Here is a 56,928-nt window from a genome sequence, read left to right as displayed (position 1 = left end):
GGCTCAACTGCTTGAAGGGCAGGGCGAGGAAAGCTCTGACCCGTGTACGAATAATCGCCACGGTCTGATCGAAGGCGGCATCGAGCTGTTCGCTGCTGCCATCCAGTTCAGACGGGTCGGCCAGCCCCCAGTGGGCCTTGGTTGCCGGGCCGAAGAACACCGGGCAGGCTTCACCGGCGGCTTTGTCGCAGACGGTAATGACAACATCGGGAGCCAGAGTTTGGTGGGCGTCATTGGACTTGCTGTACAGACCATCGGTGGTAATACCGGCCCGCTCCAGCGTCTTCAGACTCAGTGGATGAACCTGGCCACTGGGAAAACTGCCCGCGCTAAAGGCCTTGAAGCCGGCAGGCGCCATGGCATTGAACACGGCTTCCGAGAGAATGCTGCGGCAGCTATTGGCGGTGCAGAGAAAAAGCACTTTCATAGAGTGATCCTTCATATTCAACAGCAGAGAGTTGCGCGTTCGGGGCGGTCGCCCATTTGTTCCAGGCGCTTATGGTCGGCTTCCAACCAGTGGCGATTGGCATCCAGGGTGACCTGAATGACCCCAACTACCCAGCCCGGCAGACCTGGCTGCAGGCGGTAATAGACCCACTGCCCCTGGCGCCGGTCTTCCAGCAGGCCGCAGTTACGCAGTTGCGATAGGTGGCGGGAAATCTTCGGCTGGCTTTCGTCAAGGGCACAGGTCAGCTCGCATACGCAGAGTTCGCCTTCCTCGGCGATCAGCAGCATGGTGCGTAGGCGGGTGTCGTCAGCCAGGCATTTGAAAACAGTGGTGGGGGACAGCATGGGAACTGCTCACTTGGATATATGGAAAACCGAATATATGGATATTCATATGTATTGTAAACAACAAGGTGATTTCATGCCTGAGGGTAGAATGAAATTGCATAAAATAATTTTTGCGCATAAAATTTCATTCATTGCAATTAAATTAGGCATACCTGAATGTCAAACGTAGCTAGCCGCTCATTGATCGAAGTCGCCCTGCAGCAAATGAAGCAGGCGATCATCTGTTGCGAGTTGCCTCCCGGTGAAAAATTGAAGGTTGCGGAGTTGTCGCAACGCTATGGTCTGAGCAGTTCGCCTATTCGTGAAGCGCTGAACAGATTGACGCAGGAAGGCATAGTTGAATCAAGCGAGAACAAGGGCTTTCGAGTTGCCGGGCTTTCGCTGGAGAACTTTCAGGAGATTACCCGCTTGCGCCAGTTGCTGGAGGGCGAAGCGCTGGCCGACGCTATTCGCTATGGTGACGATGCCTGGGAGGCTGAGGTTCTTGGCGCGTACCATCGTCTGGGGCTGGTTGAAAAGAAGCTTGAAGGTGCCTTTGTAGCGCTGGATGATGAATGGTCGGCTAGACACAAGGCGTTCCACTTCGCCTTGTTTTCTGCGTGTCCCTCTCCTCAACTGCTGCGCATGGTTGATTCACTGTTCAATCAGGCAGAACGCTATCGCCGCTTTTCTGCGCTGCATCGCACTGTTGCACGTCACAAGGGTGACGAGCACAAGCAGTTGATGGATATCGCTTTCTCACGTGACATTGACAAAGCTGTCGGGTTATTGAGGATGCATATCGGTAAAACACTGACCAATGTGGCCGCGGTACTTCGTCAGCACAATACCACTCTGCAATGACTGAGCCGACGATGCCCGCAAGAGCATCGTCGGACTCTGTTCTCACGTCAGTTGTGCAGATCTCCGAGAAGGCGCTCAAGCAGCAAAATGGCATCTTGCAGCGATTCGGCGCCGCCGTACAGGTAGTGATCCGGCCGCACCAGTAATACCTGACAGCCCCTTTCCGTCATCCATTGCTTCAGCAGTCCATGATGTTCCCGAAACTGCTCCGGTGCCAGGGGTGTGGAATCTGTCAGTTGCACAACGGTGATCGGCAGGTCATGGCCATTCAGATTGTGCTGAAGGTTGTGCAACAGCTCTCGACTATCGGGGAAGGCACTGGCAATCACCAGACGGAAGGTTTGGCCAGTGAAACGGTCAAGCAGATCCACCTTCCCATCGCTGTTGGTTACCTGCGGCTGGGGGAACAATTCTCCGGCTGGTCCGCTGTCTGCAATAAGGCCATCCTGCAGTCCCGGAATAAGGGCTTGGCGTACGGTATAGCTCCGCGCTGTATTCATCCCCTGCAGCAATCGGTGATCACGTTCTGCGGCGCTTGTCGGGTCTCTTTCGCAAATGATCTGTCCCAGCTCCTTAGCGACCTCAGTAGTACGCCGCACATGGGGTGCTCGCTCCTTCTGGTAGCTATCGAGAAGGGTGGATGCCGCATTACCGCGATGAACCATGGCGATTTTCCAGAGCAGATTGACCGCGTCACGGATGCCCTGACACATGCCCTGGGCGAGAAAGGGCGGAGTCATATGCGCTGCGTCGCCCAGGAAGAACACCCGACCCCGTTGCCATTGCTGCAGTACCAGGGCGTGGAAACGGTAAGTTGAGGCGCGCCAGATGTCATAGTCCGCCGCTGGCAGCCAACGGGAGATCAAGTGTTGAATAGCCTCTGGGCGGGAGATGTCTGTTGGGGTCTCACCGGGGTTTATCATGAACTCCCAGCGTCGATGACGGCCGGGCCCGATGACAAAAGTGGAAGGTCGTGCGGTTTCGCAGTACTGCACGTTGGTGGTCGGAAGTGATTCACCGGCACCCTCCTTGAGCAGGACATCGACTACCAGCCAGGGCTCGTCAAACGCGAGGTCCTCCATCTGCAGTCCCAGTTGGGTCCGAATCGGGCTGGTTCCGCCATCACAGGCCAGAACATAGGCACAGCTCAGGTCGCGGGTTTCACCGTCCTTGCTGCGTATCTGCACTGATACTGCAGCCCCCTGTTGCTGTACATCAATCACCTCGGTGCCGAGCAGAACATCTACGTGGGGGAACTGGCCGAGATTGGCGCGAATGGCCTTTTCCACTGGCGGTTGAGTGAATACATAATTGGGCGCCCAGCCCAGCAGGTGGGGCGGCTTGGCTGCATCGATATGACGGATCAGCCGAGCCTGTGCGTTCAGATAATGGGACGCGCGGTAAGGCATGACATGGGAAGCGATAGTATCTGCGATGCCGATATTATCGAACGTGCGCATGACTTCCTGATCGAACCCCATTGCTCTGGGGTTTTCAAAGACCACATCGCTCTTATCGAGCGCCAACGTTTTCAGGCCCCATTGACCGGCGAGGTTGGCGGCTGTGGCACCTACGGGGCCCATGCCGACAATGATCAGGTCGTAATCCATATTTGTCTCCAGTCTTCTTGTTCTTGGTTGCGTCAATACTTACGCTTGTGTGTAGGCGGTTTTCGTTGTGGTGAAAAACTCGATGGCGTGATGGCCCTGTTCCCTCGGTCCAAAGCTTGATGCTTTGGTACCGCCGAATGGCACGTGATAATCCACGCCGGCGGTGGGGGTGTTCACCATGACCATGCCGCTTTGCACGTGCCGCTTATAATGAGTGGCATGTTTCAGAGATGTGGTGCAGATGCCTGCAGACAGACCGAAGGGCGTGGCATTGGCGAACTCCAGGGCTTGCTCATAATTGTCGGCCGGGATGACGCAGGCTACGGGACCGAAAATTTCTTCCTGGGCGATCCGCATGTGCGGGTCGCAGTCAGTAAAGAGCGCCGGGCTCATATAAAAGCCCTCTGTCTCCCGTTTCAATGGGACGCCACCCGAGGCAAGAAATGCGCCTTCGGCCTTGCCTATGTCTACATAGTTGAGATCCTGCTCATACTGCGATGCGTCGGCAACTGGCCCGATATCAATACCGGCCTCCAGCGCATGGCCTACCCGCAGCTGTTCGAGGCGCGTGACTACGGCTTGCACAAAGTGAGGATAAATGCCTTTTTCCACTATGAAGCGTGATGATGCGGTACAACGCTGGCCAGTGGAGAAAAAAGCACCGTGTACGGCACACTCCACGGCTCGATCCAGCTCGGCATCATTCAGCACTACCAGCGGATTCTTGCCACCCATTTCCATCTGCAACTTAGCCATCCGCGTACCGGCAGACTGCATGATGCGCTGGCCGGTATCCGCTGAGCCTGTGAAGCTGATTGCCCGAACCTTGGGCGATTCCAGCATTGTCTGGCCAACTACGCTTCCTCTACCCATCAACAGGTTAAAGGTGCCGTCGGGCAAGCTGCTGCGATGAATGATATCAGCCAGCGCCCAGGCTGAGCCGGGTACCAGATCTGCTGGCTTGAACACCACACTATTGCCATAGGCCAGGGCTGGAGCAATTTTCCAGGCGGGTATGGCAATCGGGAAATTCCACGGCGTAATGATGCCGACGACGCCAACGGGTTGGCGCAGAATGTCAACTTCGATCCCGGAGCGAACAGAATCCAAGTGCTCTCCGGTAACCCTCATGGCCTCGCCAGCGAAGAATTTGAAAATATGCCCGGCGCGGCTTACCTCTGCTATCGCTTCGGGCAGGACCTTGCCTTCTTCACGTGCCAGCAACTCGCCGAGTTCCGTCTGGCGCTGGAGTATTTCCGTACCGATCCGGTCGAGTGCGTCAGCGCGTTGTTGGCTGCTGTACGCGGCCCATATCGGCTGGGCCCGGGTGGCTGCCTCAATGGCGCGCTGTGTATCCTCAGCATCGGCCTGGGCATAGATTCCGACGATATCGGACAGGTCGGAGGGGTTGATATTCTCCCGAACGCTACGCCCCTCGCACCAGTTTCCTGCAATGAGATTCTTGTTCATGGCTCATTTCCGAGCTGGAGTGCGGCCCTTGCGAGCCGCACGGATGGAGATTACCAGGAGACGCGTTGCTCGGCGATGCGCTCACGGGTTGCCTGTATCCACTCATCGCGAGTCTGAAACCCGGGTCGGCGCCGGCATATAGCCTCGGTACGGCTCAGTATCTCTTCGGCGCTCTGATTCAGATCCAACGGCTCACGACAGGGCTGGTTGGTATAAAACGGGGCGTCTACGTACATCTCGATAGGGTTGCCTTCCGGGTCCTTGAAATACATGGACCAAGCATTACCGTGATCAACCTGATCGATACCTTCAATGCCGTTGGCTTTGGCAAAGGCGTAATAGCTTTTCAGGTCTTCCAGCGAGTCAAGCAGGAAGGAAAGCTGGTTGATCGGGTTGAATGCCAGATCGTCTGGTTTGCCATCGAACAGCACCAGCTGGTGATGAACTTCCGGATTCTGGGTCAGGAAAAACAGGCGGTGGCCGGTTGATGCGACCCCTTTGTCGCTGACCACGAAGCCGAGCTTCTGGCAATAGAACTCGACCATATTGTCCAGGTCGGAGCAGAAGGTGCCTGTGTGGGTAAAGTTGATTCTGGGCAATGTAGCCATGTCTATGTATCTCTTGTTTGAAGGTCGATTATCGGTTCAGGCTTCGTCAACCACAGGGTTGGCCAGGGTGCCAATCTGCGAGATGACTACTTCGAAAACGTCACCTGGTTTGAGAAAGATCGGTGGGTTGCGCTTGAAGCCAATGCCGCTGGGTGTTCCTGTGGCGAGAATGTCACCTGGGTTCCAGTCGAGCGCCTGGGAAACGTAGGAGATGAGGTGGGGAATATCGAAGGCCAGCTCGGAAAGGCGGCCATGCTGCATTTGCTCACCATTGAGCAAGCCCCGAATTTCCAGCTCTCTATAGTCGGCAATCTCATCGGCAGTGACCAGCCAAGGGCCGAGCGAACCTGTGCCACGGAAAGTCTTGCCCATGCCGTACTGGTGGGTGTGGAACTGCCAGTCCCGTACGCTGGCATCATTGAAGCAGGTGTAGCCAGCCACATGGGACATGGCATCTTCTGGGGCAATATGTGAACCGCCTTTGCCGATCACTACGGCGAGCTCGGCCTCGAAGTCGAATTCGGAAGACACTTTGGGACGTGCAAGGGGCGCGCCTGCTGCCAACAGTGTTTCAGCGAAACGCTGGAATATGACCGGATATTTTCCCACCTTGCGCCCGGCTTCCTCGGCGTGAGCGACATAGTTGATTCCGACGCAGATGATTTTGCCTGGTGCCGGGATGACCGGTTCAAGCTGCACCTCAGACAAAGCAATATCGCCGCTGGCATCCAGAACGCAGTCGTGGGCTTGAGCCAAGAGGCTGTCGTCAGCCAGCAGCGTTTTCAGATCGGGAGCAGTAGGGAATCGTTGAGCCAGATCGATAATCCGATCACCTGCAACGGCCCCGTAACTGGCTTGACCACGATATTGATAAGATACGAGCTTCATTCTTGTTCTCCATTTTGTGCACAAAAATAATGTTCTTGCACCATAACTCATAAAATGCATACTAGGGAAGCCCTATGAACTAATATCTCGCGAAGAAGCCTGGAGAAGCATAAACATGTCACTGGTTAAGGTTCGTAAATTTAAGCTGGATGTTGAAGATATCCTCCATGAGCGTGGCCCGGTGGCTGCCGAGCCGTTGAGGGTTGCGGTTGCGATGGCCATTGTGGAAAACCCTTATGCGGGGCGCTACGTAGAAGATCTGAATGCCTTCATGCAGGAACTACGTGGGCTGGGCGCTGATCTTGCTGGCAGGTTGATCAAGGCGTTGGGTGGTCTGGACAAGATTGAGGCCTATGGCAAGGCCGCCATCGTGGGTGAGGATGGCGAGCTTGAGCATGGCGCCGTTTGGCATGAGGCCGGGGGCTGGGCCATGCGCGAAGCGCTCGGCGAGCCAAAGGCTATTGTTCCTTCCGCTAAGGGCATAGGTGGTCCTGGTACACGGATAATGGTTCCGCTGGGGCATATTCATGCGGCTTACGTTCGCAGCCATTTCGGCGTGGCGGAAATGACGCTATGGGATGGTCCGCGCCGTGATGAGATCGCCTTCGGTCTGGCTATGGCTACGGGTGGTCGCATTCACGCTCGCCTTGGTGGTCTGGCTGCTGCCGACGTTAAGGGTGACGACGGGTTGCGGTAACGAAGCGAACAGTTGCAGAGACGGTGGGCCGGCTGGCCCGCTAGATGAAAAATCTGACAATAAGAAAGGAAAGAAACCCATGACAAAAAAAATGATGCGCGCCGCCAGAATGCATGAGTGCGGACAACCGATGGAGCTTGAACAGATACCCGTACCAGCCATTCGGCCTACCGAGGTTCTGGTCAAGGTTGAGGCCTGTGGTATCGTCCCGAACCTGCACAATATTCTGACTAATTGGACAACCTGGTTTCCCCATCTGCCATTGCCAAAGCTGCCAGCGATATTTGGTCTGGATCCTGCCGGTGTTGTCGAGCAGGTTGGTGACCAGGTCTATGACTTCAAGCCCGGTGATCGGGTATATGTCAATCCGGCGCGTTACTGCGGTTCCTGCCGTTCCTGCCGGTCAGGCAACACCACGGGCTGTTCGGCCTATACCTTCAATGGCTATTTCGGTTTTACGCCTCGCAGCCCGCGTATGTTCGAAGATTACCCGTACGGCGGCCTGTGTGAATACATGCCAGCGCCGCAATACAGCCTGGTGAAGATTCCGGACAGCATGAGTTTCGAAACCGCTGCACGCCTGGGTTACCTGGGGACCGCTTATCGAGCGCTGCTCAAAGCCAATGTTGGTCCGACCAGCACCGTGCTGATCAACGGTATCAGTGGCACCCTGGGTCTGGGCGCGGTGGCGCTGGCCTTGGCCATGGGCGCGCGTAAGATACTGGGGACTGCGCGCAACCAAACGCTCTTCCAGCGAGTGAAGGATCTGGCGGCGCCAGGCCGCATTGAAATCCACTCCCTCGATGACGGCTTGACCTCGGAGTGGGTTGAGCAAATCACCGCAGGTGAGGGCGTGGATGCGGTAATTGACTGCATGGGGCCTGGTGCACCAGCGGATAACCTTGTCGACTCCGTGCGTGCGCTGCATCGGAGCGGGCATTTGGTGAACATTGGTGCCATTGCTGGTGATGTGCCGTTGGATCTGCACTGGATCATGGATAATGATCTGCATATCAGCGGCTCGGCCTGGTTCACCAGTGGCCAGGGTCAGGCGATGGCAGATATGGTCGAATCCGGTGTGCTGGATATTTCGTTCTTTGAGCACCAGGTTTTCCCACTCGATCAGATAAACGAAGCAATCAGCGGGATCGAGAACCGCAGTGGTGGGTTCAGCAACTACGTCATACGTCCTTGAACTGAACTGAACTGAGCGAGGCACCTGCCTTGCTCAGTATTGTGATGTTTTTCTGCATGAGGAGAGGGGAATGCAAACCGTCCACTTGCTGGGTTTGTGTGGCAGCCTGCGTAAAGCATCGAGCAACGATGTCGTTCTGCGCACTGTGGCTGAAGAGCTGTTGCCCGCCCACGCAGTGATGGAAATTCCATCGCTGCATGATATCCCGCTATATAACGAAGACCTTGATCTGACGGAAAGTTCCACTCCGGTTTCCGTTTCTCTGTTGAGGCAAATGGTGGCAAACGCCGATGGCGTGTTGATTGCGTCGCCTGAGTACAATCACGGTATGTCAGGGGTGATCAAGAATACCCTGGACTGGCTGTCACGCCCCCATGGAAACTCTGTTCTCAAGAATAAGCCTGTGCTGGTCATGACTGCGTCGCCTGCCTTTACCGGTGGTGTCCGAGCGCAGCAGCAACTGAATGAAACGCTCTGGGCCGTTCAGGCGAAGCTGGTCAGATACCCGCAGATTGTCGTTGGTGCCGTGGCCGGAAAGATAAAGGATGGCCGACTGATTGATGAGCCTGCTCGCCAGTTTCTGGCCGCAGGCATTGTCAGTCTCTGCGATACGGTGCGGGGTTGATTTCGAGACTCGCCAGCCATCGATTAACCAGTTGTGCCCGTTCATGCGGGGGCAGTGATGCGATGCCATCTGTCACCAGTGGAGCTGTATTGCCAGTGTACGGGTTCACAACCTTGCTACCAATACTTTTCAAGGTATTCGGGTTGGCACTCCAGCGCAGATTGAATGCGGCGAGTTGGGGAAACCAGAACTGGCTTGTGTAAGGTAGGTGATCGTGAATCCACCATGCCAACGGAGTCCAATCTCCATGTTGGCTGTACCAGGGGAGTAATGCAGGTACAACGATACAGGCTGTTGCTCCGGCGTACCCTTGTGAGTCAGGATAATCCCAGATATGAGAGGCATGGTTCTGTTCATTATCGGCACAACTGTACTGACGGTTATTGTCAGCGCCCTTGGCGTTGACGGCAGGTGAGCGGTAGGCCGAGCGAATACAGATGCGTCCGAATCGTTCCTGCAGCGGTTCCAGCAACTGTTCACATAGCTCGTGGCCTGCCGCAACTGCCTTATCGGGAAATTCCGGAATATTGGCAATGCTTTCTATCTGACTGATTTCAGAAAAAAGGAAGTCCCGCATGAAGAAGTGCTTCGACAGCCGTACCCGCCCCAACTCTTCCAGCTCTCTGACGGTGACGGGTTTGTCCATACTTTCATAGCCTTTACACATGCTCTATTGCTCTACACCAACCATGAAAAATACAGCTTTGGCTACCCTGTCTGACTTGTTACGCCAGGCATGCCGGGTTCCGTTCTGAATCACTACATCTCCCGGGGCCAGGCGCTTCTCCTGACCATTATCAAGCTCCAGCCAGAGCTCACCTTCAAGCAGCACTGCGTAGTCGAGAGTAGGGGTCTTGTGCATGCCCGGATTGTCAGCTTCAAAACACTCGAACAGGCCGGGTAGCTTTTCCGCCAACTCGGAGTAGGCGCGTATCGGGTTCAGAGGTGCGGTCATGACATCATCTGGAGGCAGGCTGACCACCAGTAAAGATGTCTGACCCGGCCCGGGAAGGATGGAAGCATGGCGCAGCGTAGGATCTGCTGTGGTTGTTGGGCTGCCTGATGAAGTATCTGTTATCCACACTTGCGCGATGCCATGACCTGGAATATCACCAAAGTCATGTTCTCGGGGTGCTGTTTCATCGGAAAGAAAAATGGCATGTCCGGATGCGTCATGCCCGGTTACCAGTCGTCTGATCTTCATGGTATGTCACTCCTGTTATTATTTTCTTGATCATCTGCAGTTGGTATGGAGGCTACCTCGGGTGCTGTATGGGCAGCCCGCGATTTTGCCAAGGCAAGTGAGGCTTTTTAGATGACATGTTGCCGACGCAGCCGGTCAATCATCTCGGCAGTGAGGCCAAGCACATCGCCCAACACTTCTTCCGTGTGCTCCCCAAGCAACGGTGGAGCATTTCGATACTGAACGGGCGTAGCGGACAGGCGGATTGGGTTGGCTACTTGAGGTGCGCTCCCGGCCAAGGGGTGCGGCAGATCAATCCGCAGACCACGAGCCTGAACCTGCGGATCGGCAAAAACCTGCGCCAGATCATTTATCGGCCCACAGGGTACGCCGACCTGCTCCAATGTACTGATCCATTGTGCAGTCGTCTTGAAAACCGTAGCCTGACGGATCAGTGGGATCAGCTCGGCACGATTGGCCACACGCCCCTGGTTGGTGGAAAAGCGCGGATCATCCGCCCATTCGGGGCATCCGGCAGCCTCGCTGAACCGGCGAAACTGACCATCATTACCCACCGTCAGAATGAAGTTGCCATCGGCAGTCGGAAAGTCCTGATACGGGACGATATTAGGATGGGCATTGCCGAGACGTTGCGGCGGAGTTCCGGTAGTCAGATAGTTCTGCGCCTGGTTGGCCAGACAGGCAACCTGAACATCGAGCAAGGCCAGATCAATATACTGACCCTCGCCAGTCTGGTCGCGGTATGCCAATGCCGCAAGAACAGCGTTGCCAGCATAGAGGCCGGTCAATATGTCGGTCAGAGCAACGCCAGCCTTGATCGGACCCGCACCTGCCTCATTGGCGCTGCGCCCGGTGAGGCTCATCAATCCCCCCAGACCCTGGATCATGAAGTCATAACCGGCACGCTGAGCGTAGGGGCCTTCCTGGCCAAAGCCAGTAATGGAACAGTAGATCAGTTGCGGATTGACTTCGCGCAGGCTGGCGTAGTCCAGGCCGTAAGCGGCCAAGCCACCCACCTTGAAATTTTCCAGCACTACATCTGATTGTGCTGCCAGCTCCCGAACAAGGCGTTGCCCTTCGGGCTGGGTGAAGTCGATGGTTAATGACCGCTTATTTCGGTTTGCGCACATGAAATAGGCAGATTCCGAGGTATCCATGCCGGATTCATCGCGTAGGTAGGGTGGCCCCCAGTGTCGGGTGTCATCCCCTACGCCACGGCGTTCGACCTTGATCACGTCAGCCCCCAGATCAGCCAGAATCTGTCCTGCCCAAGGGCCAGCCAGAATGCGCGAAAGATCAAGTACCCGGATATGTGCCAAGGCACCGGACATAGCAGACTCTCCTTTTTTAACCACATCGCAATGCAATAGCTGGAACGCCAGCTTGCACAGATTCACCCAAGCGATGGTGATGCTGGAGGTCAGCCTATGCCAATCTGGATAACTCGACAAGATCAAATTGTGCATGTTCTTGTGCAATATGCGTACTCCGAAAGTGATACAGAGCGCTAGCCCTCGCCAAGTTATCAGTAGTCCAGAATGAATGACGATTACGAAGAATTTTGGTGCTTGACTTGGCTTCAAAGGCTGAGTACCGTTTGTGCACAAATTTGATAAATATGCAATAAATTGAATTGATGCGTAGCGGGTGTGCATCCCGCAGTGAGGAGATCGATCATGCGTATGAAGCCCGAACTCGACTTGAGTGATGCAGAGGAAATGCTTGATAGAGCTGCGCTGGAGGCGAGGAGTAATGGCTGGTCCGTTTCCATTGCTGTTGTCGACCAGGGCGGCTTCCTGATTGCCTTTCGTCGTCTGCCCGATGCTTCCCGATCTTCGGTTCAGATTGCCATCGACAAGGCGCGTTGTTCCGCGTTGTTTCGTCGGCCTACCAGTTTTTTTGAAGACATGTTGTCGAGTGGAATCGCTGGCACCAGTTCTCTTGCGAACGTCGTTCCCATGACCGGCGGTCTGCCGATCATCTACCAGGGTGATGTCGTTGGGGGGATTGCGGTGAGCGGGGTCAAGTCAGCCTTCGATGCCCAGATCGCTCAAGCCGGCCTGGATGCGTTAACAGAGGCCAGTGGATGACGCTGATGCCCAGAAGCAGGATGGCACATCAGCGCCGCTGATGTGCCGGGTTCGATGAGAACCACTTTGAATAAATATAAAAACAGAGAGACCACTACCATGCAGCAAAATCACAGGCGAAATCTGCCGCCCTTTACGCTCAGTGCCATCGGCGCCGCACTTGCTCTATCCGCGTCGCTCAATGCCCAGGCATTTCAGTTTGATACGGGAGTCGAAGGCCTGACGACCAGGCTGGACACCACCGTGAAGTACAGTAATGCGTTCCGGGTAAAGGGGTACGACGACAATATCGTCGTCGGGCCGGGTACCTCGAACCCGAACTTCAACCTTGACGATGGTGACCGTAACTTCAGCTCAGGCCTGATCTCCAATCGACTGGACTTGATGACTGAGCTGGATATCCGATATGGGGACGTCGGCGCGCGTGTCAGCGGTGCTGCCTGGTATGACACCGTCTACAACGAGTCAACAGACCATGATTCGCCGATCACTGCCAACCAGGTCAGTGTGCGTCATAACAGGTTCACCAAGGACACCGAGAAACTGCATGGGCGTAAGGGGGAGCTTCTGGACTTCTTCGTTTACGGAGGTGTTGATATCGGCTCAAGTCGACTGTTTGGCCGCCTGGGCCAGTTCACCGAAATATATGGTGAAAGCCTGTTCTTCGGAGCCAACGGGATTGCCGGCGCTCAATCGACTGTCGACCTGATCAAGCTTCAATCTGTGCCCGGCTCGCAGTTCAAGGAGATCCTCATGCCGACCGAGCAGGTCTCGTTCAACTGGCAGCTCGGCAATAATGTGATGGTAGGAGCCTACTATCAATTTGAATGGAATGAGAACCGGCTTCCCGGTTCGGGCAGCTACTTCAACGTAGGTGACTTTGTCGGTGAGGGCGCCGAGAGCGTTTATTTTCCTACCGGTCGTCTGATGCGCGGCAAGGATATCGATGCACGTGACTCAGGCCAGTTTGGTGCGCAGATCAAGTTCAACCTGCAGGATTGGGAGCTCGGGCTGTATGCCGCCAGATTTCATGATAAATCCCCCATTTTCTATTTCCGCCCTGCCGCGTTGATTCCGGGGAACGATGACAGTTATGTAAACGTTTACGCTGAGGAGGTGAAGGTCTACGGAGCCAGTTTCAGTACGCTGATCGGGGAGGCCAACGTTGCTGGTGAATTGTCCATGCGGGTGGATACTCCGCTGACGGCGACGGGAGGCGTGGTTATCGCCGGTATGGGGGCTGACAACAACTCCAACCCAGCCTACCCGATTGGTGATTCGCTGCATGCCCAGGTATCGATGATCAATCTGTTCAGTGGCAATAACTACTGGGATGCGGCGTCATTTGTCGGCGAACTGGCTTTCAACCGCCGGCTGCGGGTGAAGGAAAACAAGGAACAGATCGACCCCAACGCCACCCGTGATGCATACAGCATGCGTTTTACCTTCGAGCCTCAGTACTTCCAGGTCTTCCCCCAGGTAGACGTGCAGGTTCCGATTACTGTCGGCTATACACCCTACGGTCGTTCTTCGGTGACACCGCTTGCCTTCAGTCCGGAGCGTGGTGGTGACGTCACTATCGGACTCAAGGCTGATTACCAGAAGCTCTGGTATGCCTCACTCAGTTATACCAACTTCTTCGGTGCTGGTGCGCCAATCATTGATGAGACAAATGAATATACCTACAAGCAGACGTTGAAGGATCGGGATTTCATCGCTTTCTCGATTCAGCGCACCTTCTGACCCAAACTCTCTGGAGAACAAGATGAAAAAACCTGAGTTTGTACTTCATGCTTTTCTGGCACTCAGCTTGGCTATCAATTATGCCCATGCCAGTGTTTCTGATGAACAAGCCAATGCGCTCAAATCCACTCTCACTCCGCTGGGTGCGGAGCGAGCAGGTAACAGTGATGGCAGTATCCCCGAGTGGACTGGCGGTTTGACCGCCGATGTTCCGGGCGACAAGTTCGGTGATGTACCAGCGAATCTGTTCCCCGGTGAGGAACCACTTTTCACCATTACGGCGGAGAATGCAGATCAGCATGCCGATAAGTTGAATGAGGGGACCAGGGCGCTGCTTCAGCAATTTCCGGATAGTTTTTATCTGAAGGTGTACCCCAGCCATCGAACGGCTGCGGCGCCGCAATGGGTCTATGACAATACCTTCACCAACGCTACGCAATGCAAGCTGACCCATGAGGGGTTGTCAGTAGAAGGTTGTTACGGTGGTATCCCTTTCCCGATACCGCAGAACGGCAGCGAGGTACTGTGGAACTTCCTGCTGAGAGTGGAGGCTGAATCAATCGAGCATGGCTATCTGAATATCATTGGCAACTCGGATGGATCTCGCACTCTGGCCAGTCGTGGGGTAGAAAACTGGCAGTACCCCTACTATTACCAGGACGGTAACGCTGCAGACTGGCACGGCAAATATGTTCTGCTGCGCTTCCTGACCAATGAGCCTCCATTCAAGGCCGGCGAAGCGCTGGTAACGCATGACAGTATCAATGCCGCATCGCCGCGAGACGCCTGGCAGTATCTGGTGGGTCAACGCCGTGTGCGCAGAGCTCCAACGGTGGGCTATGACACACCTGACTTTGTTGCATCAGGCGCCAACTACTTTGATGAAGTGCATGGCTTTATTGGTCATCCAGATCGCTATGACTGGAAGCTTGTCGGAAAAAAGGAAATGTACATTCCCTATAACCTCAACAGCTTCCATGCACAGCCACGGGAAGCGGTTTATACCGAGGGAGTGCTGAACTCTGAGGCAATGCGCTGGGAGCTGCACCGGGTCTGGGAAGTGGAAGCGACATTGGCATCGGGCAAACGGCATGCGGTGCCCAAACGTCGCTTTTTCATAGACGAGGATAGCTGGACTATTGCGCTCACTGATGGCTATGACGCTGAAGACAAGTTATGGCGTGTGAGCCAGGCTCTACCGTTCGCAGTGCCGGCAATTCCTGCCGTCGTTGTCAAGCCGGTGGTCATTTATAACCTGCAGGCCAATACCTACAGCATGGTGCAGGGGCTCAATGGTGAAAACTACAGGGTTGTCTCTCGCAAATCGGAAAACTTCTTTACCGGCAACGCTGTAGCCGCTGGCTCTGCTCGCTGACGGTAGGCGTGGAAGGTGCGCTCGACGCGCCTTCCACACTTTCCAGAAGGTCAAATAATGAAAAAAAGCATATATCTTCAACGGTATCGCATCAGGTTGGCTGCACTGCTTGCATTCAGTCTCACTGCCTGCAGCATGGCGGCGCATGCAGATAAGGGTACGGATGAGGGCAGGCTCTTCGAGCGAACTTCCATGATCAGCCCCCTCGCTCAACATTCGCTGATGCTGGATATCACCCGTGCTGGCTCACGCTTGGTGGCAGTTGGAGAGCGGGGGTTCGTCCTTGTCTCCGATGATGAAAGCCAGACGTGGAGGCAGATCCTTACGCCGGTCAGTGTGACATTGACACGAGTGGTATTCGCCAATGAGCACAAAGGCTGGGCAGTAGGTCACGCGGGAGTGATTCTGCATACAGAAGATGGTGGCCTGACCTGGCAAAAACAATTGGATGGGGAGCAGGCGGCAAAAATCGAGTTTGAGGCGGCGCAGCAGGCTCATCAAGCCAACCCTGACGAAGATACTGAGCAGCGTGTGATAGATGCTGAGTACCTGGTTGCCGACGGTCCCGACAAACCATTTCTCGCCTTGCACTTCTTTGATGAGCACGAAGGTCTGGCAGTCGGTGCCTACGGCCTGGCTTTTGCCACCAGTGACGGCGGCGCAAGTTGGCGGCCAATCCGGCATCGGATCGACAATCCGATGGGACTTCATTTGTATGACATTGAGGAACTGAATGGAGCGGTGTTTATTGCCGGCGAGCAAGGCATTCTGCTGCGCTCTGATCGGGGTGGTCATTTTACCGCTCTCGAATCGCCCGCCAGCGGCAGTCTTTTCGGGGTGTTGGCAGGATCCGGCAATCTCGTGGCCTACGGCCTGAGAGGAAAGGCCTATCTCTCCGAAGACAAGGGGCAGCATTGGCGCCCGGTGACTAACAATCGTTCCGCCAACCTCACATCGGGAATCAGGCTGAATGATGGGACGCTCCTGCTGGTAGATGAATCCGGCGGCATTCTCTCCAGTCAGGATGGCGGGCAAACATTCAAGGTCACTACGCTTGAGCAGCCGATCTATCTCAGTGGGATATCTACCCTCGCCAATGACCAGATAGTCTTATCCAGTACTCGTGGTCTGGTTCGTCCCTCAAGCGCCAACAATACAATGGAGCCGAATCATGAACGGTGATTCAGTCAAGCAAGCCAGCGATAACCCAGTGTTCGATGAGCGCACCGGCGGTGTTGTTGAGCGTCTTCTATTCAATCATCGTGCGATTGTGGTGCTCGCCTGCCTGCTCATCAGTATTTTTCTCGGATATCAGGCAGGTGATCTACGGCTGAATGCTGCATTCGAAAAGATGATTCCGGTTAGTCACCCTTATATCCAGAATTATTTCAAATACCGTAATCAGCTCGGCGAGGGAGGCAACACATTACGTGTTGCCGTCCATACTACTGAAGGCACTATCTACAACCCCGAATATCTGGAGACGGTAAAAAATATCAGCGATGAGCTGTTTCTGGTACCCGGAATTGATCGCCCTTATATGAAATCCCTGTGGACTCCAGCAACACGCTGGATAGGGGTCACGGAGGAGGGTTTTGATGGTGGCCCGGTTATCCCTGATGATTATGATGGCTCTTCAGAAAGTATCGATCAGGTGCGCCAGAATGTGGCTAGGTCGGGAGAAGTTGGGCATCTGGTAGCATCCAACATGCGTTCCAGCGTGATCCTGCTGCCTCTGCAGGACGCGAGCAATAAGGGTGCCGCGCCGATCGATTACCACGCACTATCTTCCCAGTTGGAAGACCTGCGTCAACGATATGAGACCGACACCATCAAGATCCATATAACCGGCTTTGCCAAGGTAGTGGGTGATCTGATTGATGGTCTCAAGCTGATGCAGGTCTTCTTTGCATTCACTTTCGTTATCTGTGCATTGGTTATCTTCTGGTACACGCGCTGTTTGCGCAGCACCGCGCTGGTACTGCTATGTTCGAGCATTGCCGTCGCCTGGCTGCTGGGACTATTGCCACTGCTCGGCTTGGAACTGGACCCCTACTCGATCCTGGTACCCTTTCTTATTTTCGCCATCGGTCTGAGCCATGGTGCTCAGAAAATGAATGGCATCATGCAGGATATAGGGCGTGGCGCCGACAAGGTTATCGCTGCACGACTGACGTTCCGTCGCTTGTTTCTCACTGGTCTCATGGCGCTGTTGGCCGATGCGGTCGGTTTTGGCGTACTGATGATTATCGATATCCCGGTGATCCAGGAGCTGGCGATCGCCGCCACCATTGGGGTCATGGTGTTGATCTTCACCAACCTGATTTTGCTGCCGATACTGCTGTCCTATACCGGCGTAAGTGCAACTGCATCACGACGTGAGGCCGAGCGTGAAACCAGGGCTCTGGAGAATATCGAGCACAACCGCCAACCGCTGTGGTCATTCCTGGATCACTTCACGCAGCGTAAATGGGCACGTATAGCTGTGATGGTTGGCTTGGCGCTGGGGGTATTCGGTTTCGTTACCAGCTTTCAACTGCAGATCGGTGACCTGGATCCCGGTGCGCCTGAGTTACGTCCTGATTCCCGTTACAACCAGGACAATGCTTTCATGGTAAGCAACTATGCGGCCAGCAGCGACAAATATGTCGTCATGGTCAAGGCTCCGCAATACTACTGCGCCAACTATGAAACGCTGGTCAAGGTTGACGCCCTGGAGTCTCAGTTGCAGATGTTGCCTGGCGTGGTATCAAGCAGTTCACTCGCGGCGCTCAGCAAGACTGCTGCTGCAGGCATGAACGAAGGCAATCTTGCCTGGTACGGGATTCCCAGCAATCAGGGGCTGCTGAACGCGATCATTACTCGGGCACCACGTGAGCTTTTCAACCAGAACTGCGATCTGATGACCATCAACGTTTTTCTGTCTGATCACAAGGCAGAAACCCTTAGCCGGGTGGTTGCTGCTGTCGAGGCGTTTGCTGCCGAGCACAACACCGATACGCTGCAGTTCATGTCCGGCGCGGGTAACGCTGGTATCGAGGCGGCTACGAATATCGTGGTCAAGCGCGCCAACGTGCAAATGCTCTTCATGGTCTACGCGGCCGTCATCGCACTGTGCTTCATCACCTTCCGGTCATGGAGGGCAGTGCTATGTACTGTTCTGCCGCTGATGCTGACGTCGATTCTCTGCGAAGCCCTGATGGTATTCCTGGGTATAGGACTCAAAGTGGCAACCCTGCCGGTGATCGCTTTGGGTGTAGGAATCGGTGTGGACTATGCCCTATATGTGTTGAGTATCACGCTGGTTCATCTGCGCCAGGGGGCAACCTTGTCCAATGCCTATTACACCGCCTTGCTGTCGACAGGGAAGGTTGTGGTGTTGACCGGCGTCACCTTGGGTATCGCCGTGGCGACCTGGGCTTTCTCACCGATCAAATTCCAGGCCGACATGGGCATCCTGCTGGCATTCATGTTCATCTGGAACATGTTGGGCGCCCTGGTCCTCATCCCGGCACTGGCTAATCTACTGGGTTTGGCAAATAGCCTGAGTCCTCAGCGGGTATCGGACGAGCAAGGCGTTTCAAGGTTTGCCCAACTGGTGTGAGACTGTCTGACTACAGAGACCAGGTGTAAAATCATGATTAATACCCTGAGAGTAAACACCTTCAAAGCTATTTTGGGGGAATCAATAGTAGCGAGTATTGCAGCCACCATCAGCTTGCTGATACTTGATGTACCCATATGGGCGACGTTCCTGGGTTGGATCGCTTTCTTCACCCGAGGTATTACGCCCCGAGATGGGATGATCAATCTGGCCTGTGTGCTCAGCGGTTTGGCCATTGGCATAGCAGCTGCCCTGGTAGCTGGTGTGGTAACTCCCTATCTGGGAGAGCTGACTCTCCCGCTGATTGTGCTTGCTGCAACTTTCGTGATTTTATCCATGCGCTTGCTGCCAACCATTAGTAATCTACTGGCATGTTTTCTTGGGTTGGTCTGCTTTTTTGCTTCCACGCTGCCACCTCAGTTCGCTTCGTTCATTGAGCTGTCGGCTGCGCTGAGTCTTGGTGTCCTGGCGGGGCTTCTGGCTAGTCTGGTGGCAAAGCACTGGGGCGTTGACAAAAGCGGCTCGCCATCGGAAGCGAGGGCAACAGTAGAGTCGTAGATGCTTGGAAGGGCAGGTATCTCTGTCAGGGCGGTAACTGCTGAGATTGGCATTGATGAATACGTAGCGGAGTAGCAATCCATCAGGCAGCTCGGTGCCTGGATGGATTGCTGCACCTTGCTGGTTTTGCAATGGTGCGGGAGAGGGTAGGGCAGGATCAGCCCTCGAGCTTCTCCACCAGGGTAACGAAGCGATTCATGAAATTCTGCAGGAAGTCGCGACTGCGCGGGCCGATCTCTCCCTCGCTGGTGAGCAGATCAGGGCTGAACTGGATATAGGCTTCGCCGCCCAGTACCACCGAGCCGAGCACGCCACCGAGGATCTGGCGTACGTGCTGTTGCGCCAGGGCCGCGCCCATGGCACCCGGCGAGGCACCGGTGATGGCGACCGGCTTGTCGCGCCAGACGTTCTTGTCCATTGGCTTGGAGCCCCAGTCGATGGCGTTCTTCAGTACCGCCGGCAGGGAGCGGTTGTGCTCCGGGGTAACTACCAGTACGGCATCGGCAGCGCGGATTTCATCGGTGAAGCGGTTGACGTTGGCAGGGCGCTCGCCTTCCAGCTCCTGGTGATACATCGGCAGGTCGTCGATCTGCGGATAGCTGACGGAAAAGTGCGCCGGCAGCAGTTTGGCCAGGGCCTGGGCCAACTGACGGTTGATGGACTCACGATTATTGCTGCCGACGACGATCGCCAGGTGGAAATTGCGCATGACTTATCTCTCCAGGAATTGCGTTGATCAGGAGCCTTCAGGTGGCTGATGTGGCTATTCTCGTTCAAACAAAGTGATGAATAAAGCGCGATTCTTACCTTGTTCCAATCGATTAATTCGATAGTTTCCTGGCGGGCTGAAAACGTCCGCTGAGCATCACGCACAGCATGCCCACGGCCAGCAAGCCGCCGCCCAGGGCAAACAACGGCTGGTAGGTACCCAGTAGCGCATACAGGCCGGACATGGCATAGCCGGAAACGGCCTGCATGACCGCGAACACCGCAGTCGCGTATCCCCACAGGCGCTTGTGCTGGGCCGGCCCGCCGAGTTCGGCCAGGCGCCCGGAGGTCAGCGCAACCAGACCGGGAACCAAGGCGCCCACCATGAACGAGGAGATCGAGTTGCTGGCCAGTCCAACAGCAAAGAACGGTAGTGCAATGGCCAGGGACTTGAGCAGATAACCTATGGTCAGACCGCGATGCCATCCGAGACGATGGACCAGCACGCCTGCGAACAGTGGACCGACGATGGCGCCGGCGCCAAATATCGCCCACTGCAGCGCGGCGGCCTGGGCACCCAGGGCTTGCTCGCGTGCCAGATAGTCCACCCAGAATACGGTATGGGGAATGAAGCCGGTTGCGTCCATGGCATAGGCCAGCATGACCAGTACTATCGTGGTGCCCAGCACCGGTGGGGCGCCCGCTGGCGAGGTGGTGGTTGGCGCTGCGGCCGGTGGCAGACGCGCCAGCCCGTAATCGCAGGCGATACCGGTCATCAGCGCCAGGCTGCCCAGCGCCAGCCAGCTCCACATCAGGTTGAATTCCATCAGCAGGGGTAGCAGTGTGGCTGACAGCAGGGCCCCCAGGCCAACGCCACAGAACACCAGCGGCCCGACCACTGCCCGGCGCTCGATCGGCGCGCGGGTCAGCGCCAGGGAAGGGCCGACCACCATGAGTATCGCCCCGGTTATACCGGACAGCAGACGCCAGATGAAGAACCAGGCAAAACTGGCGGGAGCGGCGCTGCAGATGAAGCTCAGACCAATGATGGTGAAGCACACAGCGAGCACTGCCCGCGGCCGGAAACGCTCGGACAGCCAATGCGCCGATAACGCGCCGAGCAGATAACCCAGCAGATTGGCGGCGCCCAGGTAGACAGCGGCGGTGGCATCGAACCAGCCTTGCTGGATCAATACCGGAATCAAGGGTGTATAGGCCAGGCGGGCGAGGCCGACGCCGGCCAGGGCGGCCATGCTGCCGGTCAGCAGCAGGGGAATATCGGAGCGTTGGATCATGGAAGGTTCATGAGCGCCCGTTCAACGTAGGTCGATCTGATAACGAAAGCCTTCGGCAGCGCCTCGCGACAGGCGGTATTCGAGCGGCGTACTGTCATAACCCAGGGCGATACGCTCTATCGCCACCACGGGCTGGCCCGGGGTAATACCCAGGATATCCGCAGTGTCTGTATCGGCCGACTCGATGGTCAGGGTTTCCCGGGCGGAGGCGATCAATTGACCACACTGTTCCTCATAGAAGGGGTAGAGCATGTTGGCGAACATGCCCGGGTCAATGTTCAGCAAGGCAAAGAACCTGGCCTGGGGCAACCAGATCTGCTCGCGAAACAGGCGGTCTGGCTGAATGATCCGTTCGCGTGTCAGGTACACGGCGGCTTCGCCTTGTTCCAGAGCGAGAGCTTGTCTGACTGCCTCCGGGGGCAACTCAAGCGACCGGGAGAGAATACGACTCTGGGGCACGGGCTGGCTGCCGGAAGGATTCACCTGGCGGAAAAAACGGAAAAACGATTCGGAAAATTGCGGTCTGCGCACGAAGGTTCCGCGGCCATGGCTGCGTTCCAGTATTCCCTGCTTGACCAGGGTGTCCACGGCCTTTCTGACCGTGCCAATGGCTACGCCATGGATCCTGGTCAGCTCCGTCTCGCTTGGAATAGCCGTGCCGGGCAACCATTCTCCGGCGGCAATCCTGGCCAGCATTTCATCGCTCAGCTGCTGGTACAACGGCAGGCGTTCGTCAGGTCTCATTCTCGCGGGCATGCGCATATCCAGGTGTCCGAAGGCGTCATCTTACCACCAAGGTCGCAGGAGAAAAGATTTGACAGCTCGCAGCGTCACTAATATTGTCCTCTAGTCATATATATGAGTATATCTCCAGGCGAGCCCTGCGCCATAACAAACACAAAGGTATTTTCATGAAGTCCTCCCCGCTTGCAGTAACCGGGATTGATACCCATGCCCATATTTTTCGTCATGATCTGCCCATGGCGGCTGACCGTCGCTACAGCCCTTCCTATGATGCGCTGGTGGAAGACTATCTGGCCCACCTGAAGGGTAGTGGCCTGTCCCATGGCGTGCTGATCCAGCCAAGCTTCCTTGGCACTGACAACAGTTTCATGCTCGAGGCGGTGCGCCGCTATCCGGAGCAACTGCGTGCGGTGGTGGTGGTCGACCCGCAGATCAGCGATGCGGAGCTGGATAGACTGGAGGCCTCTGGTACGGTCGGGGTACGCTTGAATCTGGTTGGCCTGGCGCTGGAGGATTTTTCCCTGCCACGCTGGCAGCAGTTCTTCCAGAAGTTGGCTCGCCGCCACTGGTCGGTCGAGATCCAGCGGGGGATGGAGGATCTGGCGCTGATCGTCCCCAGCATTCTCGAGTCCGGCGTGGCGGTGGTGATCGACCATTTCGGCCTGCCCAAGGGGCTGATTGACCCGGCCAACAACCGCCATGGGCAATTCCTCGGCCTGCTAGCCAATGAACAGGTCTGGATCAAGCTTTCGGCTACCTATCGCAACAACCTCACGCTTGAGCAGGCAGCAGCCAGTCTTCAGGTTCTGGTCGATGCCTGCGGTGGTCATGATCGATTCCTCTGGGGCAGCGATTGGCCGCATACCCAGTTCGAGGAGCAGGTCAATTACGTCTCGCAGTATTCCATCATCGAGGCGCTGCTGCCGACTCCTGCGCACCGGACCCAGGTGCTGGTGAACAACCCCGGCAAGCTGTTCGGGTTCGCGTGATCAAACAAGTGCAAAAAGGTACTTCAGCATGACGAGTTTCATTGTGGTTGCGGCCATCGTTGCCGCCATCGCCCTGGGCTACAAGACCAGGATCAATATTGGCCTGTTCGCCATTGCATTTGCCTACATTATCGGCTGTTTCGTTATGGGCCTGAGCCCTTCCGAAGTCATCGAAATGTGGCCGCTGAAAATGTTCTTCATCATTTTCGCCGTGTGTCTGTTCTACAGCTTTGCCATTGTCAACGGCACACTGGAGAAGCTGTCGGAGCACCTGCTTTACCGTTGTCGAAACGCGCCACATTTGCTGCCCTATGCCATTTTCCTCACGGCGGCGCTGATTGCGGCAATGGGCGCCGGTTACTACACGGTACTGGCATTCATGGCACCCATTACCCTGATGCTCTGCGAGAAAACCCGCATGAGCCTCATTATTGGGGCGATGTCGGTCAACTATGGCGCGCTTGGCGGCGCCAACTTCGTATCCAGCCAGAGTGGGATCATCTTTCGCAGCTTGATGGTCAACTCCGGTGTCACCGAGGAAGTCGCCTTCATCAACAGTTTCGGCATCTTCGCCAGTACCATGCTGATCCCGCTGATCGTCATCACCGTACTGGTGTTTTTCACCGGTCACAGAAAAGCCATGCAGGGTGCGAGCCTGGCGGTAAGCCTGCCGACGCCGTTCAACCAGCAGCAGAAGACCACATTGTGGCTGACTGTGTTGATGATGGTGCTGGTATTGCTGGCGCCCATCGCGCATCTGATCTTTCCCGACAGCGCAACTGCCACCTTCATCAACAGCAAGATAGATATTGGGCTGATCGCCAGCGTCTTCTCGGTGATTGCTCTGCTGCTGAAGCTGGGTGATGAACGCAAGGCCATGGCTACGGTGCCGTGGAGCACGCTGGTCATGATCTGCGGTGTGGGCATGTTGATTTCCATTGCGATCAAGGCGGGAACTATCGATATGCTGGCGTCCTGGATAGGTACCAACATTCCGACAGGCCTGGTGCCGGTGGCGTTTGGCATCGTTGCCGCACTCATGTCGATTTTCTCCAGCACACTGGGTGTGGTGACGCCCGCTCTGTTTCCGATCGTGCCATCCATTGCCGGCAACCTGGGAATTGATCCGATGATCATCTTCATCTGCATCGTTGCGGGTGCCCAGGCGACTTCCATATCGCCATTTTCCTCCGGTGGCAGCCTGATGCTCGGTGCCTGCCCCAGTGAGGAAGCTCGCTCGGGCATGTTCTCGCAGCTGCTGTTCCGTGCTGCGCCCATCGGTATCGTGGCCTCGCTGATCTTCAGTATCGTGTTGACGGTGTTCTTCTGACAGGGACGCAGCAAAAGGGCAGCTCGAGAGCTGCCCTTTTTTGTCGCTTGGTCGAGGGCTGATACTACCTGACCGCGTCTGCCAGTCCGGTTTCTATGGTCGTCTCGGTCTCCGGGCCGATCTCGACAAAAGTATCGTTGGACAAGGTATAGGCTGGCCAGTCCAAACCGTTGGTACTGGGGTTTCCGGTCTTGGCGAAGTTGGTCCACATCAGCATCATCTGCTGTGCAATGGTGGCATCCTCGGGGCCCCATTGCATGGATGCATAAACATCCGCCGTATCCCCCTGACTACCGGTGACACCGTTACCATTCAGATCGCCAATCTGTGGTCGGCTGCCGTCCGGAGTGGTCACCAGGCCGAGCTGGAAGTTCTGCACCATACCCTCCGGATGGTTGAATAGATAGGGCAGCTCACAGCCATGGCAGCTTTGCAGACCCATGTCGGCCCAGCCATCAGGTACCCGGCTGAACTTGTAGATGTACTGATCTGATTGATAGAGGTCCGAACGCTGTTCCAGCCAGATGGGCAGAGCCGCACGCAGGTCCGGGTAGTCGCCCGAGGTCACGCCCGCCATCAACGGGACGTCACTCGGCATGCCATCGACCACGTTCTGATAGTAGGTCCTGGGTTGGTAGTAATGATCGACATTCGGACGATAAGTCTGACGCGGAATATCATGTGTCTTGTCCGCCTCGGCGAAGGCTGTCCATGGAAGGGCGCGGGCTTCTTCCAGGCTGGTTACCCCTACTCGGTCAAACAAGGCGGTTCCAATACTCTCTGAAATAACCAGAGAGTCGCCTGGTTCGCCCATGGTATCGAGTGGTGATGCCCCACTTTGCACAATGGCCTTGTGAAACAGCCCGACCGCCTGGGGAGAATTCATCAGCGAGTAAGTTTTTCCACCGCCGCCGGACTGGCCGAACAGGGTCACATTACCAGGATCACCGCCGAACTCGGCGATATTGTCCCGCACCCATTTCAGCGCCATGACCAGATCCATCTGACCATAGTTGCCGGAGCCGCCATATTCGCTTTCAGCACTCAGCAGCGGGTGGGCGATATAGCCGAAGGGCCCCAGGCGATGGTTTACCGTGACCAGCACCACTCCGTTGTTGGTCAGGCTGTCGGGGTTGTTGTACTGCCTGGAGTTGGCCGAGAGAATGGCAAAGGAACCGCCATGGAACCAGACCATCACCGGCAGGCCCTCGGCATCCTTGGGTGCGGTGACGTTGAGGTAGAGGGAATCCTCGCTCATGCCCCCTTCGTTGATGCCTTCCAATGCCATGTCCTGTGCCGATTGGTCCGCCCAGGCAACGGCGTCGCGGACGCCTGACCACGGCTCCGGCGGCTCCGGTTCGCGCCAGCGCAGCTCACCGAGCGGCGGCGCGGCATAGGGAATACCCAAGAACTGCCAGGTATCCTCGGTTGCTTCGAACCCGCGCAACTCTCCGCCCGTGGTACTGACCGTTACCCGCGGGCTGGTCGCGCGCTGAAAGTGTGCGAGGGCATCCGCAGCGGAGGTGATGGCACGAGGGCGGGGATCGGTATCGGAGAACGCCCCGGCGTCTTCCAGTGCTGTTACCAACGGCTGGAGGCTGGCACGGAAATCAGCGGTTGGCTGGTCGAAATCAATGTCGGGAGCATGCAAGGACACCTCCGCGCTGATGGTACTGGTGAGCTGGATGCCATTATTCAGATCGCCATCGGCATCGAGGGTCTGCAACAGGATCAGCTTGTTGTTCACCCGCTGGTCCTGCGCCGAGCTGGCGCCGTCGGTGATGCTCAGCGGCGTCAGTATCTCCGCGCCCTCGGCGGCCCCCAGTTCCAGCGCGCCGATGGAAAAGCTGATGGTTTCCCCCTGGGTATAGTTGAATTGGCCGTCCTCATCGGTACTGCCGCTGGCGGTGCGGCTGCCCTGGTAGTCCAGCCCCGACACGGCGCTGTCGACGAAGGTGCCGGTCAGGGTTCCGGGACCGGAGGATGAGGATGATGACGAGCCACCGAAGCAGCCTGCCAGCAGAACAGCCAACGAGGCCGGGATAACGCCTAGCAATGCAACACCACGGCGGGTGCTACTGCGCTGAGTACTCATGCGAACTCCTTTGATTATTGTTGTTGGAAGGACGTCATTCATCGGTAAATACATCCGAGATCCAGGTCTTGACCTCCGCTTCGGCGCCCATTTCGACATAGCGTTGGGCCTGCGCGTCGTACAGCGGGAATTCCAGCTCATCGGCGATGCTCGGATCACCCGTCCTGGCAAAATTGCTCCATATGGTCATCATCCGCTCGATCACCGCATCGTCGGTTTCATCGAAGCCGGCCGAGGCGAAGATATCCTCCGCATCGCCCTGGGAACCGCTGACGCCATTGCCATTCAGGTCGCCGATCTCCAGCGACTGGCCGGTGGCCGGGTCGATGACCAGGCCCAGCAGGTAGTGGGTGATGACGCTTTCCGGCATGTTGAACAGATAGGCCAGTTCCGCCGCGTGGTAGGCGGTGACGCCGCGAGCCTTCCAGCCGGCGGGCTGCTGGCTGAAATGCATGGCGTACTGCGGCGCGGTATTCAGCTCGGCCATCCAGGGAAACACGTTGAGCACGGTGGCGATGGGCTCCTCGGTATCATTGGTGGTGACCAGGAACAGGAAGGGAACATCGTTCTGCCTGGCGCTTTCAAAGGCTTCCCGTTCACTGTAGGGCTGGTAGTGGTTGTCGATGTTGGTATAGGGCACCAGTGCCGCACCGGCCTGCATCACTTCCAGCCAGCTGCGCTCACGCATCTGCTCCAGGGAGTTGGCCTGCAGCCGCTGCTGCAGTTGCATGCCGACGGCTTCGGCAGCCTCCAGCGTACGGGTATCGGGATGCAGGGTGCCGCTCTGACTGACGGCCCGGTGGAACAGGCCGGCAGCCTGGGGCGAGGACATCAGTGACAGCACCTTGCGGCCACCGCCGGACTCGCCAAAGATGGTCACATTGCCCGGGTCGCCGCCGAACGCCTCGATATTGGCCTGCACCCACTGCAGCGCTGCAACCAGGTCCATCTGCCCATAGTTTCCGGAGCCTTCATAGCCGCTTTCCGCGCTCAGTTCCGGGTGGGCTATGTAACCGAAAGGCCCGAGCCGATGATTCACCGATACCTGGACGATGCCCTTGCTGGCCAGTGCACGTGGGTTGTTGAAGGGCTTGGTGTTGCTGGTCAGCGAAGTAAAGCCGCCACCATGGAACCAGACCATCACCGGCAGGCTATCGGCATCCTTGGGTGCGGTGATGTTCAGGTAGAGCGAATCCTCACTCATGCCGCCTTCACCGAAGCGCTCCAGACCGGGATTCTGTGCGGCCTGGTCGCTCCAGGCGATGGCGTCGCGCACGCCAGTCCAGGGTTCGGGTTGCTGGGGCGCGCGCCATCTCAGATCGCCCAATGGCGGTTGGGCATAGGGAATGCCGAGAAACTGCCAGGTGTTCTCGTCAGCTTCGAAGCCGCGCAGCTCGCCGCCAGTGGTCTGCACCAGATGGCGCACACTGGTTGCACGGGTGAAATGCTCCACGGCTGCAGCGGCGGCCGTGACGGTACGTGGTCGCGGATCGGTATCGGAAAACGCGCCAGTTGTCTCCAGTGCCTCCAGCAATGGCTCCAGGCTGGTGCGAAAAGCACTGGGTGATTGGTCGAAATCGATTTGTGCCGCCCGCTGGGACACTTCATCGCGGATGGCATCGGTCAGCTGGATGCCGTTGTTCAGTTGCCCATCGGCATCGAGGCTTTGCAACAGGATGAGCTTGTTGGTTACCCGCTGATCCGTCGCTGACGCTGCCCCTTCGGTAATACTCAGCGGTGTGAGTACCTCTGCACCATTGGCGGAGCCCAGCGGCAGGTCGCCGATGGAAAAGCTGATGGTTTCCCCTTGCCGATACTGGAACTGACCCTGGTCATCCGTGGTGCTGGCGGCGGTATCGGTACCCTGGTAATCGAGCCCCGAAACGGCGCTATCGATAAAAGTGCCGGTAAGCACCCTGGGTTTCGAGGAGGAAGAAGAGCCGCCGAAACAGCCGGCCAGCAGCAAGGGTACCAAGGAAACGGCCAATACAATCGAACGATTGCCTGGTCTGGTCATGCGATACATGAATTGAACTCCTGTTATTGTTGTTTTGAGCCTTCCGAGGCAGATCCTTTGCTCCGCAGCGAGCGTATCCGCTGCGATTCACATCCATGGGTGTAACGAAAGGGCATGGCGTCCCGGGTCGGGAACGCAGGGCAGTATAGGCAGCGAATATCGAGACGTAACCTAAATTGGTTATGCGTAGAGTCAATAATATATATAGTGGCAAAATGAAATTTATTTGGGTTAATCTTTGTTTGTGAGTCATTTTTATAATATGTCTCTTCTGGTCCAGAGCGCTTGCTGCCGTTTATGCCTTGCCAAATTGAATCAGCCTTGGTTTCCACATATCGCCCGGATAGTGACTGAACATTCATTTGCAGAATGATTGGTCATTAGCTGTCTTGGCTAGACTGACAGTGCCAATCATTCACGACGCTGGGAGGAACAGCCTTCATGCAGCAGACGATCACTGCATTGGTGGTCATGGGAGTGACCGCCTGCGGCAAGAGCACTATTGCCGATGCCATTGCCCGAGGTGCTGACGCTGTGCATATCGAAGGGGATCAGTTTCACGGTACGGCGAATATCGAGAAGATGCGTTCAGGCCAGCCGCTGACCGACGAGGACCGGGCTGGCTGGCTCGACCGTCTGGGTGAAGAGCTGGCCGCGGCGGTGCGGGCCGGGCAGCGGCCGGTACTGAGTTGCTCGGCACTGAAGCGCCGATATCGCGACCAACTGCGCGCTGCTGTGCCGGGGTTGGGCTTCGTGTTTCTGGATCTTGACCCGGATGAGGTGCGGCGACGGGTATCCGCTCGCCGAGGGCACTTCATGTCGGTGGAGTTGGTCGACAGCCAGTTCGCCACGCTGGAGCGACCTTCCGATGAGCCGGCGGTGCTGACCGTTGATGCGACCCTGCCGGTGGCCGAGATAAGCCGTCAGGCCGTCACTTGGTGGCGTACCCAAAGTGGACCGGACGACGCCGATTGAGCGAGGTCGGTGCTGCGCTCTTCCTTACAGAGTCCGGCCGCCATTCATCAATCCGATACAGCTGACACAGGGCCAGTGATTGGGTGGACTCGGGTATTGGCCGGCGTCTACTCTCGGTCCTTTACGGGTATTCACAAGACCAAGAAATCAGGAGCAACTGATGAGCGAAGTGACCACTGAGCTGAATGCCGGCGTGTTGACCATCACCGTATCCCGGCCGGACAAGAAGAACGCACTGACCAATGCGATGTATGGTGCGCTTGCCGATGCGCTGGAGCGCGCCGAGTCCGAGGCAGATATCCGGGTTGCCTTGCTGCGGGCCGATGGCGAGATATTTTCCGCCGGCAATGACCTGGGGGAGTTCGCCGCGCAGTCGGTGGGCAAGGGGCCTGCCGTACGACATGTCGAGCGCTTTCTGCGCAACCTGGCCACCGCCAGCAAGCCGGTGATGGCGGCGGTGCAGGGCAAGGCGGTGGGGGTGGGCACCACCATGCTGCTGCATTGCGACTATGTATTACTGGCCGAGGATGCCCAGCTTATCGCCCCCTTCATCGACCTGGCGCTGGTGCCGGAGGCCAGTTCCAGCCTGTTGATGCCGCTGCGTATCGGCCACGTGCGGGCTTTCGAGATGTTCGCCCTGTGCGAGCCGGTCTCGGCGGAGGATGCCTGCACCTGGGGCATCGCCAACAAGGTGGTCGGTCGCGAGCAACTGCATGCTGAAGCCCAGCGCATCGCCGATCGGATAGCACAGAAGCCAGCCGGCGCCCTGGCCTTGGCCAAGGGACTGATGCGCAATACCGAACGGGTGCTGGAGCATATGGAGCGCGAGAGCAAGATCTTCTCGGCGCAGTTGCGCAGCGAGGAAGCCAAGGAAGCATTCAGCGCCTTCGCGGAGAAACGCAAGCCGGACTTCAGCCGGATCGGCAAGGGCTGACAGCGCTCGGCAATCCTTTCGGGGTGTAGCGCGCCTGCGCTACGCTCACGGAGTGGCAGGAGACACCGCCGTCGTCGAGCAGCGCTCGACAACCCGTTAGCGAGGCTCCGTTCCGGCGCGCCGCTCCACACCCAGTTCGCCCAGCGTGGCAGCCATGTCTTCGGCCGAGGTGGCGGGCTTGACGTCGGTATCGATCTTCAGCACCCGGCCATCCTTGCCGATGTACACCGTATGGCGTCGGGCGAAGCCCAGCGGGTGCAGCACCCCGTAGGCGCGGGCTACCGACTTGTCCTCGTCACTCAATAGCGGAAAGTCGGCACCGGTGGATTCGGCGAAACCGATGTTCTTGTCCAGCGGGTCGACACTGGCCATGAAGTAGGCCACGTCATACTCGCGGATCAGATGGCCATTTTCCGCCAGCGATTTGCATTCGATGGTACAGCCGGAGGTGTAGGCCTTGGGAAACCAGGCCAGCACCACCGCCTGCTTGCCGCGATAGTCGGCCAGCCGGTGAGTCTGCCCATCGGAGCCGGGCAGGGCGAAGTCCGGTGCCGGCTCGCCTACCTCCAGTGCGCTGGCCGGACTGGCGACAGCCGCCAGCCACAGGCCCAGCATCAGGGTCTTGCAATATCTGAACATGACTTTCTCCTGGTCGATGACCCACGCTGCCCGGACAGTGTAGCTCAGTGGTTGATATCGACGTCCCTGGTTTCCTTGCCGATGATCAGCGCCAGCAGCGTGAGCACGGCCATGCAGGCGAGATAGATCCCGACCAGGAACGGGCTGCCGTCACCGATACCCCACAGCCAGACCGCGATGAACGGCGCCACGGCGGCGCCGAGGATCGAGGACACATTGTAGGAAATGCCCGAGCCGGTATAGCGCACGTTGGTCGGGAACAGCTCGGGCAGCAGCGCGCCCATCGGACCGAAGGTCATGCCCATCAGGCTGAACCCCAACACCAGCCAGAGCATCACGCCAACGAAACCTGCCGATAGCAACGGCACCCACAGCAGGCCGAACAGGATGATGCCCAGGGTGACCAGGATCAGCGTCTTGCGCCGCCCCAGCCGGTCCGCCAGCAGGCCGGACAGCAGGGTGAATATACCGAAGAACACCACGCCGAAGATCAGCATCAGCACGAAGTTGTTGTAGCTGTAGCCCAGCCCGCCCAACTGGTCCGCGGCCGGTTCGATCGGTGCGCGGCCATAGCTCAGCGAGAAGGTGGTCATCAGGTAGAACAGCACATAGGTGGCCAGCATGTAGAAGGTGCCGAGGATCAGCTCGCGCCAGTTCCGGCGTATCACTTCACCCAGCGGCAGCTTGACCACCTTGCCGGTGGATACGGCCTTGGAGAAGGCCGTGCTTTCCACCAGGTTCAGGCGAATCCACAGGCCGATGATCACCATGACCGCGGAAAACAGGAAGGGGATACGCCAGCCCCAGTCGAGGAAGGCGTCCGATGGCCGTGATGGGTTATCCGACGGCAGTGCGGCAGCGACGATCAGGAACAGGCCATTGGCGATGATGAAACCCAGTGGTGCACCCAACTGCGGGAAGGTGCCGAACAGGGCGCGCTTACCAACGGGGGCGTTCTCGGTGGCGACCAGTGCCGCGCCAGACCATTCACCGCCAATGGCGAAGCCCTGGGCCAGGCGCATGATCACCAGCAACAGTGGCGCCAGCCAGCCGATAGCATGGTAGGTCGGCAGCAGGCCGATCAGGAAGGTGGCGATACCCATGGTCAGCAGGGCATAGATCAGCGTGGTCTTGCGCCCGATCTTGTCACCCAGGTGCCCGAAGAACACCGCGCCGAGCGGGCGCGCGATCATCGCTGCACCGAAAATGGCGAAAGATGCCAGCAGCGCCACCCGCTCGTTGCCCGGCGGAAAGAACAGGTAGGGGAAGACCAGTACGGCCGCAGTGGCATAGACGTAGAAGTCGTAGAACTCGATAGTGGTGCCGACCAGGCTGGCGAACATGACGCGCGAGCGTGAGTTGGCCGGAGCTGGCGCGGAAGCGATGGTCTGGGACATGGGCAGGCAACGTTTCAGAATGGACGGAAAGCCGCTGCTGGCGCGGCGCGGGCAGTGATTGTATGCAAGACGCAAGCGCGGCGCCATCATTGACGTGCCGAGGCGGCAAGGCGATGAGGTCAGCCGCCGATCAGAGAAGGGGCCGCCACCAGCACGGCACTGGTGACGATCAGCAGCAGGCCAAGCCTTTCCCGGCTCGATACCCGCTCCTTCAGCCAGTGCTGCGACAGCAGCAGGGTGAAGAACACCTCTATCTGGCCCAGCGTCTTGACCAGCGCCACTTCCTCCAGGTTGACCGCGGTGAACCAGCATAGCGAGGCGATGGAGCTGGACAGGCTGATACGGAACACCAGCGCGGGCCGCTGCCACACCTTGAGCAGGGTCGGACGGTCACGCAGCAACAGCCAACCGACCAGCACCGCAACCTGGATGCTGATGGTCCATACCAGCACCCAGGCGGCGGTATGCAGGAACGGCAGGTCCAGCTGATGACAGGCGTCGCGCACCCACAGGGTGGTCAGGGCAAAGCACAAACCGCTGCCCAGCCCCACCAGCAGGGTGGTCAGGTCCAGTGAGCCGGGTTTGCTGCGCCCCTTGAGCAGCCACACCGCAGCCGCACCGACGGCAATGCCCAACCAGCCGATTGGGCCGAGCAGCGCGCCGAAGAATATCGAGCCCAGCACGGCGGCCAGCAGGGCCTCGCTCTTGGCCAGGCCAACGCCGGCAGTGTAGCTGCGCCGCTGGAACAACAGCACCATCAGCGCCGTGGCCAGGATCTGCGAGATGGCCGCTGCGCTGACAGTGAAGATGAAGCGGGTAGTGAACTGTGGCACGGCCACCGGCTCCACGGCGTACAGCACGAGGAGATAGCCCAGCGCCAATGGCAGCGCCCAGATGAACCGCGCCAGGGTCACGCCGACGGCATTGACCTCGCGGCTGAGCTGCTTCTGCTGGGCATTGCGCAGCGCCTGGGTGAAGGCGGCGGCGAGGGTGAAGGGTATCCAGAGCATGAGTGGGCTCGACAGGTGGCAGGCAATAAAAAAGCCGGCTTGTGGCCGGCTTCTTATCGGGCTAAACGCTTATTTTTGGTAAGCGTCTACTGCCTTTACAATTTCCGCACGGGCTTCGTCAGCGTTGCCCCAGCGGTCGATCTTGACCCACTTGCCGGCTTCCAGATCCTTGTAGTTCTCGAAGAAGTGCTGGATCTGCTGGATCAGCAGCTCGGGCAGGTCGGTGTGTTCCTTCACATCCTTGTACAGGACGCTCAGCTTGTCATGGGGTACGGCAATCAGTTTGGCATCGCCGCCGCCGTCGTCGGTCATGTGCAGCACGCCAACCGGGCGGCAGCGGATGACCGAGCCTGGTGCTACCGGGTGCGGGGTCACTACCAGTACGTCCAGCGGGTCGCCATCATCGGCCAGGGTGTTCGGAATGAAACCGTAGTTGGCCGGGTAGAACATCGGGGTTGCCATGAAGCGGTCGACAAACAGGGTATTGGAATCCTTGTCGATCTCGTACTTGATCGGCGCATGGTTGGCCGGGATCTCGATGGCGACGTAGATATCGTTGGGGATGTCTTTACCTGCGGGGATCTGGTCGTAGCTCATGGGTTACCTGATGCGGGGCATGGTGAAATGGGATCGGCGTCTGCCGGTGCTGCTGACGCCATGAAAAATATGGGCGGAGATTATAGGCGCTTGAGCGGCCTTTACCAAGTTAAACCTTTGGCGTATACCGCTTTTCGCTGCCTGGCCCGCCCGCGGTTCTCGCGGAACCGGCGAACGGGCCCGGTCGGGCTCAGACCTTGAACGGCGCCAGCTTGCGCTCGACCGGCAGGTTCTGCAGGCGCACATAGGCTGGCAGGCCATTGCTGAACGGCGGAATGTCCTCGCCCTGGATCAGCGGCGACAGGTACTCGCGGCAGGCGTCGGTGATATGGAAGCCGTCCTCGCTGATGAAATCGCGCGGCATGAACTTCTCGACGTTGGCCACGTCGCTCAGCGGGGCTTCGATGATGTCCCAGCGGTAGGGCGTGTCTTCCAGGCGGCGGATGGCCGGCATGATGGCGTTCTTGCCGTCCAGGGCAATTTCGACCGCCGCCTTGCCCAGCGCATAGGCCTGCTCCACGTCCACTTTGGAGGCAATGTGCCGTGCGGCGCGCTGCAGGTAGTCAGCCACGGCCCAGTGGTACTTGTAGCCGAGCTTGTCACGTACCAGGTTGGCGATGGTCGGTGCCACGCCGCCGAGCTGGGCATGACCGAAGGCGTCGGTCAGGCCGGATTCGGACAGGAACTTGCCGTCCTTGTTCTTGATGCCTTCGGAGACGCCGATCACGCAGTAGCCGTGGGTCTTCACGCACTCATCGACGCGGGCCAGGAAGGCCGCCTCGTCGAACTCGATCTCGGGGAACAGCAGGATATGCGGCGCCTCGCCCTCGGCCTCGCTGGCCAGGCCGCAGGCAGCGGTGATCCAGCCGGCATGGCGGCCCATGACTTCGAGGATGAACACCTTGGTCGAGGTGGCGGACATGGAGGCCACGTCGTAGCCGGCTTCGCGGATCGAGGTGGCGACGTACTTGGCCACCGAGCCGAAGCCGGGGCAGCAGTCGGTGATCGGCAGGTCGTTGTCCACGGTCTTGGGCACATGGATGGCCTGGATCGGATAGCCCATGGTCTCGGCCAGCTGGGATACCTTCAGGCAGGTATCAGCGGAGTCGCCGCCGCCGTTATAGAAGAAGTAACCGATGTCGTGCGCCTTGAACACCTCGATCAGACGCTCGTATTCGGCACGGTTGGCGTCCAGGCTCTTCAGCTTGTAGCGGCAGGAACCGAAGGCACCGGAGGGTGTGTGGCGCAGAGCAGCGATGTTCTCTGCCGACTCGAGGCTGGTGTCGATCAGATCTTCGGTGAGAGCGCCAATGATGCCATTACGACCAGCGTAGACTTTCCCGATCTTGTCCGGATGTTGGCGGGCAGTTTCAATGACCCCGGCCGCGGAGGCGTTGATCACTGCGGTTACCCCGCCTGATTGGGCATAAAAGGCATTCTTGACGGTCATGCTGACTCCATGGTGTGTGGCTGATGTCGGATAGACAACCGCATCGGTGTTGCGGTTGCATGACGACAGCTCTCAGGGCAAAAGAATGGCGCGCATGATAGCGGAATGTGGGGAGCTTTGCATGGTTGGCCGCTGGGTGGCGTTTGTTGCCGAAGTGGTGCTTCGCTCCCCCTCTCCCCAGCCCTCTCCCGCGAGGGGAGAGGGAGACAGATTGTGCATTGGGTCAGTTTGGAGTCCAAAGCAACATTGCTGTGTAACCCATGCTATCGGTCCGATCTGTTATCCATGTTGCCGGTTTGCACGATCAAGCCCCCTCTCCCCTCGCGGGAGAGGGCTGGGGAGAGGGGGGAACCCACCCCCACACCTCACCCGCCATGCTAGTATCACCCCCTCAATCCTTCGCTTACAGGACTGCTCGATGCATCTGCATATTCTCGGTATCTGCGGTACGTTCATGGGTTCGCTGGCGCTGCTGGCGCGGGATCTGGGGCATCAGGTCAGTGGCTCCGATGCCAACGTCTATCCCCCCATGAGCACCCAGCTGCAGGCCCAGGGTATCCAGTTGACGGAAGGCTACGATCCGGCGCATCTGGACCCGGCACCCGACCTGGTGATCATCGGCAATGCCATGTCGCGGGGTAATCCGGCGGTTGAGTATGTGCTGGACAAGGGCATCCCTTACGTTTCCGGCCCTGAGTGGCTGGCCCGGCATGTGCTGCAGGATCGTTGGGTACTGGCAGTGGCCGGCACCCACGGCAAGACCACCACCTCCAGCCTGCTGGCGTGGATTCTGGAAGACGCCGGCATGGCGCCGGGCTTCCTGATCGGCGGTGTGCCGCAGAATTTCGGCATTTCCGCCCGGCTGGGCGACACGCCATTCTTCGTGGTCGAGGCGGATGAATACGACAGCGCCTTCTTCGACAAGCGCTCCAAGTTCGTCCACTACCGTCCGCGCACCGCGATCCTGAACAATCTCGAATTCGACCATGCGGATATCTTCCCCGATCTGGCGGCGATCGAGCGGCAGTTCCACCATCTGGTGCGTACCGTGCCGTCTTCCGGCCTGATCATCTATCCGCAGCAGGAAGCAGCGCTGCAACGGGTGATCGACATGGGCTGCTGGACGCCCTGCCAGACCACCGGCGAGGGCGGCAACTGGCAGGCGCGGCTGCTGGCCGAGGATGGCTCGCGCTTTGAAGTCTGGCTGGACGGCCAGTTGCAGGGCGTGGCTGAGTGGCAGCAGACCGGCGCCCACAGCGTGGCCAATGCCCTGAGCGCGCTGGCTGCCGCCCGGCATGTCGGCGTCACGCCGCAGCAGGGTATTGCCGCGCTCGCCGGCTTCGCCAGCCCCAAGCGGCGTATGGAAAAAATTGCCGAAACCAACGGCATCACCCTGTATGACGACTTCGCCCACCACCCCACGGCCATCGCCACCACCCTGGCCGGTCTGCGTGCCAGTATCGGCAGCGAGCGCCTGCTGGCGATCATTGAGCCGCGCTCCAACACCATGCGCCTGGGCAGTCACATGAGTGCGCTGCCGGGCAGTGTGCGGCAGGCCAGCGAGGTGATCTGGTATCAGCCGCAAGGGCTGGACTGGTCGCTGGAACCGGTCGTGGCGGACAGCCCGGTGCCGGCGCAGGTGATGACCGATATCGATGCCATCATTGACCGGGTAGTGGCCCAGGCGCAGCCCGGCACTCGTATCGTGATCATGAGCAATGGCGGCTTCGGCGGCATTCACCAGAAGATGAAGCAGGCGCTGGAGGCGAAGCATGGCTGAGCGGCGTGTCACCCTCGCGGTTACCGGCGCGTCCGGCTCGCAATATGCCCTGCGCCTGCTGGAATGCCTGGTGCGTGCCGATGTGCAGGTATTCTTCCTGATCTCCCAGGCCGCGCAACTGGTGGTCGCTACCGAAACCGAGCTGCAGCTGCCGCCCAAGCCACAGGCGCTGGAGGCTTTCCTGACCGAGCATTACCAGGCCAGGGCAGGGCAGATCCGCGTGTTCGGCAAGCAGGACTGGATGTCCCCGGTCGCCTCCGGCTCCGGTGCGCCCGCCGCCATGGTGGTCTGCCCGTGCAGTACCGGCACCCTGTCGGCTATCGCCACCGGTGCCAGCAACAACCTGATCGAACGCGCCGCTGATGTCACCCTCAAGGAACGCCGGCAACTGATCCTGGTACCCAGGGAAAGTCCCTACTCGACCATCCACCTGGAAAACATGCTCAAGCTCAGTCGCATGGGCGCGATCATCCTCCCGGCCAGCCCCGGCTTCTACCACCAGCCACAGTCCATCGACGACCTGGTGGATTTTGTCGTGGCGCGGATACTCAACCAACTGGGTATCGAGCAGGATCTGCTCAAGCGCTGGGGCGAGTAGGGCAGGGAAAGCTAGACACCTATGCCGAGCGCCAAGTGAGCAGCATCAAAGGGTGTGATAAAATTATCGAGTAAAAGCTCTAATTTTGCTTGGTGGCAGATGGGTTATCGGCTAGACTGCCTCCCCAGGGAAGACCAGCCACTGCTGCTGAGCCGATGACAGCCAGTGGATTGCCCGAGAAGCGATTCGTTTCCACAGTCTTCCAATAATAATGAAATGAACAAGAGCCATGATGAGCCATGATAAGAAGAAGTCTGTGGCTGCTGGTACCCGTCATTGCATTCGGCGCCGTATGGCAAGCGCTGGCCGATGACCAGTTGCCGCCGCCCGCCGCGCTGCCGGTAACCCCAGGTTGGGTGGATGAGGCCAGTTGCCAGGGTTGTCACGCCGAGCAATTCGCCGATTGGCAGGGCTCTCACCATCAACTGGCCATGCAACCGGCCACCGAGAGCACCGTACTGGGCAATTTCGACCAGCAGTCCCTGAGCACCGACACCGAAACCAGCCGCTTTTTCCGCCGTGATGGTGGCTTCTGGATCAACACGCCTGACGCGCAGGGCAAGGCTACCGACTATCCGGTTGCCTATACCTTCGGTGTCGAACCCCTGCAGCAATACTTCCTGCAACTGACCGATGGCCGTCTGCAATCCCATGGCGCGGCCTGGGATGTGCCCGAGCAGCGCTGGTTCCATTTGTACGATGGCGAGGGCGTGGATCACCACCATCGGTTGCACTGGAGTGGGGCGCAGCAGAACGCCGACTTCATGTGCATCGAGTGCCACACCACCGGCTTCAAGCGTGATTACGACCCGGCCACCAACACCTATTCCAGCCAGTGGCATGCGCTGGGTGTGGGCTGCCAGAGTTGCCACGGCCCGGCTGCGGGGCATCTGCAGTGGGCCGAGAATGGAGGCGAGACCGGCACCAAAGCCGGTGCAGCCAAGGGCTTCGAGCAGAATCGGGTAGGGGCGGCCGACAACCAGCCGGAAACATGCGCCCGCTGCCACAGCCGCCGCATGACGCTGGATAATGGCTACACCCACGGCAATCATCTGCTGGATGACTACCTGCCGGTGATCCTCAGCGCCGATCTCTATGAAGTGGACGGCAAGATCCAGGACGAAGTGTTCGAGTACGGCTCCTTCCAGCAGAGCCGGATGCACGCTGCCGGGGTGGTCTGCTCGGATTGCCACAATCCCCACAGCACCCAGCTGCGAGCGCCGGCCAACGCGGTCTGTACCCAGTGCCACAATCCGGGCGGCAAGGCGACGCGCAGTGCGATCGACGCCAGCGGACTGCAGGCCAGAAACTACGACCACCCCTCCCACCACCATCATCCGGTCGGTTCGCCGGGTAGCCAGTGCGTCAGTTGCCACATGCCCGGCAAGCTGTACATGGTCAACGACCTGCGCCACGACCACAGCTTCACCTCGCCAGACCCGTTGCAGGCGCGTCAGCTGGGGCACTCCGATGCCTGTCTCGGCTGCCATCAGCAGGCCGAGGACAAGGTCGTGACAATGTTCCAGCAATGGTACCCCGATGCCCAGCCGCGCGACGGTGGTTACGCCCGCGACCTGCATGCCGCGCGGCAGGGGCTGCCGGGTGCCGCGCAAGCCCTGGCACGGCAACTGGCGCGTAGCGAACTGGCGGATATTCGCCGTGCCACCTTGCTCAGCGAGCTGCCCAGCTATCCCTCCGCTGCGGCCCAGCGCGCTGTGGTCGAGGCACTGAGTTCGCCCTCGCCCCAGGTGCGCCACACCGCCGCCGGGCTGCTCGGCTCCCTGACAGCGCCGAACCAGCAGATCAGCCTGTTGAGCGCCTTGCTCGATGATCCGGTGCGGGCCGTACGGTTGGAGGCGGCCTGGCAACTGTTGCAACTGGCTGGCGAGGCCAATGTCGAGCCGCAGGTGCTGCAGCAACTGATCGCCGAGTACGAGCAGAGCCAGAACAGCATGCTGGAGCGGGCCGAGTCCCAACTCAATCTGGCCGGCATCTATCAGTTGACCGGGCGCCAGGCCGAGGTCGAGCCGGCACTGCAACAGGCGCTGCGCCAGGACCCGACCTTCCATCCCGCACGGATCATGCTGGCGCAGTGGCAGGAGCAGGCGCTGGGCGATCCCGAGGCGGCATTGGCGCTGCTGCGAGACAGTATCGCGCAGTATCCGCGGGAGCCGTCACTGCAGCATGCCTACGGCCTGGCGCTGGTGCGTCAGGGCCAGCGCGGGGCGGCACTGCAAGCCCTGCAGCGTGCCCATGAACTGGCGCCGGAACAGGCCGAATATGGCTATGTGCTGGCGGTTGCCCTGCACAGCAGCGGCCAGGTGGAAGACGCATTGGCGCTGCTGCGCAGCCAGCTGGAGGAGCACCCGGCCAACCGCCGGACACGGCAGGCATTGATCAGCTACCTGCGTTCGGCAGGTAACCAAGTGGAGGCAGACTCGCTGTTGGCGGAGCTGGCTGCACAAAACCCGGAAGACCCGCTGCTGCGACAGTTGGGTCACTGACCTGATATAAAAGCAAGAGGGATATGCCATGCAGTTCAGACTCTTACGTCAAGGTGCGTTGCTGGTTGCTTCGATGTCGCTGGCATCCTGCTGGCTCGACAGCGGCAGCAGTTCATCATCATCCAATGATCCGCCGGCAGGTGACCAGCCGCCCAACATCCTGTTCGTCATCATGGATGACGTCGGTATCGATCAGATGGAGTCCTTCGGCTATGGCGGGGCCAAGGCGCCAGCGGTGCCATCCATCGACGCCATCGCCGATGGAGGTATCCGCTTTCGCAACGCCTGGGCCATGCCCGAATGCTCGCCCAGCCGGGCGACCTTCATGACCGGTCTGTACCCGATGCGCACCAACGTGCTGCAGGCGATTGGGCCAAACGACCTGGCCAACTCCCATGTGTCTCCCTATGCGATGACCATTCCCAAGGTCCTGGCCACCGCCGGTTATGAGAACGCCATGTTCGGCAAGTTCCACCTCGGCGGTCCGGAAAACAACCCGGCCGGCTTTGAAGCTCCCACTGCACTGGGTTGGGACACCTTCTACGGATGGGGCGGCTTGCCGGCGTCGATCGATACCACCGCCGGAGGTGTTGGCGACACTGACCAGTATTCCTGCGGCTTTGTGCCTGGGGTAGGCGCGCCCGGCGGCGTCCATGCCGGGGCCTGTTATATTCCCCAGGCCGGCGGCGGCACCAGTTGTACCGAGATGGCCGGGGAGGTTCACGGCGATCCGGCCGGGCTGCGATGCCTGACCCAGGGCGGCGTACTGGTGCCGAGTGAGCCCTGTGAGGCTTCACCGCCGGACTACGTGAACTTCGATCTGGAAAATGCTCACTATGTTTCCAAGCTGTTGATCAACCGGGATGGTGAGGCCGAGGATGTGAGCCTGACGGACCCACGTTCTCGCGGCTACCGGGCGACCATAGAAGTGGATACTGCCATTGACTGGATCAATACTCGCAGTGATGGCACGCCGTGGATGGCCACCCTCAGCTTCAGTTCAGCCCATACACCACTGCAGCATCCGCCGGCTGAGCTGGTTCCCTCCGGAGCGGCCAGCATCCTCACCCCCAACTGCACTTCCGATGCACCGCTCAATCAGAGGAACATCACCGATACCATGATCGAGTCGCTGGACACCGAGCTGGGGCGCCTGCTGGTGGAAACCGGTATCGCCACGCGCGGGGACGATGGCAGCCTGAATTACGACCCCCAGACCAGCAATACCATGGTGGTCGTGGTGGGGGACAATGGCTCCTTCGCTCCCACGGTCAAAGGCCCTTTTGATCTGACCCGCGCCAAGGGCTCCGCCTATCAGACCGGCGTCTGGGTGCCGCTGGTCATTTCCGGCCCGCTGGTCGAGCAGCCGGATCGCAATGTGGAACATATGGTCAATGCGGTTGACCTGTTCCAGTTCTTCGCCGATGTCGCCGGTGTGGATCTGGACCAGGTGGTGCCCCACGGTACGGATGCCGAGGAGATGCTGTCCTACCTGACCAATCCCGAACGGGACAGCGTGCGTGAAGTCAACTTCACCCATGGTGGGCTGAATATCCTGGCCAACGATGCCGTGAACGGGCCTTGCGTGTTCAATGGCAACTTCTGTTCCCATACTCCCATGTCAGCCCAGGTCTGCGCCGACAACGGCGGCGTCTGGTGGGGACCGGAGGCCAGCGTGGGTACCAATGGCGTTCTCAAGGAAGTGGATCACTGCTGGCAGGTCAACCAGGCCATCTACGAAGATGCCCCCGGCGACTATGAGCAGAACAAGATCACCATGGGTGCCACCGACTACATGGCCATGCGCAACGATGACTACAAGCTGGTGCGCAACCAGGCGCTGGATTACGACCCGGCAACCGATGGCAGCGTGCCGGTGGAAACCGAGGAATTCTACCGTATCGACCAGGCTGCACCAGAACCTGACCTGGATCGCGAAGGGGACGACCTGCGACAGCGCCCCGGTGGACTCACTACCGCCGAGCAGCAGCACTTCGATGAACTGGAACATCGACTCGATCTGCTGCTCAGTTCGCACAAGGCCTGTCCCGGTGATGGTAATGGCGATGGCGTTGTCGATCAGCAGGATATCGACAACTACACGCAGCTCAGTTCGGAATGGGGGCAGTCCAGCATGTACGACTTCAACCATGACGGCCTGACCGACGCGCAGGACCTGGCAATCATCCAGGCCAACCTGGGAGCCTGTCCTGAATAAGTAACAGCAAGACAAAACAAAGCCCCGGTCGGATCGGCCGGGGCTTTGTGGTTTTCAGGCTGTTGCGCACGGGATCAGCGAATCATGGCCCTGGGGTTGTCGCGCGCCTGTGCGACGACAAGACCGGATTCAGTTCACCCCTCGGTCTTGACTGCATGGATGCAGGAGATAGGGCGACGCAGGATGCCAAAGCCGAGGCCGAGGGTTCATGGTGCCGATTGAGTCGGAGCGGTCGGTGGATCCTTCGCCTTCGCGAAGGATGACGGGCAGGGAATAATTCACTGTTTTCTGAAATAGCATTACGCCATGATGCGGTATCAACATCAAGGAGAAGCATTTATGCACCCCGTCAAAGGACTGCTCTTGGCCCTGGCAACCCTCATGCTGACCGCCTGCAGCTTGCCATCACCCGAAGGCGCCCTGAATGAGGCGGCCAAACAGTTGCAGGGCAATCTGGAAAACAAGCAGGCTGGCGCTGTGGTCAAGCAGTTGCATGACGACTTCATGGCTCAGCAGTATTACAACAAGCAGGCCATTCACCAGCAGATGCTTGGCTTGTTTCTGCGTTATAAGAACGTCAACATCATCGTCCTCAACCGTCAGTGCCAGCTGGATGCCGGTTTCAACTATCGGGGCCAATGTACGGCTCAGGTCGCGGTTACCGGCGCGCAAGGGTTGATTCCAGAGCGGCTCGATTATTATCAGGTACGTAGCGAATGGGAGCTTGGCGGTAATGAGTGGCTGTTGATCAGTCTGGATTGGCAGTAGCCCGACACTCGGGCTTCGCGAACTTTTCATCGCGCAGCCGGTCAGCTGCGTAGGTTACTGTCATCGTGGAAACTCGTCTCATCATGTTGTTCAACAGTGCTCCGTACTACCCAGCCCGCTATCGTTCGACCCGTAGGCTGCCATCCGATGTCGCTCTCCTCAGCAGGCATCTCACCCTTGGCCTGGCCCTGCTGTTCAGCAGTGCAGAGCTGCTGGCCGGGGACGAGGTTGAGGGGGAAGGCGCAGCCGACAGTTCGGCGCTATTGCAACGCCCGCTGGAGCTGGCGCGCAAGCTGGCAGCACCGGAACCGGCGGAGCCAGGCTGGTATGTGCAGGGGAGCGTATGGACCACGCACTTCGATCCCCAGCCAGACCATAACAACAATCAGGACCTGATCGGCCTGGAGCGTCATCGGGATGACAGCTATCTGTGGGGAGCCGCGACCTTTCAGCACTCCTTTGGTGAGCGGTCCTGGTACGGCTATACCGGCAAGCGTTTCGAGTTTGCGGGTACGCCCTTCAATGCCAAGCTCACGGCGGGGCTGCTGTATGGCTACCGGGGAGAGTATCGCGACAAGATACCCCTCAACCGTTTCGGCGTGGCTCCGGCAGTGATTCCCTCAGTCGGGGCCAGTTACCAGCGGGTAGGGGTGGACGTGGTGCTGTTGGGGGCTGCCGCGGCCATGGTCAATGTCGGGGTGCGTTTGTAGGCTTGGGTTGGCGTAGCGCCCGAACGCGACCGGGGCGCTACACCGTCAGGTTTCGGGTCAGACGAAATACAGCGCCAGCGTCTCGGCAATATACGCCGGCTTGTCGATGCCTTCGATTTCCAGGGTGGCGCGGGATTTGACCAGCCACTGGCCGGGGTTCTTCTCGGTCACGTCGATCACGGTCAGTTGCATGCGTACGCGGGAGCCGACGCGCACTGGCTGGATGAAGCGTACGCTGTCCAGGCCGTAGTTGACGGCCATCTTCAGGCCCTCCGGGCGCATCGCCAGGCCAGCCGACAGGGCCGGGATCAGGGACAGCGACAGGAAGCCATGGGCGATGGTGCCGCCAAACGGGGTCTGCTTGGCCTTTTCTTCATCGATGTGGATGAACTGGTGGTCGCCGGTGCACTCGGCGAACTGGTTGACGCGTTGCTGGTCGATCAGCAGCCACTCGGAATGGCCCAGGTCTTTGCCGATGTAGGAGGTCAGTTCGGATACGGGTACGGCGGTCATGGTGTGCTCCGTTGGTTTTGTTGTTGGGGGTGATTGAGGGTGGGTGAGTTTTCGGAGTAGAAAGCTTTCCCCCTCTCCCCAGCCCTCTCCCGCAAGGGGAGAGGGAGTTATTGTCTGGATTCAGCTTAGCCATGTTGGCAAGGGCGGGCCGCAAAGGTCAACGCGCCGGTGGTGTCATTGGTTTGCTGAATGCCGCTACCGCCGCGTCGGGCTATGGCTGTGTTACAGGCCGAGCAGCAGCGCCAGTCCTGCCAGTAATGGCCAGCCGGGCAGCAATGTCGACCACGGCCGGGGCAGGGCGCGCAAGGGGCCGCTGCGTTCCAGCAGCCAGATCGCCAGCAGGCTGGCGCAGGCGGCTTGCAACAGGCTGGCAAGCACCACGGGGGCTGCTACTGGCAGGATCAACCAGGCGGTGATGGGCAGCAGGCACAGCGGTATGGCGTACAGGCCCCAGCTCAGGCGCAGCCAGAAGCTCTGGTCGCGGTTGCCGAGCATGGCCAGCCCGAATATCAGCGACAACAGCAGCGCCAGTCGGGTCGACCCCGCCTCTGGCAGCAATCCCAATGCCAGGCATAGCAGCGCGCTGATCAGCAGCAACAGCAACTGCCAGCCATGGCGCAATATCGCGAGCAGCAACAGTGCTGGCAGATAGCTCAGCAACAGGAATGCCTCGTTGCTCAGCGGCGCCAGCCAGCTGCGTAGGATCGTCAGCGTCGGGCCGCTGCCGCCCAGCCATTGCTGCAGGGTGCCATACAACACGTTCAGCCAGGGCGCGCTGAGCACCAGGCCAAGCCAGGCGACCAGGCATAGCGCGGCCGCTGCCAGGCTGCTCCAGCGCTGCTGGCTGCGCAGCAGCATCAGCAGGGCGAAGCCGAAGCCGGCAAGTCCGCCGGCCAGCAGCAGCGCCTCGCTCCAGAAGGATTCGGGCACCGGCCAGCGTGCCGCGTTGCCGGCCAGATAACCGGGCAGCACATAGACCGGGGCCCAGGCCAGGGCCGAGAGGATGTTGACCAGCAGGAAGCGCCAGGTGGGCATGTCGAACATGCCGGCGATCATCGGGATGATCGGACGGATCGGGCCGATGAAGCGGCCGAGGATGATGCTGGACATGCCGTAGTGGCGGAAGAAGGCTTCGCCGCGGTCGATCCATTGCGGGTGCCGGGCGAAGATGCCGAGGCGGCGGATGTCCTGGTGGAACCAGCGACCCATGGCGAAGCTGAGCAGATCGCCGCAGACCGCGCCGCCGAAGGCCCAGCCGAGGGTGGCGAGCAGGCCGAGGTTGCCGCTGCCGGCCAGTGCCGCGGCGGCGAACAGCAGCAATACGCCGGGCACCACCAGGCCGGCGACCGCCAGTGATTCGGTCAGCGCGATGAGAAAGATGGCCAGACCCAGCCAGCGGGTATGACTGCCCAGCCAGATGATCAGCTCACCGCTCAGCAGGCTTTCCATTCAATCGGGTACGTCGTCGAGCAGATGGTAGTCCTGCCCTTCCTGGCGCGTCCGGCCCAGCGGGTTGCGCGTGCAGTAGGGCGCATAGGCGCTGTCGACGAAGCGGTAGGGCAGGTGCTCGTCCCGGCCCAGTGGAATGCCCAGGCGGGTGGTCTGGATGATCTGCTGCGGGCGATAACCGTCGTCATCGATGACCAATTGCTGCGGGTCAGGCACCTGGGCGTTCCAGATCGGCACCTTCAGGTGCAGCGAGCGGCACAGCAGGGTCTGGCCATTGCACAGTCGCGCCGCCGGGCGTGGCTGGCCATTGGCCGCAGGATTTAGCTGCTGCATCAGTGCCAGGCTGTCCGGGCCGCTGATATCGTCGACCACCGGATAGCCGGACTTGATCAGCACGCCATCGCCTTCACCCTCGGCGCTGATGTTCAGCGAGTCGCCGCCGCGGGCGTAGTACATGTACAGGGTGCCGGCCGCCATGAACAGCGCCCGGCGCGATTGGGTCAGGCCGAGCGAGGCGTGGCTGCCCTTTTCCTCGCGCAGGTAGGCCTCGGTCTCGATGATGCGTGCCGACAGCCAGTGCCCCTGGTGATAATGACGGATGACCTTGCCCAGCAGGCGAACCGCCAGCTCGCGGCTGTCACGTTGGAAGAACCCTCGTGGCAGAGGGTTCGGAGCTTGATGGAAAGAATTAGTCGCAGACATATCAGCGATGATAGCAGGTTCGCCCTGTCCAGCCTCCGGAGGGACCGGTATAATGCGGGCCTTGTTGTCGCAGATGCTTGGTGAATGAAATGAGTGCTGATCAGGTAGTGGAGTACATGACCGGACTGGGCCGTCAGGCACGCGCCGCATCGCGCGTCATTGCCCGGGCCACCACGGCGGTCAAGAACGAGGCGCTGCTGGCCACCGCCGATGCCATCGAGGCGGCGGCGCAGAGTCTGATCGTGGCCAACGCGCTGGACCTGCAGGCCGGGCGTGACAACGGCCTGGACGAGGCCATGCTCGATCGCCTGGCGCTGACGCCGGCGGGCCTGCAGGGCATGGTCGAAGGTCTGCGCCAGGTGGCGGCACTGCCCGACCCGATCGGTGCCATCCGCGACATGAAGTACCTGCCCTCGGGCATCCAGGTCGGGCGCATGCGCGTACCGCTGGGGGTGATCGGCATCATCTATGAATCGCGGCCGAATGTGACCGTCGAGGCCGCCAGCCTGTGTCTGAAAGCCGGCAACGCCTGCATCCTGCGTGGCGGCTCGGAATCCATTCATTCCAACCGGGCGATCGCCGAGTGCATCCGCCAGGGGCTGGATGCCGCCGGGCTGCCCCAGGAAGTGGTGCAGGTGGTGGAAACCACCGACCGCGCCGCCGTGGGCGCGCTGATCAGCATGCCGGAATACGTCGATGTGATCGTGCCGCGTGGCGGCAAGGGCCTGATCGAGCGCATCAGCCGCGATGCGCGGGTGCCGGTGATCAAGCACCTGGATGGTATCTGCCACGTCTACGTCGACGACCGCGCCGACCTGGACAAGGCGGAGGCCATTGCGCTGAACGCCAAGACCCACCGCTATGGCGTGTGCAATGCCATGGAGACCTTGCTGGTACACCAGGCGATCGCCGCCGAGTTCCTGCCGCGCATCGCCGCGTTGTATGCCGCCAAGGGTGTCGAGCTGCGTGGCTGCGAGCAGACCCGCGCCATCCTGTCCCAGGCACTGGCAGCGACCGAGGAGGACTGGTCCACCGAATACCTGGCGCCGATCCTGTCGATCCGTGTGGTCACGGACATGGACCAGGCGATGGAGCATATCAATCGCTACAGCTCGCAGCATACCGAGTCCATCGTCACCGAGGACTTCACGCGGGCGCGGCGCTTCCTCGCCGAGGTGGACTCCAGCTCGGTGATGGTCAATGCCTCGACCCGCTTCGCCGATGGCTTCGAGTACGGTCTGGGTGCCGAGATCGGCATCTCCACCGACAAGCTGCATGCCCGTGGCCCGGTTGGCCTGGAAGGGCTGACCAGTGAAAAATACGTGGTCTATGGCGACGGGCATATTCGTCAGTGACATTACGTGTGGGGCTGCTGGGTGGGACCTTCGATCCGATTCATTTCGGACACCTGCGCAGCGCCGTCGAGGTTCGTGAATACCTGGCGCTGGATGAGCTGCGGCTGATCCCCAACGCCACGCCGCCGCACCGGGACAGTCCCGGTGCGACTGCCCAGCAGCGACTGGAGATGGTCTGCCTGGCGACCGCCTCGGATGACCAGTTGCTGGTCGATGACTGCGAGCTGCGCCGCGAGCGCCCGTCCTATACGGTCGAGACGCTGGAGGCATTGCGCGCCGAGCTGGGTGCCGAGGCCACGTTGTTTCTCATCGTTGGCTGGGATGCCTTCTGTGGGCTGCCCGGCTGGCACCGCTGGGAGTCGCTGCTGGAGCTGGCCAGCCTGGTTGTATTGCAGCGGCCGGAGCAGGATCAGGAGTTGCCCGAGGTGCTCAAGGATCTGTTGGCGGCGCGCAGTGTCGGCGATGCCTCGGCGCTGACCGCTACCTGCGGCGAGATCCTGTGTCTGGCACAGACACCCCTGGCGATTTCCGCCACGCATATTCGCTCACTGATTTCGGCAGGGCGCTCACCGCGCTTTTTACTGCCCGACTCGGTGCTTGGCTATATTGAAACCAATGGGCTATACCGGCCCTGATTTGAGGAACTGAACACCATTATGCAGATTGATGATCTGGTCAAGACCGTGGAAGGCGCGCTGGAAGAGCTCAAGGCCAAGGACGTGGTACGCATCGACGTGCGCGAGCTGACCGGCGTTACCGATTACATGATTATCGCCAGCGGCGGCTCCAACCGTCAGGTGAGCGCGCTGGCCGACAACGTCATCGAGAAGGCCAAGGCCGCCGGATGCCGGCCACTGGGCGTCGAGGGCAAGGATTCCGGTGAATGGGTGCTGGTGGACCTGGGCGACATCGTGGTGCATATCATGCAACCGGCCACCCGCCAGTTCTATGACCTGGAACGCCTCTGGCAGAGTGCCGAATCGCGTCGCGCGCAACAGCAGCAACCGACCGCGGAGTAGGCGTTCTTGCGTATTCGCCTGATCAGCGTGGCCTCGCGTATGCCGCGCTGGGTGGAGCAGGGTTATCAGGAGTATGCCAAGCGCATGCCGGCCGATCTGCCGCTGGAGCTGGTGGAGGTTCCCCTGGCCACCCGCGGCAAGAATGCCGACGTAGCCCGGCTGATGCGCCGCGAAGGCGAGCAGATGCTGGCGGCGACCCAGCCCGGGGAACGCATCGTCACGCTGGAGGTCGAAGGCCGGCCATGGTCGACCGAAGCGCTGGCCGAGCAGCTGGAAAGCTGGCGACTGGACGCGCGCACGGTGAACCTGATGGTCGGCGGCCCGGAAGGGCTGGCCAGCGAGGTGGCTGCGCGCAGCGACCAGCGCTGGTCGTTGTCGCCGCTGACCCTGCCGCATCCGCTGGTACGCATCCTGCTCGCCGAACAGCTGTATCGTGCCTGGACCATTCTGAACCGCCACCCCTACCACAAGTGATACATGGCCAAGCCGATTCGCATCAAGGACCATCTCAACGACGCCGGCATCGTGCAGCGCAGGATCATCCTTGCCGTGCTGCTGATCGTGCTGGCCACCGGTGGCCTGCTGGCGCGCATGTACTGGCTGCAGGTGGTGCAGTACGAACATCATTCCACGCTGTCGGAAAACAACCGGGTCCACGTGCAGCCGATCCCGCCCTCGCGTGGCCGCATCTATGATCGCAACGGCATCGCCCTGGCCGAGAACCGGCCCAGCTTCAGTCTGAGTATCACTCGTGAGCGCAGTCCGGATCTGGATGCCACCATCGAGCTGGTGAAGACCCTGCTGCAGCTGAGCGACGAGGATATCGAGCAACTGCGTCGCCGCCTGACCCAGGCGCGCCGGCCATTCGAGGCGGTACCGGTGATGTTCGGCCTGACCGAGGACCAGATCGCCCGTATCGCCGTCAACCAGTTCCGCCTGCCGGGTGTCGAGGTGCAGGCCAGCTTCGTGCGGCATTATCCGCTGGCCGAGCATTTCGCCCATGCGGTGGGCTATGTCGGGCGTATCAACGAGCGGGAAATGGAGCGCATCGACCAGGTTGCCTATGCCGGTACGCACTATATCGGCAAGACCGGGGTCGAGCGTTTCTACGAAGATCTGCTGCACGGTACCGTAGGCTATGAAGAGGTCGAGACCAATGCCCGTGGCCGGGTGCTGCGGGTGCTCAAGCGTACCGAGCCCGAGTCCGGCAAGGATCTGACCCTGCACCTGGACAGCCGCCTGCAGGCGGTGGCGGAGCAGGCACTGGGCAACCGCCGGGGCGCGGTGGTGGCGATCGAGCCGAAAACCGGCGGGGTGCTGGCCTTCGTCAGCCAGCCGGGGTTCGACCCGAATCTGTTCGTCACCGGCATCAGTCATGCCAATTACGGAGCGCTGCGTGACTCGCTCGACCAGCCGCTGTTCAACCGTGTGCTGCGCGGCCTGTATCCACCCGGCTCGACGGTCAAGCAGATCGTTGCCCTCGCTGGCCTGGACTACGGTGTCACCACGCGCACCGCGCGGGTATACGATCCGGGCTTCTATCAGCTACCCAACAACACCCACAAGTACCGTAACTGGAACCGCTATGGTGATGGTTGGGTAGACATGGAGCTGGCCATGGCGCGCTCCAATGACACCTATTTCTATGACCTGGCGCACAAGCTGGGCATCGATCGCCTGCATGAATTCATGAGCCAGTTCGGCCTGGGGCAGCGGGTGTCGCTGGACATGTTCGAGGAAACCGCCGGCCTGATGCCGTCGCGGGACTGGAAGCGCGCCTCGCGCCGCCAGCCCTGGTATCCCGGCGAGACATTGATCACCGGCATCGGCCAGGGCTATATGCTGACCACGCCATTGCAGCTGGCGCATTCCACCGCACTGATCGCCAACCGTGGGGTGTGGAAACGCCCGCGCATGCTGCTGCATGCCGAAGGGGGAGCGCCGGATGAAAGTGATACGCCGCAGGATGTGGTACTGAAGAATCCCGGTGACTGGGATTTCATCATCAAGACCATGGAGGGCGTCATGCATGGTGAGCGTGGTACCTCACGCGCGGCGGCGGCCGGCGCGCCCTATCGCATGGCTGGTAAGACCGGTACCGCGCAGGTGGTGGCCATCGCCCAGGGTGCCCGCTATGACTCCGAAGCGCTCAAGGAGCGGCATCGAGATCATGCCCTGTTCGTCGGCTTCGCCCCGGTGGACGATCCGCAGATCGCGGTGGCGGTGATGGTCGAGAACGGCGAGTCCGGCGGGCGGGTGGCGGCGCCGGTGGCGCGGACCCTGTTCGATGCCTGGCTGCTGCCTGATCCCGAGCCGGAAACCTTCGCCGAGGAGGGCGAGCCATGAAGCCATTGGCGGGCATATCCGCACCTGATCCCCGTGGGCTGCGCCGCGAACCATTGTGGATGCGCCTGCATCTGGACCCCTGGCTGCTGCTGCTGATCCTGATCCTGGCTGGCGTCGCCGGCTTCGTGCTGTATTCCGCCAGCAGCAAGAGCATGGCCATGGTCTACCGCCAGGGGGCGCATTACGCCGTGGGCCTGGCGGCGATGATGCTCGTCGCCCAGTTCCAGCCGCGTTTCATGGAGCGCTGGTTGCCGCCGGCCTATCTGGTATCCGTGCTGCTGCTGCTGGCGGTACTGCTGGTGGGGACCGAGGCCAAGGGCGCGCAGCGCTGGATCAGGATTCCGGGATTGATCACCTTCCAGCCCTCGGAAATCATGAAGCTGGTGATGCCGATGAGCGTGGCCTGGTACCTGGGGCGGCGGGAAATGCCACCCCGTTTCAAGCACGTATGCATCTGCCTGCTGATCATCTTCGTGCCGGTGGTGTTGATCCTCAAACAGCCGGATCTGGGCACCACACTGCTGATCGCTGCCTCCGGTATCTTCGGGCTGTTGCTGGCAGGGCTGCGCTGGCGCTATGTGCTCGGTGCGTTGCTGGCGTTGGTGCCGGGTGCAGTGGGCATGTGGTTCTTCGTCATGCACGGTTACCAGAAGCAGCGCGTACTGACCTTCCTCAATCCCGAGAGTGATCCCCTGGGAGCGGGCTGGAATATCATCCAGTCCAAGGCGGCGATCGGTTCCGGCGGGGTATTCGGCAAGGGCTGGCTGCAGGGCACCCAATCGCACCTGGACTTCCTCCCGGAGGGGCATACCGACTTCATCATCGCCGTGCTGGCCGAGGAGTTCGGGCTGGTCGGCGTGGCACTGCTGCTGCTGGTCTATCTGCTGATCATCGCCCGCGGGTTGTACATCACCCACCAGGCCCAGGAAAGTTTCAGCAAATTGTTGGCGGGCAGCATCACGCTGACGTTTTTTGTCTACGTTTTCGTTAATATCGGCATGGTCAGTGGCCTGCTGCCGGTGGTCGGCGTACCCTTGCCGATGATCAGCTATGGCGGCACCTCATTGACCACGTTGCTGGTGGGTTTCGGCATCCTGATGTCCATTCACACGCACCGCAAGTGGATGAGTCATGGATGAACCGTCTTTCTGGAGAATCAGGGTTGCTCATGATTGATCACGTTTCAGGTTGGTTGCGCAGCAATGCGCTGGTTGCTCTGCTGACTGCCGGCGTCAGCCCGGTGCTGATGGCCGGTCCTTATACCGCGGAGCATCCGGCGGTGGAGCCCTTCGTCGAGGAGATGCGTACCGAGTATGGCTTCAACCCGCAGCACGTACGGCAACTGCTGGAGCAGGCCGAGCGCAAGGATGCCATCCTGGAAGCGATTTCCCGGCCCGCCGAGCGCGTGCGGCCCTGGCATGAGTACCGCAAGATATTCATCACCGACAAGCGCATAGCCGATGGCGTGGCGTTCTGGGAGCAGCACGCCGAGGCACTGGCCCGCGCCGAGGAAGTCTATGGCGTGGAGCCCGAGGTGATCCTGGCGATCATCGGCGTGGAAACCTTCTACGGCGGCAACAAGGGCAGCCACCGGGTGATCGATGCACTGACCACCCTGGGCTTCGACTACCCGCCGCGGGCAGACTTCTTCCGGCGCCAGCTCAAGTCCTATCTGGTGCTGACCCGTGAGCAGCAGGTCGATCCACTGACACTGACCGGCTCCTACGCCGGTGCCATGGGCTTTCCGCAGTTCATCCCCAGCAGCTACCAGGCCTATGCGGTGGATTTCGACGAGGATGGCGTGCGCGACATCTGGAACAATCCGGTGGATGCCATCGGCAGCGTGGCCAACTACTTCGCCGAGCACAAGTGGCGGCATGGTGAAACCGTCGCTGTGCCGGCCAGGGTATCCGGTGATGACTATGCCAAGGGCTTTACCCTGGAGCGTGGCCTGGAAGCCAAGATCAGCGTCGCCGAGCTGAAGAAGCTCGGTTGGGCACCGCAGGTGGAGCTGGACGATGCCACCGAGGTGATGGCCTTCGAGTTCGACGCCGGGGATCATCAGCAATACTGGCTGGGCCTGCACAACCTGCATGTGATTACCCGCTACAATCGCAGCGTCATGTACGCTATGGTCGTGCATCAGCTGGCCGACCTGATAAGGGAAGCGAGGGACCAATGAACAATCCACTGCGTCGTGCTTCGGGTGCCGCTGCCATCTGCCTGTTGATGGCCATGTTGGCGGCCTGCTCATCATCGTCAGTCCGGCAGGGCGACGCCAGCAGTACCGTGAGTACGCCGCGGCCGGCGCAGGATGGCGCGCCGGCCTATTTCCGGGATGTCTCGCAGATTCCGGACGCGGTACCCACCCCGCATACCGGCCCCTACAAGGCCAGTCCGTACCGGGTGCTGGGACGTAACTACAACCCCATGCAGGACGGGCGCAACTACCGGGAAACCGGGTTGGCCTCCTGGTATGGCACCAAGTTCCATGGCCAGTTGACCGCCAATGGCGAGCCCTACGACCTGTATGGCATGACCGCCGCGCACAAGACCCTGCCGCTGCCGACCTATGTGCGAGTCACCAATGTAGACAACCAGCGCAGCATCATAGTGCGGGTCAACGACCGCGGGCCTTTCCACTCGGACCGCATCATCGACCTGTCCTATGCCGGGGCGGTCAAGCTGGGTTTTGCCGATACGGGCACGGCGCGGGTCAAGGTCGAGGGCATCGATCCGGTGGTCTGGCAGCAGGAGAATAACCCGGGCTACCTGGTGCGCGCCCAGCCGCAGCCCCAGCAGCAGCCGGTGACCAGCAGCGCTCAGCCGGCAGCGCCGGCGGCGGGCGGGCTCTACCTGCAGGTCGGGGCCTTCTCCTCGGGGCAGGCCGCTGAGCAATTGCGTACGCAATTGCAGGGCCTGGTCCAGGCGCCGGTGTTCGTCAGCCCGGTACAGGTCGATGCGCGCACCCTGCACCGGGTACGACTGGGCCCGGTAGACAATCATGACCAGGCGCAGCAGTTGATGGAAACCCTGCGTCTGGCCAACCTCGGTACGCCGACGCTGGTCAGCAGTAATTGAGTCCTTGCGAAATACACATATCAATACAGTGAGCACCATGTTCAAGAAAATTATCCATACCCTGTTGATTTCCAGTGCCGTGCTGCTGACGCCGGCGGCCCTGGCCCAGACACCGCAGCCGGCGCCGCAGCCGCAAGCCAGTGCGCCGCTGATGCCGCCACCACCGACAGTGGCCGCGTCCAGCTATCTGCTGGTCGATGCCAACAGCGGCAAGGTGCTGGTCGAGCACAATGCCGACGAGCCGCTGCCGCCGGCCAGCCTGACCAAGATGATGACCAGCTATATCGCCAGCATGGAGATCCTGCGTGGCCAGCTGAAGGAACAGGACGAAGTCCTTATCAGCGAGAAGGCCTGGCGCATGGGCGGCTCGAAGATGTTCATCGAGGTGGGCAACCGGGTACCGCTGATCGATCTGCTGCGCGGTATCATCATCCAGTCCGGTAACGACGCCAGTGTCGCAGTGGCCGAGCATATCGCCGGCAGCGAGGAGTCCTTCGCCGACCTGATGAACAGCCACGCACAGCGCCTGGGCATGCGCAATTCGCATTTCGAGAACGCCACCGGCCTGCCGGCTGAGGGCCATGTGTCCAGTGCCCGTGACATGGCCATCATGGCCAAGGCGATCATCAATGACGATCCGGAGCACTACACCCTGTACAAGGAAAAGGAGTTCGTCTGGAACGGCATTCGCCAACCCAACCGCAACCTCATGCTATGGCGTGACAAGTCGGTCGACGGGCTCAAGACCGGGCATACCGATGAAGCCGGCTATTGCCTGGTGGCCTCGGCCGAGCGCGAGGGCATGCGGCTGATCTCGGTGGTCATGGGTACCGTCAGCGAGCAGGCGCGCGCCGCGGAGACCCAGAAGCTGCTGACCTGGGGCTTCCGTTTCTTCGAGACCAAGAGCTTCTACCAGCCGGGCCAGGTGGTCTCCACCGCGCGGGTCTGGTCTGGCCAGGACAGTTCGGTCGAGGCCGGCCTGGCCGATGGCCTGGTGCTGACACTGCCCAAGGGGCAGGCTGACAAGCTCGAGGCGGCGGTCACCCTGAACCCGGTGATCAAGGCACCGCTGGCTGCAGGCGACGTGGTAGGCCAGGTTGAGGTCAAGCTGGGTGATGAAGTGGTGCACACCGCTGACCTGGTAGCGCTGGCCGATGTCGAGCAGGCGGGCCTGTTCGGACGTCTGTGGGATAGCATCCGGTTGTTCTTCTACGGTCTGTTCAACTGAGGCGACAGGCATGAGCGACAAGACTCCCGATACCCCGAAGATCGAGTTTCCCTGCCAGTACCCGATCAAGGTCATCTGCACCGCCGGTGATGGCGTCATCGAGCAGTTGCTGGCTGTGGTCAGGCAGCACGATACCGAACTGGATGTCGCGACCCTGGTGGTACAGGACAGCAAGAATGGTCGCTTCCAGTCATTGCGCCTGGTGATGACCGCCACCGGTGAGCAGCAGTTGCAGCAGTTGCACGCCGACCTCAAGGCCACCGGCCACGTGCACATGGTGCTGTGATGCCGCAACTGATCGTCAGGGAGCTGGGGCTGGTCGAGTACCAGCCCACCCTGGAAGCCATGCGCAGCCTGACCGCCGAGCGTGACGCCGAGACCGCCGATGAGATCTGGCTGTTGCAACACCCGCCGGTGTTCACCCAGGGGCAGGCCGGCAAGGCCGAGCACCTGCTGGCGCCGGGGGATATTCCGGTGATCCAGGTTGAGCGTGGCGGCCAGGTGACTTACCACGGTCCCGGTCAACTGGTCGGCTACCTGATGCTCGATCTGCGGCGGCTGGGGCTCGGTGTGCGGGAGTTGGTTACGGCCATGGAGCAGAGTCTGGTCGAGGTGCTGGCGTCCTACGGCGTGGAAGCGGCACCGAAGGCGGATGCTCCTGGTGTCTACGTGGATGGCGCGAAGATCGCCTCGCTGGGGCTGCGCGTACGCCGAGGCTGTTCATTCCATGGTCTGGCATTGAATGTCGATATGGACATGCAGCCATTCCAGCGCATCAATCCCTGTGGTTACAGCGGCCTGCGCATGACCCAGCTCAGCGAGCTGGTAGCAGAGCCGGTGAGTATCGATGAGGTGGCTCGGCGCCTGGAGCAGGTACTTCGTCAGCGCCTGGGTTATCCGCTGGTATAGCGCTACTGCCACTATACCTGGCTACCCTCTGTGGGCTCTCTGTAGGAGCGGCGCCTCGCCGCGATGGGTTGGTCATCAGCGTAACCGTCAACTCTCATCGCCCCGGGGCGGGGCTTGTATGGTTTTCCTACAGGTCCAAAATGGACCTGTCAGGGTGGTCGTGGTGGTCGTGGTGGTCGTGTTGGCGTGGGAGATTCTATGGTTCCAGGCAACCCCTTATTCTGCTGTTTTTGGCTGGTAGGTTGTCTGGTTCTGCATCAGCG

General features: G+C 59.8%; 53 protein-coding genes (1 of these 53 only partly in view). 31 read left to right on the top strand and 22 right to left on the bottom strand.

Going from position 1 to position 56,928, the window contains the following annotated elements; translation table 11 throughout:
* Positions 1-427, bottom strand: partial view of an arsenate reductase ArsC gene (locus tag H6X51_RS09480; protein WP_185267302.1) — the 5' portion only. 50 nt of this gene lie to the left of the window's left edge; the window shows 427 of its 477 coding nt (coding positions 1-427); its start codon is at positions 425-427; its stop codon lies beyond the left edge, outside the window.
* A 17-nt stretch (positions 428-444) separates the two neighbouring features.
* Positions 445-792, bottom strand: coding sequence for a metalloregulator ArsR/SmtB family transcription factor (locus H6X51_RS09475; RefSeq protein WP_185267301.1), 348 nt, complete (start codon positions 790-792; stop codon positions 445-447).
* Between the two features lie 159 nt (positions 793-951).
* On the opposite strand from H6X51_RS09475, the gene H6X51_RS09470 reads away from it, so the two are divergent.
* Entirely contained in the window at positions 952-1,638 is a 687-nt protein-coding gene (locus tag H6X51_RS09470) for a GntR family transcriptional regulator (RefSeq protein WP_185267300.1), read from the top strand.
* A 47-nt stretch (positions 1,639-1,685) separates the two neighbouring features.
* Here the strand turns inward: H6X51_RS09470 and H6X51_RS09465 are convergent, their stop codons facing one another.
* The 4 genes from H6X51_RS09465 to H6X51_RS09450 are packed head-to-tail and all read right to left on the bottom strand — an operon-like array spanning position 1,686 to position 6,214.
* Positions 1,686-3,248 (bottom strand): bifunctional 3-(3-hydroxy-phenyl)propionate/3-hydroxycinnamic acid hydroxylase, encoded by a 1,563-nt coding sequence (locus tag H6X51_RS09465; protein ID WP_185267299.1) that lies wholly within the window; start codon positions 3,246-3,248, stop codon positions 1,686-1,688.
* 39 nt (positions 3,249-3,287) lie between these two features.
* Positions 3,288-4,718 carry an aldehyde dehydrogenase family protein gene (locus tag H6X51_RS09460; protein WP_185267298.1) on the bottom strand — a complete coding sequence of 477 codons (1,431 nt, stop codon included), beginning with the start codon at positions 4,716-4,718 and terminating at the stop codon, positions 3,288-3,290.
* Between the two features lie 50 nt (positions 4,719-4,768).
* Positions 4,769-5,326 carry a VOC family protein gene (locus H6X51_RS09455; protein WP_185267297.1) on the bottom strand — a complete coding sequence of 186 codons (558 nt, stop codon included), beginning with the start codon at positions 5,324-5,326 and terminating at the stop codon, positions 4,769-4,771.
* Between the two features lie 36 nt (positions 5,327-5,362).
* Positions 5,363-6,214 carry a fumarylacetoacetate hydrolase family protein gene (locus tag H6X51_RS09450; RefSeq protein ID WP_185267296.1) on the bottom strand — a complete coding sequence of 284 codons (852 nt, stop codon included), beginning with the start codon at positions 6,212-6,214 and terminating at the stop codon, positions 5,363-5,365.
* 115 nt (positions 6,215-6,329) lie between these two features.
* On the opposite strand from H6X51_RS09450, the gene H6X51_RS09445 reads away from it, so the two are divergent.
* The 3 genes from H6X51_RS09445 (at position 6,330) to H6X51_RS09435 (ending at position 8,731) form a co-directional block, all read left to right on the top strand.
* Positions 6,330-6,911 carry an amino acid synthesis family protein gene (locus H6X51_RS09445; RefSeq protein WP_185267295.1) on the top strand — a complete coding sequence of 194 codons (582 nt, stop codon included), beginning with the start codon at positions 6,330-6,332 and terminating at the stop codon, positions 6,909-6,911.
* Between the two features lie 79 nt (positions 6,912-6,990).
* A complete protein-coding gene (locus H6X51_RS09440) occupies positions 6,991-8,106 on the top strand; it encodes an alcohol dehydrogenase catalytic domain-containing protein (protein ID WP_185267294.1) in 1,116 nt (371 codons plus the stop codon).
* A gap of 70 nt (positions 8,107-8,176) precedes the next feature.
* Complete coding sequence (locus H6X51_RS09435; RefSeq protein ID WP_185267293.1) at positions 8,177-8,731, top strand: NADPH-dependent FMN reductase; 555 nt, start codon at positions 8,177-8,179, stop codon at positions 8,729-8,731.
* Here H6X51_RS09435 and H6X51_RS09430 read toward each other — a convergent pair.
* The 3 genes from H6X51_RS09430 to H6X51_RS09420 form a co-directional block, all read right to left on the bottom strand.
* Positions 8,703-9,377 (bottom strand): peptidase M15, encoded by a 675-nt coding sequence (locus H6X51_RS09430; RefSeq protein ID WP_185267292.1) that lies wholly within the window; start codon positions 9,375-9,377, stop codon positions 8,703-8,705. The two genes, H6X51_RS09435 and H6X51_RS09430, sit on opposite strands and share 29 nt — an antisense overlap.
* A gap of 24 nt (positions 9,378-9,401) precedes the next feature.
* Positions 9,402-9,935 (bottom strand): cupin domain-containing protein, encoded by a 534-nt coding sequence (locus tag H6X51_RS09425; RefSeq protein WP_185267291.1) that lies wholly within the window; start codon positions 9,933-9,935, stop codon positions 9,402-9,404.
* Between the two features lie 107 nt (positions 9,936-10,042).
* Positions 10,043-11,266, bottom strand: a complete 1,224-nt coding sequence (locus H6X51_RS09420; RefSeq protein ID WP_185267350.1) for a CaiB/BaiF CoA transferase family protein — start codon at positions 11,264-11,266, stop codon at positions 10,043-10,045.
* Between the two features lie 345 nt (positions 11,267-11,611).
* Between H6X51_RS09420 and H6X51_RS09415 the strand changes: the two genes are divergently transcribed.
* The 6 genes from H6X51_RS09415 to H6X51_RS09390 all read left to right on the top strand — a co-directional run bounded on the left by H6X51_RS09415 (position 11,612) and on the right by H6X51_RS09390 (position 19,305).
* On the top strand, positions 11,612-12,025 hold the full coding sequence (locus tag H6X51_RS09415; RefSeq protein ID WP_185267290.1) for a GlcG/HbpS family heme-binding protein: 414 nt from the start codon (positions 11,612-11,614) through the stop codon (positions 12,023-12,025).
* A 99-nt stretch (positions 12,026-12,124) separates the two neighbouring features.
* Entirely contained in the window at positions 12,125-13,768 is a 1,644-nt protein-coding gene (locus tag H6X51_RS09410; RefSeq protein ID WP_185267289.1) for a DUF1302 domain-containing protein, read from the top strand.
* 22 nt (positions 13,769-13,790) lie between these two features.
* Positions 13,791-15,143 (top strand): DUF1329 domain-containing protein, encoded by a 1,353-nt coding sequence (locus H6X51_RS09405; RefSeq protein WP_185267288.1) that lies wholly within the window; start codon positions 13,791-13,793, stop codon positions 15,141-15,143.
* A gap of 57 nt (positions 15,144-15,200) precedes the next feature.
* Entirely contained in the window at positions 15,201-16,325 is a 1,125-nt protein-coding gene (locus H6X51_RS09400; RefSeq protein ID WP_235991289.1) for a WD40/YVTN/BNR-like repeat-containing protein, read from the top strand.
* Positions 16,315-18,747 carry an efflux RND transporter permease subunit gene (locus H6X51_RS09395; protein ID WP_185267287.1) on the top strand — a complete coding sequence of 811 codons (2,433 nt, stop codon included), beginning with the start codon at positions 16,315-16,317 and terminating at the stop codon, positions 18,745-18,747. Before H6X51_RS09400 ends, H6X51_RS09395 begins: the two co-directional genes overlap by 11 nt.
* A gap of 33 nt (positions 18,748-18,780) precedes the next feature.
* Positions 18,781-19,305, top strand: coding sequence for a DUF1097 domain-containing protein (locus tag H6X51_RS09390; RefSeq protein WP_185267286.1), 525 nt, complete (start codon positions 18,781-18,783; stop codon positions 19,303-19,305).
* Between the two features lie 157 nt (positions 19,306-19,462).
* On the opposite strand, the gene H6X51_RS09385 is transcribed toward H6X51_RS09390, so the two are convergent.
* The 3 genes from H6X51_RS09385 to H6X51_RS09375 form a co-directional block, all read right to left on the bottom strand.
* Positions 19,463-20,014 carry an NADPH-dependent FMN reductase gene (locus H6X51_RS09385; protein ID WP_185267285.1) on the bottom strand — a complete coding sequence of 184 codons (552 nt, stop codon included), beginning with the start codon at positions 20,012-20,014 and terminating at the stop codon, positions 19,463-19,465.
* A 112-nt stretch (positions 20,015-20,126) separates the two neighbouring features.
* Complete coding sequence (locus H6X51_RS09380) at positions 20,127-21,308, bottom strand: YbfB/YjiJ family MFS transporter (protein ID WP_185267284.1); 1,182 nt, start codon at positions 21,306-21,308, stop codon at positions 20,127-20,129.
* 21 nt (positions 21,309-21,329) lie between these two features.
* On the bottom strand, positions 21,330-22,064 hold the full coding sequence (locus H6X51_RS09375) for a GntR family transcriptional regulator (RefSeq protein ID WP_221627295.1): 735 nt from the start codon (positions 22,062-22,064) through the stop codon (positions 21,330-21,332).
* Positions 22,065-22,219: 155 nt separating this feature from the next.
* On the opposite strand from H6X51_RS09375, the gene H6X51_RS09370 reads away from it, so the two are divergent.
* Positions 22,220-23,041, top strand: a complete 822-nt coding sequence (locus H6X51_RS09370) for an amidohydrolase family protein (RefSeq protein ID WP_185267282.1) — start codon at positions 22,220-22,222, stop codon at positions 23,039-23,041.
* A gap of 28 nt (positions 23,042-23,069) precedes the next feature.
* Complete coding sequence (locus H6X51_RS09365; protein WP_185267281.1) at positions 23,070-24,371, top strand: SLC13 family permease; 1,302 nt, start codon at positions 23,070-23,072, stop codon at positions 24,369-24,371.
* Between the two features lie 64 nt (positions 24,372-24,435).
* On the opposite strand, the gene H6X51_RS09360 is transcribed toward H6X51_RS09365, so the two are convergent.
* Positions 24,436-26,466: a carboxylesterase/lipase family protein gene (locus H6X51_RS09360; RefSeq protein ID WP_185267280.1), complete on the bottom strand. Its 2,031-nt coding sequence runs from the start codon at positions 26,464-26,466 to the stop codon at positions 24,436-24,438.
* 34 nt (positions 26,467-26,500) lie between these two features.
* Positions 26,501-28,492 carry a carboxylesterase/lipase family protein gene (locus H6X51_RS09355; RefSeq protein ID WP_185267279.1) on the bottom strand — a complete coding sequence of 664 codons (1,992 nt, stop codon included), beginning with the start codon at positions 28,490-28,492 and terminating at the stop codon, positions 26,501-26,503.
* Positions 28,493-28,924: 432 nt separating this feature from the next.
* Here H6X51_RS09355 and H6X51_RS09350 point away from each other — a divergent pair, with 432 nt between their 5' ends.
* Positions 28,925-29,458 carry a gluconokinase gene (locus H6X51_RS09350; RefSeq protein WP_185267278.1) on the top strand — a complete coding sequence of 178 codons (534 nt, stop codon included), beginning with the start codon at positions 28,925-28,927 and terminating at the stop codon, positions 29,456-29,458.
* A gap of 160 nt (positions 29,459-29,618) precedes the next feature.
* Positions 29,619-30,392, top strand: a complete 774-nt coding sequence (locus tag H6X51_RS09345) for an enoyl-CoA hydratase (protein ID WP_221627294.1) — start codon at positions 29,619-29,621, stop codon at positions 30,390-30,392.
* 96 nt (positions 30,393-30,488) lie between these two features.
* Here the strand turns inward: H6X51_RS09345 and H6X51_RS09340 are convergent, their stop codons facing one another.
* The 5 genes from H6X51_RS09340 to H6X51_RS09320 all read right to left on the bottom strand — a co-directional run bounded on the left by H6X51_RS09340 (position 30,489) and on the right by H6X51_RS09320 (position 35,485).
* Positions 30,489-31,031: a peroxiredoxin gene (locus H6X51_RS09340; protein WP_185267277.1), complete on the bottom strand. Its 543-nt coding sequence runs from the start codon at positions 31,029-31,031 to the stop codon at positions 30,489-30,491.
* A 44-nt stretch (positions 31,032-31,075) separates the two neighbouring features.
* A complete protein-coding gene (locus H6X51_RS09335) occupies positions 31,076-32,428 on the bottom strand; it encodes an MFS transporter (protein ID WP_185267276.1) in 1,353 nt (450 codons plus the stop codon).
* Between the two features lie 119 nt (positions 32,429-32,547).
* On the bottom strand, positions 32,548-33,438 hold the full coding sequence (locus tag H6X51_RS09330; RefSeq protein ID WP_185267275.1) for a DMT family transporter: 891 nt from the start codon (positions 33,436-33,438) through the stop codon (positions 32,548-32,550).
* Positions 33,439-33,507: 69 nt separating this feature from the next.
* Positions 33,508-34,035, bottom strand: coding sequence for an inorganic diphosphatase (gene ppa, locus H6X51_RS09325; protein WP_185267274.1), 528 nt, complete (start codon positions 34,033-34,035; stop codon positions 33,508-33,510).
* 190 nt (positions 34,036-34,225) lie between these two features.
* Complete coding sequence (locus tag H6X51_RS09320) at positions 34,226-35,485, bottom strand: 6-phosphofructokinase (RefSeq protein WP_185267273.1); 1,260 nt, start codon at positions 35,483-35,485, stop codon at positions 34,226-34,228.
* A gap of 418 nt (positions 35,486-35,903) precedes the next feature.
* On the opposite strand from H6X51_RS09320, the gene mpl reads away from it, so the two are divergent.
* From mpl to H6X51_RS09290, 6 genes are all read left to right on the top strand, one after another.
* Complete coding sequence (gene mpl / locus H6X51_RS09315) at positions 35,904-37,265, top strand: UDP-N-acetylmuramate:L-alanyl-gamma-D-glutamyl-meso-diaminopimelate ligase (RefSeq protein ID WP_185267272.1); 1,362 nt, start codon at positions 35,904-35,906, stop codon at positions 37,263-37,265.
* Positions 37,258-37,863, top strand: a complete 606-nt coding sequence (locus tag H6X51_RS09310) for a flavin prenyltransferase UbiX (protein WP_185267271.1) — start codon at positions 37,258-37,260, stop codon at positions 37,861-37,863. Before mpl ends, H6X51_RS09310 begins: the two co-directional genes overlap by 8 nt.
* Positions 37,864-38,102: 239 nt before the next feature.
* The gene (locus H6X51_RS09305) at positions 38,103-40,367 is read left to right on the top strand and encodes a tetratricopeptide repeat protein (protein WP_185267270.1); all 2,265 of its coding nucleotides are present in this window, start codon (positions 38,103-38,105) and stop codon (positions 40,365-40,367) included.
* A 28-nt stretch (positions 40,368-40,395) separates the two neighbouring features.
* Entirely contained in the window at positions 40,396-42,585 is a 2,190-nt protein-coding gene (locus tag H6X51_RS09300; RefSeq protein ID WP_185267269.1) for a sulfatase-like hydrolase/transferase, read from the top strand.
* A gap of 306 nt (positions 42,586-42,891) precedes the next feature.
* Entirely contained in the window at positions 42,892-43,353 is a 462-nt protein-coding gene (locus tag H6X51_RS09295) for a hypothetical protein (RefSeq protein WP_185267268.1), read from the top strand.
* A 263-nt stretch (positions 43,354-43,616) separates the two neighbouring features.
* Positions 43,617-44,063, top strand: coding sequence for a sn-glycerol-3-phosphate transporter (locus H6X51_RS09290; RefSeq protein ID WP_185267347.1), 447 nt, complete (start codon positions 43,617-43,619; stop codon positions 44,061-44,063).
* Positions 44,064-44,120: 57 nt separating this feature from the next.
* Here H6X51_RS09290 and H6X51_RS09285 read toward each other — a convergent pair whose 3' ends face one another.
* The 3 genes from H6X51_RS09285 to H6X51_RS09275 form a co-directional block, all read right to left on the bottom strand.
* Positions 44,121-44,576 (bottom strand): MaoC family dehydratase, encoded by a 456-nt coding sequence (locus tag H6X51_RS09285; protein WP_185267267.1) that lies wholly within the window; start codon positions 44,574-44,576, stop codon positions 44,121-44,123.
* 222 nt (positions 44,577-44,798) lie between these two features.
* Complete coding sequence (locus H6X51_RS09280) at positions 44,799-46,025, bottom strand: DedA family protein (protein WP_185267266.1); 1,227 nt, start codon at positions 46,023-46,025, stop codon at positions 44,799-44,801.
* Positions 46,026-46,727, bottom strand: a complete 702-nt coding sequence (locus H6X51_RS09275; RefSeq protein WP_185267265.1) for a DNA-3-methyladenine glycosylase — start codon at positions 46,725-46,727, stop codon at positions 46,026-46,028.
* Between the two features lie 89 nt (positions 46,728-46,816).
* Here H6X51_RS09275 and H6X51_RS09270 point away from each other — a divergent pair, with 89 nt between their 5' ends.
* Genes H6X51_RS09270 through lipB form a run of 11 tightly spaced genes read left to right on the top strand, consistent with a single transcriptional unit; the run spans position 46,817 to position 56,665 of the window.
* Positions 46,817-48,082, top strand: coding sequence for a glutamate-5-semialdehyde dehydrogenase (locus H6X51_RS09270; protein ID WP_185267264.1), 1,266 nt, complete (start codon positions 46,817-46,819; stop codon positions 48,080-48,082).
* The gene (gene nadD / locus H6X51_RS09265) at positions 48,079-48,717 is read left to right on the top strand and encodes a nicotinate-nucleotide adenylyltransferase (RefSeq protein ID WP_185267263.1); all 639 of its coding nucleotides are present in this window, start codon (positions 48,079-48,081) and stop codon (positions 48,715-48,717) included. Before H6X51_RS09270 ends, nadD begins: the two co-directional genes overlap by 4 nt.
* Before the next feature lie 21 nt (positions 48,718-48,738).
* A complete protein-coding gene (rsfS, locus tag H6X51_RS09260; protein ID WP_185267262.1) occupies positions 48,739-49,101 on the top strand; it encodes a ribosome silencing factor in 363 nt (120 codons plus the stop codon).
* 6 nt (positions 49,102-49,107) lie between these two features.
* A complete protein-coding gene (gene rlmH / locus H6X51_RS09255) occupies positions 49,108-49,575 on the top strand; it encodes a 23S rRNA (pseudouridine(1915)-N(3))-methyltransferase RlmH (RefSeq protein ID WP_185267261.1) in 468 nt (155 codons plus the stop codon).
* Between the two features lie 3 nt (positions 49,576-49,578).
* A complete protein-coding gene (gene mrdA, locus H6X51_RS09250; RefSeq protein WP_185267260.1) occupies positions 49,579-51,447 on the top strand; it encodes a penicillin-binding protein 2 in 1,869 nt (622 codons plus the stop codon).
* Positions 51,444-52,586 (top strand): rod shape-determining protein RodA, encoded by a 1,143-nt coding sequence (gene rodA / locus H6X51_RS09245; protein ID WP_185267259.1) that lies wholly within the window; start codon positions 51,444-51,446, stop codon positions 52,584-52,586. Before mrdA ends, rodA begins: the two co-directional genes overlap by 4 nt.
* 29 nt (positions 52,587-52,615) lie before the next feature.
* Entirely contained in the window at positions 52,616-53,629 is a 1,014-nt protein-coding gene (gene mltB, locus H6X51_RS09240) for a lytic murein transglycosylase B (protein WP_407925961.1), read from the top strand.
* Entirely contained in the window at positions 53,626-54,528 is a 903-nt protein-coding gene (locus tag H6X51_RS09235) for a septal ring lytic transglycosylase RlpA family protein (RefSeq protein WP_185267258.1), read from the top strand. Before mltB ends, H6X51_RS09235 begins: the two co-directional genes overlap by 4 nt.
* 37 nt (positions 54,529-54,565) lie before the next feature.
* Positions 54,566-55,756: a D-alanyl-D-alanine carboxypeptidase family protein gene (locus H6X51_RS09230; RefSeq protein ID WP_185267257.1), complete on the top strand. Its 1,191-nt coding sequence runs from the start codon at positions 54,566-54,568 to the stop codon at positions 55,754-55,756.
* A gap of 10 nt (positions 55,757-55,766) precedes the next feature.
* The gene (locus H6X51_RS09225) at positions 55,767-56,042 is read left to right on the top strand and encodes an HP0495 family protein (protein WP_185267256.1); all 276 of its coding nucleotides are present in this window, start codon (positions 55,767-55,769) and stop codon (positions 56,040-56,042) included.
* Positions 56,042-56,665, top strand: coding sequence for a lipoyl(octanoyl) transferase LipB (gene lipB / locus H6X51_RS09220; protein WP_185267255.1), 624 nt, complete (start codon positions 56,042-56,044; stop codon positions 56,663-56,665). The genes H6X51_RS09225 and lipB overlap by 1 nt, the downstream gene beginning before the upstream one ends.
* Positions 56,666-56,928: the final 263 nt, after the last annotated feature.

This window comes from Halopseudomonas xiamenensis, from assembly GCF_014219065.1.
Taxonomy (GTDB): Bacteria; Pseudomonadota; Gammaproteobacteria; order Pseudomonadales; family Pseudomonadaceae; genus Halopseudomonas; species Halopseudomonas xiamenensis.
Note: the sequence above shows the minus strand (reverse complement) of the source record. Positions and strands in the feature narration are given on the sequence as shown.

Coding starts and splice junctions, on each gene's coding strand:
- H6X51_RS09355 (WP_185267279.1), bottom strand. CDS start 28,492: ATGTATCGCATGACCAGACCAGGCAATCGTTCGATTGTATTGGCCGTT.
- H6X51_RS09360 (WP_185267280.1), bottom strand. CDS start 26,466: ATGAGTACTCAGCGCAGTAGCACCCGCCGTGGTGTTGCATTGCTAGGC.
- H6X51_RS09295 (WP_185267268.1), top strand. CDS start 42,892: ATGATGCGGTATCAACATCAAGGAGAAGCATTTATGCACCCCGTCAAA.
- H6X51_RS09340 (WP_185267277.1), bottom strand. CDS start 31,031: ATGTTCAGATATTGCAAGACCCTGATGCTGGGCCTGTGGCTGGCGGCT.
- H6X51_RS09475 (WP_185267301.1), bottom strand. CDS start 792: ATGCTGTCCCCCACCACTGTTTTCAAATGCCTGGCTGACGACACCCGC.
- rodA (WP_185267259.1), top strand. CDS start 51,444: ATGAAGCCATTGGCGGGCATATCCGCACCTGATCCCCGTGGGCTGCGC.
- lipB (WP_185267255.1), top strand. CDS start 56,042: ATGCCGCAACTGATCGTCAGGGAGCTGGGGCTGGTCGAGTACCAGCCC.
- H6X51_RS09370 (WP_185267282.1), top strand. CDS start 22,220: ATGAAGTCCTCCCCGCTTGCAGTAACCGGGATTGATACCCATGCCCAT.
- H6X51_RS09450 (WP_185267296.1), bottom strand. CDS start 6,214: ATGAAGCTCGTATCTTATCAATATCGTGGTCAAGCCAGTTACGGGGCC.
- H6X51_RS09460 (WP_185267298.1), bottom strand. CDS start 4,718: ATGAACAAGAATCTCATTGCAGGAAACTGGTGCGAGGGGCGTAGCGTT.
- H6X51_RS09225 (WP_185267256.1), top strand. CDS start 55,767: ATGAGCGACAAGACTCCCGATACCCCGAAGATCGAGTTTCCCTGCCAG.
- H6X51_RS09445 (WP_185267295.1), top strand. CDS start 6,330: ATGTCACTGGTTAAGGTTCGTAAATTTAAGCTGGATGTTGAAGATATC.
- H6X51_RS09230 (WP_185267257.1), top strand. CDS start 54,566: ATGTTCAAGAAAATTATCCATACCCTGTTGATTTCCAGTGCCGTGCTG.
- H6X51_RS09400 (WP_235991289.1), top strand. CDS start 15,201: ATGAAAAAAAGCATATATCTTCAACGGTATCGCATCAGGTTGGCTGCA.
- H6X51_RS09420 (WP_185267350.1), bottom strand. CDS start 11,266: ATGTCCGGTGCCTTGGCACATATCCGGGTACTTGATCTTTCGCGCATT.
- H6X51_RS09470 (WP_185267300.1), top strand. CDS start 952: ATGTCAAACGTAGCTAGCCGCTCATTGATCGAAGTCGCCCTGCAGCAA.
- mrdA (WP_185267260.1), top strand. CDS start 49,579: ATGGCCAAGCCGATTCGCATCAAGGACCATCTCAACGACGCCGGCATC.
- H6X51_RS09345 (WP_221627294.1), top strand. CDS start 29,619: ATGAGCGAAGTGACCACTGAGCTGAATGCCGGCGTGTTGACCATCACC.
- H6X51_RS09375 (WP_221627295.1), bottom strand. CDS start 22,064: ATGCCCGCGAGAATGAGACCTGACGAACGCCTGCCGTTGTACCAGCAG.
- H6X51_RS09430 (WP_185267292.1), bottom strand. CDS start 9,377: ATGGACAAACCCGTCACCGTCAGAGAGCTGGAAGAGTTGGGGCGGGTA.
- rsfS (WP_185267262.1), top strand. CDS start 48,739: ATGCAGATTGATGATCTGGTCAAGACCGTGGAAGGCGCGCTGGAAGAG.
- H6X51_RS09410 (WP_185267289.1), top strand. CDS start 12,125: ATGCAGCAAAATCACAGGCGAAATCTGCCGCCCTTTACGCTCAGTGCC.
- H6X51_RS09395 (WP_185267287.1), top strand. CDS start 16,315: ATGAACGGTGATTCAGTCAAGCAAGCCAGCGATAACCCAGTGTTCGAT.
- H6X51_RS09465 (WP_185267299.1), bottom strand. CDS start 3,248: ATGGATTACGACCTGATCATTGTCGGCATGGGCCCCGTAGGTGCCACA.
- H6X51_RS09335 (WP_185267276.1), bottom strand. CDS start 32,428: ATGTCCCAGACCATCGCTTCCGCGCCAGCTCCGGCCAACTCACGCTCG.
- H6X51_RS09435 (WP_185267293.1), top strand. CDS start 8,177: ATGCAAACCGTCCACTTGCTGGGTTTGTGTGGCAGCCTGCGTAAAGCA.
- H6X51_RS09280 (WP_185267266.1), bottom strand. CDS start 46,025: ATGGAAAGCCTGCTGAGCGGTGAGCTGATCATCTGGCTGGGCAGTCAT.
- H6X51_RS09270 (WP_185267264.1), top strand. CDS start 46,817: ATGAGTGCTGATCAGGTAGTGGAGTACATGACCGGACTGGGCCGTCAG.
- H6X51_RS09235 (WP_185267258.1), top strand. CDS start 53,626: ATGAACAATCCACTGCGTCGTGCTTCGGGTGCCGCTGCCATCTGCCTG.
- H6X51_RS09285 (WP_185267267.1), bottom strand. CDS start 44,576: ATGACCGCCGTACCCGTATCCGAACTGACCTCCTACATCGGCAAAGAC.
- mpl (WP_185267272.1), top strand. CDS start 35,904: ATGCATCTGCATATTCTCGGTATCTGCGGTACGTTCATGGGTTCGCTG.
- H6X51_RS09425 (WP_185267291.1), bottom strand. CDS start 9,935: ATGAAGATCAGACGACTGGTAACCGGGCATGACGCATCCGGACATGCC.
- H6X51_RS09365 (WP_185267281.1), top strand. CDS start 23,070: ATGACGAGTTTCATTGTGGTTGCGGCCATCGTTGCCGCCATCGCCCTG.
- H6X51_RS09350 (WP_185267278.1), top strand. CDS start 28,925: ATGCAGCAGACGATCACTGCATTGGTGGTCATGGGAGTGACCGCCTGC.
- H6X51_RS09320 (WP_185267273.1), bottom strand. CDS start 35,485: ATGACCGTCAAGAATGCCTTTTATGCCCAATCAGGCGGGGTAACCGCA.
- ppa (WP_185267274.1), bottom strand. CDS start 34,035: ATGAGCTACGACCAGATCCCCGCAGGTAAAGACATCCCCAACGATATC.
- H6X51_RS09330 (WP_185267275.1), bottom strand. CDS start 33,438: ATGCTCTGGATACCCTTCACCCTCGCCGCCGCCTTCACCCAGGCGCTG.
- H6X51_RS09440 (WP_185267294.1), top strand. CDS start 6,991: ATGACAAAAAAAATGATGCGCGCCGCCAGAATGCATGAGTGCGGACAA.
- H6X51_RS09405 (WP_185267288.1), top strand. CDS start 13,791: ATGAAAAAACCTGAGTTTGTACTTCATGCTTTTCTGGCACTCAGCTTG.
- H6X51_RS09310 (WP_185267271.1), top strand. CDS start 37,258: ATGGCTGAGCGGCGTGTCACCCTCGCGGTTACCGGCGCGTCCGGCTCG.
- H6X51_RS09380 (WP_185267284.1), bottom strand. CDS start 21,308: ATGATCCAACGCTCCGATATTCCCCTGCTGCTGACCGGCAGCATGGCC.
- H6X51_RS09415 (WP_185267290.1), top strand. CDS start 11,612: ATGCGTATGAAGCCCGAACTCGACTTGAGTGATGCAGAGGAAATGCTT.
- H6X51_RS09385 (WP_185267285.1), bottom strand. CDS start 20,014: ATGCGCAATTTCCACCTGGCGATCGTCGTCGGCAGCAATAATCGTGAG.
- H6X51_RS09390 (WP_185267286.1), top strand. CDS start 18,781: ATGATTAATACCCTGAGAGTAAACACCTTCAAAGCTATTTTGGGGGAA.
- mltB (WP_407925961.1), top strand. CDS start 52,616: ATGATTGATCACGTTTCAGGTTGGTTGCGCAGCAATGCGCTGGTTGCT.
- H6X51_RS09305 (WP_185267270.1), top strand. CDS start 38,103: ATGATAAGAAGAAGTCTGTGGCTGCTGGTACCCGTCATTGCATTCGGC.
- H6X51_RS09300 (WP_185267269.1), top strand. CDS start 40,396: ATGCAGTTCAGACTCTTACGTCAAGGTGCGTTGCTGGTTGCTTCGATG.
- H6X51_RS09275 (WP_185267265.1), bottom strand. CDS start 46,727: ATGTCTGCGACTAATTCTTTCCATCAAGCTCCGAACCCTCTGCCACGA.
- H6X51_RS09455 (WP_185267297.1), bottom strand. CDS start 5,326: ATGGCTACATTGCCCAGAATCAACTTTACCCACACAGGCACCTTCTGC.